This window comes from Agrobacterium bohemicum, assembly GCF_001562555.1.
Lineage (GTDB): Bacteria > Pseudomonadota > Alphaproteobacteria > Rhizobiales > Rhizobiaceae > Agrobacterium > Agrobacterium bohemicum.
The window spans coordinates 115,344-173,014 of record NZ_KQ961028.1 but is presented as its reverse complement, the minus strand read 5'-3'; the positions used below and the strand labels follow the sequence as shown (position 1 = coordinate 173,014).

The window sequence follows — 57,671 nt, the reverse complement described above, 5'->3', positions numbered from 1 at the left end:
GCCCTCAGCGCCTCGGCTATTCCGGGCTTGAGCACGGATGCGCTGACCTCTTTATCTGACGAGCAGCTTGCGGCCTTGAGAACAGGTGTCATTGCAAGATTGACGACGGACCAGATCGGCAGTTTGACTTCGGCACAGGTCGGCGCTTTGACGTCCACCCAGATCGCTGCCTTGAAGGCGGTGCAGATCGGTGCGCTCGGTGCAGACTATGTTGCCAATCTATCTCCTGCCGCGATTGCCGGGCTCAGCACGGCGGCAATTGCCAGCCTGTCGACAGCCCAGATTGCAGTCCTGTCGAACGACCAGTTGTCGGGTTTGACCACCAAGCAGGTCAGTGCCCTCAGGTCTTCACAGATTGAAGTCTTGCCGACCGAGAGTATTGCGGGTCTCACTGCCACACAGATTGCAGCCTTGAGTACGAGATCGATCGGTGGTCTTACGGCAGAACAGGTCGAGGCATTCTCCACAGCGCAGGCCGAGGCACTGACATCCGCTCAGGTCAAAGCGTTGACTTCGACGCAGATCGCAAAACTCAGTTCAGACAACATAGCAATGTTTTCGACGGCCGATATTGCTGCGATAACGAGTGCTGCTGCGGCAGGCCTAAGCGCTGACATCATCGGATCACTCACCCCCGCGCAGGTCTCCTCGATCAGCGCAAGCACATTCTCCAAGCTGACGGATGAACAGTTCACAGCGTTGATCAGCAGCCAACCTGCGGCGTTGACATCGACCCAGCTTGCGGCACTGACGTCCGCTCAGGCAGCGCTCATCTCAAAGACAGATATCGTAGCCTTTTCATCCTCGTCTTTCGCATCCCTGTCAGGCAAGGCAATCTCGGGTTTGCAACTGGACGTCATTGCGGAACTCACGCCTGACCAGATCACTGCGCTTGCGACTGGTGCAATCGCCAAACTGACGACGGAGCAGATCGCAGCGCTCTCCACCGACCAGGTCGAGGCAATGACCTCAAACCAGATCAAGGTGCTCAGCTCGCTGCAAATCGGTGCTCTGAGTGCGGACGATATCAAGACGTTCACTCCCGGTGAAGTTGCTGCAATCACCACCAAGGGCATTGCGGGCCTCAGCACGGCGGTCGTAGCCGTATTGACCCCGGACCAGATCAAAGCAATGAGCACCGCAACAGTCGCGGTTCTTTCCTCTGATCAGTTCGGCGCGCTGACAGGCGACCAATTGGCGGCCCTGACGCCCAAGCAGTTGAGTGCGATCAAGACTGCACAGATCAAATCCATGACGACGGAATATCTCGGCTCGCTCACGCCGGAACAGATCGCCTCTCTCAGCACCTCAGCCATCGCCGGGCTTTCGACGGCGCAGATTGGCGTGTTGTCGACTGCGCAGCTCGAAGCATTGACCTCGGCGCAGGTAAAGGCGCTTACCTCTTTGCAGTTGGCGGTGCTGGAAACGGAAGACATTGCCACATTTTCCACGGACGATATCGCCGCCATTGGCTCGAAAGCCGTTCAGGGTCTCAGCGCTAAAGCCGTTGCGTCCCTCACATCTGTGCAGATTGCGGCACTCAGCACCAGTGCAGTGTCGGGGTTGACGACAGATCAGGTCGATGCCCTGACATCATCCCAGCTCGGCACACTGTCTTCAGCGCAGGTATCGGTACTGACCTCTGCGCAGGTCGCTGCCCTGGAAGCTGTCGATATCGCCGCACTGAAGGCTTCGGCTGTCGGCGCTCTCAGCACCAGAGCCATTTCCGGGCTTTCGACCGCCGCCATTGCTTCGCTGGGCGTAGGGCAAGTCGCCGCGTTAAATCCCAACTCGGTCGCAAAGCTGACCGGCGATCAGATCGCTGCACTCACGGCATCACAGGTTGCAGCGCTGACAACCGCGCAGATCAAAGTTCTTGGCTCCACACAGATTGCCGCCTTGTCTTCGGACGTCATCGCGGCGTTGACGACGCTTCAGGTGCCAGCTTTTGCCACCAAGGCTCTATCAGGCCTGAACGCTGATCAGATATCGGATCTTTCCTCTACGCAGATCGCTTCCCTTACCCCTTCGCAGGTTGCCGCGCTAACGTCGTCCCAGCTCGCGGGGATGAAAGCCGAGGACGTCGCTGCGATGTCTGTGAGCCTGATACAGGCAATCAGCGCCAACGGTGTGTCTGGCCTGTCGACTGATTTTATCGCAGCTCTTCCAAGCGACAAGATCAAGGCCTTGAGCATCGGCGCTGTTGGCTCTTTAACATCCGATCAGATCGTGGCGCTTTCAACGATGCAGGTCGATGCCTTGACGATACGTCAGATCGCGGCTCTCAAGTCGACGCAGACCGCGGCACTGGGAACGGACGATCTCGCGACCTTCTCCGTCGAGGAAATTGCCGCGCTAAGCGGAAAAGGCGCCGCCGGCCTCCCTACAGCGATCGTTGCGACGCTGACGGCAGAGAAGATCAAAGCCCTTTCCACGGCTGCTGTCGCAAGCTTGACGACGGATCAGATCGACATTTTGAGTTCTGCACAACTTCAGGCGCTTTCAACCTCTCAGGTTGCAGCGCTGAGCTCATCCCAGATCGCGGTGCTCACTCCAACAAGCATCGCGTCGTTTTCGGCTGACCAGATCGCAGCAATGCGCGCCAGCGCCGTGACGAGCCTGACTGATCCACAGCTAACAGCACTGACGCCCTCGCAGCTTGCCGTTCTTTCCACAACACAGATCGCGGCATTCACGTCGACGCAGATTTCTGTAATGAGCACAGCGCAGATCGCCGCCCTCACTCCGGGCCAGATCACGGCGTTGAGCACATCCGGCATTACAGGTCTGTCCAGCAAGCAGATCGCAGCGTTGACGACCGATCAGACTGAAGCGCTGAGCAGCACGCAGATCGCAATGCTGACTGGCGAACAATTCGAAGGGTTTGGCGCAGACGATATCGCGAAATTCTCCACCAAAGAAATTTCAGCTATCAAATCGACTTCGATTTCCGGCATTTCGACGGCGGTGCTGTCACTGTTGTCGAGCGGGAACATTGCGGCCTTGAGCGCCGAGGGTGTGGCTGGCCTCAGCACCGCTCAGATAGGATCGCTGAATTCCGATCAGATTTCCGCGTTAACGACCAAACAGGTTTCAGCACTCACCGCCCAACAGATGGCAGTGCTGGGCACTGATAAAATCAGGGGATTGAGGACGGAGCAAGTCGCGGCACTTGGTACGGGTGGGATCTCCGGTTTGACGACGGCTCAGATAGCCGTATTGAGCGCCGATCAGGCCAAAGCCCTGACAAAGGTACAGGTCGAGGCTCTCAGCTATGCACAGTTCTCTGCGATCAAGGCGGAGGGAATTGCCACCTTTACAGCGGAAGAAATTGGTTCGCTGAGTACGGCAGTATTGAGTTCGCTTTCGACAAGCACCATTGCCAGCCTGACGACCGCGCAAATAGCCTACTGGAGCACGGATGCCGTCGCGAGCCTGACCACCAGCCAGATTGCCGCGTTGCAGACCGGGCAGATATTTGCCCTATCGACCAAACAGATAGGGGCATTGACCTCTCAGCAACTCTCTGCATTTGGAACGGATGATCTGAATACGCTGTCCACCGCAGCTATGGCGGCAATCACGTCGACAGCGATTTCCGGATTGTCTTCCGCTACGATTGCGGGGCTTTTGCCATCGCAGATAACGGCCATCAACACAAAGGCGATCGTTGGCTTATCCGCAAGCCAAGTTGCAGCACTGACCGCCGGTCAGGTTGCATCTCTTTCGACTGCTCAGGTTTCGTCTTTGACATCGAGACAAGTGGCAGCTCTGGGAACTGCAGGGATTGCGGCGTTTACAAGTCATCAAGTTGCATTCCTCGGCTCTGACGGCATTGCCGGCTTATCGACGAGCCAGGTCGCTACATTGACCACAGCGCAGGCCGAGGCATTGACCACGACACAGGTCGCGGCGCTCAGTTCTCTCCAGGTCAGCGCGTTGGGCACTGACGATCTAAAGGTATTTTCCAGCAGGGACATCATGGCGCTTTCCAGTGGCGCGGTTGCTGGCCTCTCGACAGACACGCTCGCTGCTCTGGACCCGCAAACGATCGCTGCCCTCTCTACGACGAGCGTTCCCGGACTTTCAACGACGCAAATCGCTGCTTTGACTGGGCCGCAAATCGGTGCGCTGACGACGGCTCAAATTTCGGCACTTGGTTCCAAACAGGTCGCGGCATTGGGAACGGTTGGCGTCGCCGCACTGTCCACCGCCCAGGTCGCAGCGTTGGGCACTGTCGGGGTGCCGGGTCTTTCTTCGGCGCAAGTTGCAGCATTGACGACCAGCCAGATCGAAGCGTTGAACAGCACGCAGGTCGCCGTTTTGACCTCCACCCAGGTCGCTGGACTGGATGCCGCCGATCTCGGCCTATTCTCCACCGCGGAACTTGCTGCGCTCAGTTCGAACGCTATTCTCGGTCTCTCCTCCTCGACCCTGGCCGGGCTTTCGGCAGATCGCATAGCTGTTCTCGGAACTGCCAGCGTCTCCGGTCTCTCCACCAGCCAGATTGCATCCTTGACGGCGGTTCAGGTGGGCGCGCTGACCACTGCGCAGATCGCCTCGCTTGGCTCCAAGCAGGTTGCCGCATTGGGAACCGTCGGGGCAGGGGCTCTGACGACCAGCCAGATTGCGGCCCTGAGTACAGCTGGCATCGCCGGACTTTCGACTGGGCAAATCGACGTATTGTCAGCCTCGCAGATCGAAGCTCTCAACACGGCACAAGTGGCGGTTCTTACCTCCACGCAGGTTGCGGCACTGGGTGCCGATGATCTCGGCGCGTTTTCGACTGCCGAATTGGCGGCCTTGTCTTCGACCGCCATTCAAGGGCTTTCGACCGTCACGATCGCCGCTCTTTCAACAGAACGCGTCGCCATTCTTGGAACGGACAGCATCTCCGGTCTCTCGACGGCCCAGATTGCGTCGCTGACGACGGCGCAACTGGAGGCTCTGACGACAGCGCAGGTTTCTGCTCTCGGCTCCAAACAGATCGCGGCTCTTGGAACCTCGGGTGCTGCGGTGCTTTCGACTGCGCAGATCATGGCGCTGAATACGGCGGCAATTGCGGGCCTATCCACGGGGCAGGTCGGCATTCTCTCGACAGACCAGGTGGAAGCTCTAACCCCGGCGCAGGTCGCGGCATTGACCTCGACGCAACTATCGGCGCTCGGCAATGACGATATCGACGTCTTGTCCACCGATGACCTTGCCGCGCTTCCGTCTCACGTCATTCAGGGCCTGTCCACCTCGGCAATTGCCGCCATGTCGACAAGCAGGATTGCCATTTTGAGCCCGTCAGGCATTTCCGGCCTGACGAGCGGCCAGATTGCGGCTTTGAGCACGGATCAAGTGGAAGCGTTCACCAGCGATCAGGTTGCAGCCCTTGGGTCCAAGCAACTGGCGGCGCTGGGTCTGGACGACCTGCTGACCTTTTCGACAGCAGACCTCGCCGCTATCACTGCAGGCGCCATCGTCGGAATTTCGACGGCAACCCTGGCCGCACTTCCCACCGAAACCGTTCATTCTCTGAGCTCTCTTGGTGTCTCTGGCCTCTCTACGGCGCAAGTCGTGTCGCTGACTGTCGATCAGATCAGCGTTCTGTCGCCCACACAGGTTGCCGCCTTCAGTTCACAACAAATTGCGGCGCTTGAAACCATTGATATTGCGTCTCTTTCAACGAGCCAGATTGCCGCAATCAGCGCAGGCGGTATCGCGGGTCTTAAAAGCAGTCAGGTGATGGCTCTCAGTCTTGAACAACTGCAAAAACTGTCGACTACGCAGGTTGCTGCATTGACCTCCGACGCCGTTTCCGGGCTGACTGCGGAAGAACTCGATACACTCAGTTCGGGCCAGATTGCTGCAATCAGCTCCTCGGCTGTCAGTGGCTTGCCGACAGACTTCATCGCGGCTCTTTCAGCCACCGAACTGGCGGCTATGGGGACGGGTGGAATCTCCGGTTTGACGAGCAAGCAGGTTGCCGCATTGACCAAAGACCAGCTCGACAGCTTTACGACGAGCCAGATTGCCGCGTTGAGCGCAGACGGTCTGGCGGGTCTGACGACCCTGGGTATGTCAACATTTTCGACCGCCGATATCGCAGCAATCGCGTCTGGTTCCATCAGAGGTCTGTCGACGGCTATCATCGCTGGACTGACGACGGGTGACATCAAGGTACTGACACCTGGGCAGGTGGGTTCGCTGGGCTACAACCAGATCGTCGCATTGAGCTCAGCTCAAGTGGACGCCCTGTCGACCACGCAGTTGAACGCGCTCAACGCCATTCAGGCTGCGGCACTGGGAACGGAAGACATCGCATTGTTCTCTGCGGAGGATATCGTGGCTCTCGGCACGAGTGCGGTCTCCGGCTTGTCCACAAGCGTCATCGCAGTTCTGACGACGGACCAGAGCGAGGCCTTGACGCCGGCACAGGTGGCTGCGTTGACCTCGAACCAGGTCGCGGCAATTTCGAAAGAGAATATTTCGAAATTCTCCACGGCGGATATCGCTGCCTTCAGCTCCTCAGGTGTCGCCGGTCTGTCCACGGATACTCTCGTCAGCCTGTCCAGCCAGCAGATCGACACGCTGTTGAACACCCACATGGGTTCGCTGACACCCGCCCAGGTATCATCCATCATTTCGGTTTACATCGCCGCTTGATGAACGGCGCGAGCGCCGTCCCTTTAAAAGCCATCAGGGAAACGCTCGCGCAAGCTTCGCCGTCTAGTGAGGTATTGGGACCAAAAGGTCTCACGACTCTTTGAACGACGGTGCGGGACAGAATGAATCTGTTAAATCAATTCCCTCAGGTTTTAAAAAATATCGCGGCTCTCGGGCAGACGCGGCTTTTGGTGCTGGGTGGTGTGGGCGTTCTGTCCATGGCGATCATTCTTGCAGCTGCGCTCTACGTGAATAAACCTGCTTACGAAACGCTCTATGTCGGCCTCGAAACGATGGATCTGAACAAGATCAGTATCGCTCTTGCAGAGTCGAATGTTGATTTTCAGGTCGGAGCCGACGGTACGAGCCTTCAAGTTCCGGTCGGTATGACCAGCAAGGCCCGCCTTCTGCTTGCAGAACGCGGCCTGCCTGATAGCGCCAATGCCGGTTACGAGCTCTTCGACAATGTCGGTTCACTTGGCCTTACATCCTTCATGCAGGAAGTGACACGTGTCCGCGCCCTCGAGGGCGAAATCGGCCGTTCCATCCAGCAGATCGATGGTGTCGCCGCAGCACGCGTACACATCGTCATGCCGGATGTCGGCAATTTTCGCCGTGGAGAGCAGAAGCCCACCGCTTCAGTCATGATCCGCGCCAATGCTGCTGCCGGCCGCAAGGCCGCATCCTCCATTCGCCACCTCGTCGCCTCGGCTGTTCCCGGCCTTGAGGTCGATGACGTGACGCTGCTCGATTCCACCGGTCAGTTGCTGGCTTCCGGCGACGATGTTGGAAACGGCGCGCTGAACCGCTCGCTCACACTGTCCCAGAACGTGCAGCAAGAACTCGAAACCAAGATCGACAAGGCGCTTGCGCCGTTTCTCGGCATGGACAACTTTCGCTCCACTGTTACGGCGGAGCTGAACACAGACAGCCAGCAGATTCAGGAGACCGTGTTCGATCCCGAATCACGTGTCGAACGGTCCGTGCGCACCACCAAGGAAGATCAGAAGTCTCAGGAAACAACGCCTGACTCGGCTGCAACGGTTGAGCAGAACGTTCCGCAGGCGGCCCCACAGGGTGGCGGCGGCGGTCCGAAGTCTTCGGACGAGACGGCAAAGAAGGAAGAGCAGACCAACTACGAAATCAACTCGAAAACGACGGCCACTGTTCGTAATGGCTACACGGTCGACAAGATTTCCATCGCTGTCGTCGTCAATAAAGGACGGCTTGCGAAAATGATCGGCGAAACGTCCGATCAGGCAAAAGTCGACGCATACCTCGCCGAAATGCAGAAGATCGTAGCATCTGCCGCAGGTATCTCAACAGATCGTGGTGACGTGGTCACGATCACTGCCATGGACTTCCTTGAAACGCAGCTTCTCGACCAGGCAGTGGCTGGTCCGGGCTTCATGGAAGTTATGAGCCGCAACTCCGCCGGCATCATCAACTCTCTTGCTTTCGTCGTCGTCGCCTTCCTCGTTGTCTGGCTCGGTGTCCGCCCAATCGTCCGCTCCATGGCTGGCGGCAGTGCTGCTTCGACAGCGGAGCTTGGTCAGGATGCGGCTGGTCTCGAACTGCCGGACTTCTCTCCGGGCATGGGTGGAGCAAGTGCCGGTGGTGGCCTTATGGATGGCTTCGGCGCAGACTTCGGCTTCGACAGCACCGACGATCTTCTCTCTGGCGATGGCGACAGTGGCGATTTCAATCGCAGGGTTCGCGAAGGACCGGAACGCCGTCTGTCGCGGATGGTGGAAATCAGCGAAGAGCGCGCCGCCAAAATTCTTCGCAAATGGGCAATCGAAAAAGCAGCTTAGAAACGAGAAGGCCGGTCCCGAACCGGCCTTCTTCCGTTTTATCCCTTGCATCCCATTGGCGCACATGGTCTGATTTGAGACGAAATTAACAATTTGTTCATCAAGACGACAATTTACGTTGGAATAGTAGAAATCAAATCTGTGCGACGCCGATAACATGAATATGCTTTCGGTGGTATGATCAGGAGATAAATACGGGGATGCCTTCGACTGCTTCTGGTTTTCCCTGTAGCTTTTCCTAAAATGCAAATGATTCGGTCGCCAGACATGCAAACCACGGACTGTGATTGTGTTTCTGTATGGAAATGATTTCCATCCCGGTTAAATAATCTCCGATAAGGAGAGCAAGAGGGCGTAGGCTATTGAAGGTGGATGTTGATGTTCGCAGGCTGTCAGCCGTGCCGTTTGATAGGTCGGTAAAGTCATTGCCGCGCGATCAACTCATTCGAAATATTTCAGTCGCGGCAATGGACGGCAACGTTACAGCCGCCGTGGAAATGCTTGCGTCTTTTGCCGGCGCTGCTCATTACCTCCTTGCACGCGAAGATCTGCTCCAGGAAGCAGGTCTCAATTTTATAATCACATCCGATTGGCCGTTCGATCTCGTGCGACGGTTGGGCGCGGAATTGACGAACAACCAGAACCGCGTCAGCGAGATGGAGAAGTGCCTGGCGCTGCTAAGCCCGCGCATGCTGTTTCTGCCGGATGACGCTGTTATCCCACACGGCGTTGATCGCAAATATTGTGCGTTGACCTTCTGTGTCGGCCGCGTCCGCTTTTCGCTGCTATTGTTGTTTGCGGAAGACGGCGTGCCGGTAGACGACCGCTTGCGCGAAGCTGCCATGCTGGCAGGTTATTTCGCAAGTTCGGGCATTATTGCTGAATCCCGTGTCGAGCGCGACATCGATCTGACCGAGCGCGAACTCGAGTGCCTTTTCTGGATTGCTGAAGGCAAGACCAGCGACGAAATGGCAACGATCCTGGGAATTTCCCGCAACACCATCAACAACTATATCACCAGCGTCATGCGTAAGACGGCAACCAAAACCCGCTCAGAGGCTATTGCCTATGCGGTTCGAAATAATCTTGTATGAGGGCGCGCGGGATGGGATATTACAAGGAGTCCGAGACGTCCAGCGCCGAGCATACCGGTTCCGCGCGAGGCAATTCGGCCAGTCGGTCGGACCTTTTTCCCAAGCTGGTGGCAATACAGCGCATACTGGGCGCCAAGAACTTCGTTGTCATGCGCGCCATCGCATCAGGACTGCCCAACAAGCGGAAGCTGTCCTGCGAGATAGAAAACTGGGGCATCAATGCCAGCGATCAAAGCTTGCGTCTTGTCCAGTCCATGGGAGAGCGGTTGCTTGATCACATGGAGCGCTCGCTGCTACCATTGATATGGAAGAGTGAAAACGGAACCGGGTTTGCCGAAATACCCGACGTGCCAGCCCTGATGGTCAGAGTTGCCAACGAAGACCTTTCCTATTCCGGACTGGCGCTGCCGGTTCGCCTGGGGATGATCGGCAATGGATATGTGGTGTTTTGCGGTGGAAATCTGCTGCTGGACAACGAGATGGTCCTTGAGCAGCATATCAAGTGCACCGAGATCATGGTCGATCTGCTAGCCTTGGACGAGCGACGGGTGACGCCTGCGGAGTCGTTGAGCGAACGCGAGGTCGCTTGTCTCCAGCTCGCTGGTGACGGTCGTATCAGTGAGGAAATTGCCGTAAAGCTCGGCCTTTCGGTTCACACCGTGAATGCCTATCTGGGCTCGGCAACCATCAAGCTCGATTCTGTCAATCGCATCCAGGCGATCGCGAAGGCCATTCGTATGGGCTATATCCATTAGACTGAACAACGACAGCTTGGCGATCCAATAATATCGGCCTGAAAACCAGATAGGACTTTTCAGGCCGATGGATCGGCTTAGTTGCCGTGGAAAGGCTCTGTGCGGGCGGGTAGAGCAGCTACATCGAAGTGATCGGGCGCGATGCCTGCTCTGGCCTGTTTGCTCATCGTTTCATAAGCAGCTTCGAGGTGACGGCAGTAGCGTTCCGCATCGAAAAGCGGCTTCGTAAACCTATTGGCATCGATACGTGCGCGAATATCGCGGATCGTTGATGGATCGAGAGCATAGCCGACGGCTTGATCGACATAAGCTGCTTCATTTTCGGCAATCAACTCTGGTGCTCCGATGGCGTGGAGAAGGCTTTCACTGACGCGTGATGCGAAGTTATTGCCCTTCACCGTCAAAACTGGCAGCCCGGACCAGAGCTGTTCCGACGTTGTCGTGTGGCCGTTGACCGGAAAAGTATCGAGACCAAGATCGGCGACGGTGATGCGGTTAAGGTGGAGCTCGAATTCCAGCTTGCCCATAAAAAACACACGCTTTGCGGAGATTCCCATGGCCATGAACTTGGCAAGGATATTTGCTTTGCTCTCTTGGCTGTTGTGCAGAATCCAGATCACGCTGTTCGGCGCACGCTTGAGCATCTCGGACCACAGCTCCACCGTGCGCGGTGTAATCTTACGGTTCGCATTGAATGATGCAAAAACGAAAGCGTCCTCCGGCAAGCCAACGTCTGCACGGGTGATTTGTTTTGCCAATGGACGATTGAGGGGATCGTTGGGCTGATAGGTTTCCGGCAGGCGAACGAACTTCTCGTAGTAATGCGGCTTCGAACTGTCCGGAAGCACATAATGGTCGCCAATGACGTAATCCAGATCGACATTGACTGTAGAACCCGGAAAGCCGATCCAAGCGACTTGAACGGGTGCCGCGCCCATGTTGAAGATCGCCGTGCGGTTTCCTGCCGTGTGTCCTTTCAGGTCGACAAGAATGTCGATATTCCGCGCCCTGATTTCTGCAAGCGCTTCTTCGTTGGTCATGTCGCGAATTGTCACGACATCGCCCCACAGGGTGCGATCTGCGACGTTGGTGTTCAGCAGGTCCGGGTCTGAATGGCAAAACAGCGTGACCTCGAAGCGGTCACGGTCATGCAGTTCGAGAACGCGGCGGATCAGTTTCATGGTCGCATGTTTGTCGAAGAGGTCGGAAGAAATATAGCCGATCCGTATCTTCTGACCCCATTGATGCGCCATCTGGTGGCGTCTGGCGGTCATCTCTGGTGTAAAGGCCGGGGTGTTGCTGCGTGCCAACTGATTGATGTGTTCGTCGTCGGTCCAGTGAATGTTGAAGAAGGTACCGTCGAACGAAACGAAAGACGTATCTCCTGATGCAATGGCGGCATCGATCATGGGCTGATGCTTTTCAATCGCATCGAACTTGCTGTGTTCCCGGCAGAAGACCAGATACATCAGGCGCACAGCCTGCTGACGTGGCAATTTTGCCAGAAGCAGGCGCGCAGTTTCGATGTCTTTCGGGTCGAACAGATCCCAGGTGGTGATGGCGATGCGCGCGCCGAGCTTCATATGCTCGACAGTGTCGCTCTTCATCAGGATGCTTTTCAGCGCCCGGGCAATCTTCGGCTCTCCGCGCTCCAGCAGGATCGTCCCAACGATGTAGGTGATCTCGGGGTACTTGTGGAACTTGTGGATCAGCTTGTTGGACAGTGCGAGCGCTTTGTCCTTTTGCCCGCAGTCGAAGTAGAGCTTGATGCTTTCGACGAGATAGCTTTCGGCATCAATACCGTCCTGCTGGTATGCAAGCTCGTAGGATGTCGCGGCCTGCTCGGGCATTCCAATCCGGATGCATGTTTTTGCCAGCAAAGCATAGGTGCGCGCATCGCGTTTGGTGTCGATCAGCCTGTTCAGCGTCGAAAGGGCTTCGGTATATTGGCCCGTTTTGAAGTGTTTCGATGCGGCGGAATAGCTGATTTCGTTTAACATTTTCTCGTTCATCCTTTTGCCGTCTTGCTTGCCGGACGACAGCCGGTGACGGACGCAGGTCTTGGCGATTTTGAATTTCGACAGAGGTTACCGCGCGAACCTTGCTTGAAACAGGTCTCGCCACATCGCACCTGTTTCATTGTGGTTAACCGCGCTTCTCAGCCATTTGCGCAACGTTAACCAACAAAATCGACAGGTCTGGCGATGGCGCTGAAATTAAGAACTTGGAAATGCTTGCCGCGCATTTTGAACCCTGCGTGACGGGTTTGGTGTCCAAAGAAAACGGAACCGAGTGGCATGATGCCGAACCGTTCGCGCCGGTACTTGTAATCCGGCATGTCCCTCTCTTGTACCGCGTTTTAAGGGGCAACTTATGTCTAGCATTAACTTCAATTCCAGCGCCAACTCCGCTCTCCAGACTTTGCGCAGCATCAACAACAACCTCGGCAAGACCCAGGATCGGGTTTCCACCGGCCTGAAAATCGGCGACGCTTCTGACGGTGCTGCATACTGGTCCATCGCGACCACGATGAAGTCCGACAACAAGGCTCTCGGCGCCGCGACTGATGCCCTTGGCATCGGTGCAGCCAAGGTCGATACAGCCTATGCCGCCATGGACAGCGCGATTGACGTCGTCAATGAAATCAAGGCCAAGCTGACAACCGCCAGCGAAACATCTGTCGACAAGGATCAGGTCCAGCTTGAAATCACCAAGTTGCAGGAACAGCTGACCGCTATCGGTCAGGCCGCTTCGTTCAACGGTGAAAACTGGGCTGTTCAGTCTTCTGATACTTCCAAGACGACTGTCGTCGATGGTTTCATTCGTGACACAGGTGGTGCGGTCAAGGTTACGACAGCCACCTTCAACTCTGGTTCTTATGCCATGTTCTCGACCATTGCTGATGGCGTTGGTAGCGGCGGCGTACTAGCGGCTGTTATGACGATCGCTTTGACCAGCGTATCGACTCAAGGTGAGATCGACACATTCTTGACGACTGTTGAAAGCGCGCTGAGCGAACTCACAAAGGGCGCAGCCGCTCTCGGTGCTCTCTCGACCCGCATCGACCTTCAGGACGAGTATTCCAACAAGCTCAGCGACGCCATGGACGCTGGTATCAGCCGCTTGGTCGATGCCGACATGGAAGAAGAATCTGCACGTCTAGCGTCTCTTCAGACCCAGCAGCAGCTGGCTGTCCAGTCTCTGTCGATTGCCAACTCTTCTTCGCAGAGCATTCTCTCTCTGTTCCGTTAAGATCGACCCCAAAAACGAGAAATCAGGCCGGACCGAAAGGTCCGGCCTTTTTTGTTTAGGTTTGTTAACAAAGTATTACTTATTTTTTTTGTAAATTAACTAAATTTTTATATAATATTTGGAAGTCCTTAACCTTAATGATGTTAGATCGGTCTATCGAAACGACGGCCGAAAGTTAACTATAGTATTCGGCAGGCATGATGCTGATCGTTGTTTACCGGTGAACCCGGAATGTCCCTTCAAATGTACTTGCCAAAGGGGCAATTAATACTATGACCAGTATCTTGACCAACACATCTGCCATGTCTGCACTGCAGACTCTCCGCACGATCAACTCCGACCTATCCACGACTCAGGATCGCGTTTCGTCCGGTCAAAAGGTCGGCAAAGCCGCCGATAACGTCGCTTACTGGTCGATCTCCACCACCATGAACTCCGACAACAAAGCGCTTAATGCTGCGACGGATGCTCTGGGCGTTGGTGCAGCCAAGGTGGACACGGCTTATGCAGCCATGGACAGCGCGATTGACGTCGTTAACGAAATCAAGGCCAAGCTGACAACTGCCAGCGAAACATCTGTCAACAAAGAGCAGGTTCAGCTCGAAATCACCAAGTTGCAGGAACAGCTGACAGCTATCGGTCAGGCCGCGTCCTTCAACGGTGAAAACTGGGCCATTCAGGGTGACCTGGGCTCGCAGACGACGGTTGTTGATGGCTTCATCCGTGACTCTGCCGGCTCGGTTAAGGTTACGACAGCGACGTTCAACTCCGGTTCCTACGCACTGTTTTCGACAATTGCCGACGGCGTCGGCAGCGGCGGTATCCTGTCTGCCGTGATGACTGTTGCTCTGACCAGCGTATCGACACAGGGCGAAATCGACACATTCCTGACGACTGTGCAGACCGCTCTTGATGGCCTGACAAACGGTGCAGCAGCTCTCGGTGCGCTGTCTTCGCGTATCGACATGCAGGACGACTATTCCAGCAAGTTGAGCGATGCGATTGAAGCCGGCGTAAGCCGTCTGGTCGACGCTGACATGGAAGAAGAATCTGCACGTCTTTCGGCTCTACAGACCCAGCAGCAGTTGGCTGTCCAGTCGCTGTCGATTGCGAACTCTTCTTCGCAGAACATCATGTCTCTCTTCAGAGGCTAATAATTTTCAAATCGGACGGAAAAGCCGCGCATTTGCGCGGCTTTTTTTTGGGAAAAATTAACGGGATAAAAAAGAAAAATCTGCAATATTAACAATAAGTTATTCTTCATTAACGGGTGCTCTGGGCCTTAATGTTCCATTCACACAGATGAAAAAATCCCTACGATTAAAGCTTTATTAACCATAAACCTGTCTTCTGAGGTCATCGAAACAGCGCACCGAACAATTTAAGATCGGTAAGCATGAAGCTGCCTGCTGCGTTTCCCGGCTTTGACCGGAATGTCTCTTCTTAAAGAATTGCCAAAGGGGCGCCCTGAAGATGACCAGTATTTTGACAAACACCTCTGCAATGTCTGCTCTTCAGACGCTGCGCTCAATCAATACAGACCTTTCCAACACACAGGATCGCGTATCGTCCGGTTTCCGGGTTGGCCAGGCGAAAGATAACGTAGCCTACTGGTCCATTTCCACCACCATGAATTCCGACAACAAAGCGTTGAATGCCGCTTCCGACGCTCTGGGCGTTGGTGCAGCCAAGGTTGATACTGCCTATGCCGCGATGGAAAGCGCCATTAGCGCCGTCGATGAGATCAAGGCAAAGCTGGTTACCGCCAGCGAACAGTCTACCGACAAGGGCCAGATTCAGCTTGAAATCGGCAAACTTCAGGAACAGCTGTCCGCAATCGCACAGGGTGCCTCGTTCTCCGGTGAGAACTGGATGGTCTACGGCGACGCCACTCAGGCAAGTGTTGTCGATGGCTTCATCCGTAACGCAAGCGGCGGCGTCAGCGTTACGACCGCAAAATTTAACATCGCATCTTATGCCATGTTCGAGTCGATTACATCAGGTGTTGGATCTGGCGGTATTCTCGGCAGCGTCATGAGCGTGGCCCTGACAAGCGTTTCCACACAAGGCGACATCGACGCATTCATGACCATCGTCGAAACCGCTATGAGCGGATTGACGGACTCTGCTGCGGCCATCGGCGCACTTCAGACCCGTATCGACCTTCAGGATGCATACTCCGCCAAGTTGTCGGATGCGATGGAAGCAGGCGTCAGCCGTCTGGTCGATGCTGACATGGAAGAGGAATCAGCCAAGCTTTCGGCGCTCCAGACACAGCAGCAGCTGGCCATCCAGTCACTCTCGATTGCAAACTCCAGCGCTCAGAACATCATGTCGCTCTTCCGCCAGTAAGTCGCATCATTTCAATGACAAGACCGCGCCTCTTCAAAGGGAGGCGCGGTTTTTTCGTTTTCAACAAGGGTCGATACGAAATCGTAGAAACCTTTACCTCTGGACCTCGTCACGCAAGTTTCGCCATAGCTTGGCAGGGTATAAGACTTGTAACGAGGTTCACATTTCGTTAACCCTAAGCCATGCGGCGGTCATAACGCTTCGCATCCTTGCCTCTTCATGATGAGAGTGCGGCTTTCGCCAGATAACTGGCATGTCCTATTACTCTCCGCCCGATGCAGGTACCATGACCAAGATTATTTCCTCCGGCTCCGTGCAGAGTGCACTTCAGACACTTTTGTTCAGCAACGACACGTTGTCGAAGACACAGGAACGCGTAACGTCTGGCTACAAGATTGCGTCTGCGGCGGATAATTCAGGTTATTGGTCAACGGCCACCAACCTGAAATCGGACGCAAGCGTGTTGACGAGCGTGGGCGATGCCCTCAATCTTGGCGCATCCAAGGCGGACACTGCTTACGAAGCCGTGACGTCGTTGATCGGCGTTGTCGATCAGATCATGACGCAATTGACGACAGCATATGAGCCCGGCGCAGACAGAAGTCAGATCAATGGTGCGATCAGTGCCTTGAAAAACAATCTGCAATCGGTGTCGCAGGCTGCCAGCTTCTCCGGCGACAATTGGCTGTACAATACGGCCGAGCAGCTTCCGGCAACAAAATCGGTACCGTTTGCCTTTCATAAAGACGCATCCGGCGGTATTTCCCTACAGCATCTGACTGTCGACACGGCGCAAACGACGATGGTGGACACCAGTGACGCAAGCCGCGGATTGCTGACCGGAGCGGTAGACGCGAGCGCACGTGATGGCGATACCGCTGCACCGGCTCGGGATTATTATCTTCTGAACGCGGGATCAGCGACTGGGGTCACGGGCACTGAAATCGCCGTCTCCGATACCACGACGAAAGATGAGCTCGATGATATGGTCTATGTCGTCAGCCAATTGTCGAAAAAGCTGAACGAGCTTGGTGGTTCAATTGGTACGATGTCGAACCGGATGGACCAGCAGACCACCTTCGTCAGTTCGCTCAAGGACTCGATGGATAAAAGCGTCAGCCGCTTGGTTGATGCCGACATGGAAGAAGAGTCCACCAAATTGACGGCCTACAAGACGCAGCGCGATCTGGCAGTCGAAGTCGTGTCACTTGCCAACAACCACCGAAAGAGCCTTGCCACTCTCTTTTCGTGATGTCGGGTAGGGGTTCATCCTCGCACAAGTTTGAACCTCTACTTTAGGACACTGAATTGCTGCCGGGTTTTCGCTTTCTCATCAAGACTGCGAAATCGCTCTGCTGGCCCTCTCTGAATGCCTTGCGGATTATTTCATGATTCTCTTCTCCATAGAAAAGACAAGCACGATAGCGGACGGGGTGCGTCTATGAGCGGAGCTTTGGCAAAATATCTCAAGGACTTCAGCCAGTTCACGCCGCCTGATGCAGCTGACATTATTGAGTTGGATACGTCGGTTTCTGCCTTCGACAGCAGTTGGTCGCCTGAACCCGAAATCGCCATCGATGTCGATGAAGAGAAGCGCAAGGCTTTTGTCGAGGGGGAAGAGGCTGGCAAGCGGGAACAGCTCGTCAATCAGGAGACTGCACTGGAAGCATTGCGTGCGCTTCACGTTGAGGAACTGGAGGCGATGCGTGTCCGGTATGAGGAAGAGATCGCAACGCATCTCGCCACCTCGGTCATTTCAATGAAGCAGATGATTGCCGACAATGTCGAAAGCGCATGCTTTCGTTTGTTCTCTGTTGTCATGGAGCGGGAGCTTGCGAAAGATACAGCAGCCGATATCTCTGCCCAAATCATCCGCGAGATCGAAGGCGGGTTTGCCGGTACGATCAAGATAACCGGCCCGGAGCATCTTTTGTCCAAAATCCGCGAAGGTCTGGGTGCGGTCGACAATCAGGTCGATTACGACGTTTCGACCGATATTGATGTGAAAGTACAAATGGATAGCTCAGTCTTAATGACGAGACTGGCAGAGTTTTTCCAGAACGCACGGGGTTTGGCGGATGAGTGAAGGCGAAAATCACCATCACGGCAAAAACGAAATCATCATCATTAAACGCCATAAAGGTGGTCACGAAGGCTCGCATGGTGGTGCCTGGAAAATCGCTTTCGCGGACTTCATGACCGCTATGATGGCCTTCTTCCTCGTGATGTGGCTGGTAAATGCTGCAAACGAGGAAACGAAGGCTTCCGTCGCCAGCTATTTCAATCCCATCAAGTTGACGGACGAAAAGCCTGCCGACAAGGGAATGAAGCAGCCCGCAAAAACTGCCGACGGCGAGCAGACCCAGCAAAAGTCCGATACGAAAGCCGAAAAGACGCATGACGCTGCCGCTGCTGCAAGCGGTGACGACATGACCTCGTCCTCCGGCGACAAGACGGCCTATTCCGAAGCGGCGTTCTTCGAGAACCCCTACGCGGTTCTGGCCGAAATCGCACAGGAAGTCGGACAACAGGCAAATGTCAGCGCCAAAGGCGAGGGTGGTGCAAGCGATTCCGGTCCATCAACCGGCGCGTCCGGCGGAGAGGCCTATCGCGACCCGTTCGATCCGGATTTCTGGAGCAAGCAGGTCGATGTCCGCCCCGATCAAAGTGGGGTAGCGATCCAGGATACCGCTCTGCCTGAAAAGGCACAGAAAAAGACAGATCCGAAAGCGGTTGCTGTTCCACAGGACATGGCCAGTGTCATCAATGATAGCGAGTCACCAGCAACTTTGCAGGCGACAGAGATCAAGGCGCAGAAAGTCGATCCGGGCGCCGTCGATGAAATAGGTGAAACGTCCTCTAAGCCAAGCAAGACGAAGACGGCCAAGGCGCATACCGCCGCCAAATCCAAGGCAGATGCTGCACAGGAAGAGACGACGGCCGAACTACGCGACGAGATTGCCCAGCAGGTTGCCGGTGTTGCTGGCAAGCTCGCGGAAGGCATTGTCGTTACGCCCGCCGAGGGTGGCACGTTGATCACGATTTCTGAAAAGGCCAACACTGCCATGTTCGGCATCGGTTCTGCCGTGCCGCAGAAGGACCTCGTTCTTGCGATGGAAAAGATTGGTCAGGTTCTCAGCAAGCAGAAAGGCGCCGTTGTCATTCGTGGTCACACGGATGCGCGTCCCTACAGCAGTGACGGAAAAGACAACTGGACGCTGTCGATGGACCGCGCACACGCCGCTTACTTCATGTTGTCGCGCGGCGGTCTGGATGAGACGCGGATCAAGCAATTGTCGGGTTTTGCCGACAGGCGTCTGCAAACCTCCGACGATCCGCTGAATGGTGCAAACCGTCGCATCGAAATATTGCTAGAGGATAGTTGAGGCAGCGGATGATGAAAGCGACCCGCATTGCTGTCTTGTTTCTGGGCATTTCGTGGCTGGCCAGCGCCAGTTACGGATACGCGCAGAGCGATCTGCCACCTGCCAAAATCCTGCGCTCCCTCCAGTTCGTTCAGGACTCGGTCGTCATGGGAGATCATTCCGCGCGGGACATGCAGAAGTATCTTCTGGAAACCATCGATACGACGCTGAGAACGGCCGATGCTTCGATTTTTGAAGATTCCCGAAATGCTGATGCGGCGCTCGCCTACATCATGAGTGGCGGCAATCCGCAGACGCTCGATTATCTCGTTGCGCGTGATGTGCAGGGACATTTCGATTCCCGCGTCATCAACATCTTGCAGAAATATTTCAACGGGCGTGGCGTGCAGGTCGAAAAGATCATCACCGATATTCTCCCTGAATACCGCAATGGGGTTCTGGGTCCTTATCTGATGTTGATTGCGGGCAATATTGCCGTGACGAGAGACCCCGCGGCGTCACTGGTTTTCTTCGATGATGCACGCCTGACGGCGCCAGGCACGATCATCGAAGAGGCAGCGTTGCGACGTTCGATCATCGCGATGATCCAGATGAAGCAGCCCGACAAAACCCTTCAATATGTCCGAAAATATGCGGTCAGATTTCTGCACTCGCCCTATGCCTCCCAATTTGCCGACCTCTTCGTTGGTTTCGTCGTCGAAAGCTTTGGTGCTGTCTCCAAGGAGAACATCGTGGAGATCGCGGATCTGATGGACCCTAAGCGCGCGGAAGAAATCTATCTGCGCATTGCGCGTCAGGCTTCGTTGCGCGGTCAGGTCGAATTGGCACGTTTTGCTACAGACGAAGCCGAAGGGCTGACATCGAAGACAGGCGATACGTCGCGCATGCCCCTCTCGAAGCTGTATTCCGGCTTGGCAGGCGTTCCAAGCGACGCCGTCCATAGCGCCACAGACACACTGGCAAGCATACCCAACGACGAACTGTCGCCGCGTGATATCGCACTGCGCGACGCGGCAAAAACGATCGCCGAGCAAATTGTGAGAGTGCCAGCCGCCTCAGGTTCTCCGCCAAGTCAAGGCGACGATCCGGCTGGCGACGGCAAGACTGTCCTTTCGGCTAGCAATGATGATGTCGATGCACAAAAGCAGTCCGGGCAGGTCGTCGCGGGAGCACCATTGAGAGAGTTCTTTGACAAGAGCCGAGCTCGTTTAAACGAGATAGATTCTTTGTTGGAGCAGGAGGAGAGATAGAATGAACGTCTTAAAGACTATTGTTCCCGGCAATGCCGAAACCGTCAATCAGACAAGCCGTCAAGACCGTGATAGCTCCTCGAAGCGGGGAGGATCGGGCTTTTCCGATACTCTGGGCTCCCTCGACAAGGCTGCTCCTCCCAAACCCTCAGCATCCAGCAAGCCTGCAAATGCGAATGCAACCGCTGACCAGCCCGCTGACGTCCCCGAGCCCGAGGTGTCAGCAGCCCCAGTCAGTGCCGCGCCCGCTGCGGCAACCAATAAAACCATCGCTCCGACGGCAATCTTTATCGACGCGGCTGCGGTTTCGCCGAGCCAGCCCACGACACAAACGACTTTGACTGCTCAACTCAACGGGCTTCAGAACACCAAAACAGCGGAGCCTGTTCCGCCCGGTGCCACGCAGTTCCCCGACGCCACCGCTGAGACAGTGCCACTGCCCGTGATAAGCGATCTGGCGAAGCTCGTGACCGCCCTGAGCAAATTGTCTTCCACGACGGCGACCTCCGAGACGGATGATGCCGTCGACAACGGAGAAGATAAAGGCGATGCAGACGTTGCATTAACAGACACCTCCAACGGCGACAATGACTTGCTATCGCTGCTCGCTTCAACCGTGATGCCTGTCGATCAATCCGTTCAGCAGAAGGCTGCTCCGTCACCCGATGATGGAAATTCTGTGTTGGGTACCGCATCTGGAGCAGTGACTGGTGGCGATCCGCTTGCCGAAGGTGCTGTCACCGGCTCGACTGTCGTGAGACTGCAAAAGCAGGATGCGCCGGCGCTCGATCTTCATTTCGATACCAATGAAGACGGGTCAACGAAGGTTGACGTCTCCAAGGCCGCAGGCGATGTCTCCGACGTTGTGCAAGTCGTTGAAAGCAGACGTTTTGTGGGCCTTGCGCAAACATCCAACGCCGCAGCTATAACGACGGCGATGGCGACTGACCCGCAATGGGCAGGCGCCATGGCAGACCAGACAAGCAAGTCTCCTATGATTTCAAGCACCGGACAGGTGGTCCACGTCTTGAAGATACAGATGACACCAGTTGATCTTGGGCACGTGACCGCAGCCATGAAGCTGGTAGGAGACGAGTTGAGCGTGCAGCTGACTGCGCATACGCTCAAGGGCTACAGTGAGCTGCAGAAAGATAGTTCCAGCATTCTGGAGGCACTGAAGTCTCAGGGTTTCAGCGTGGAGAATGTGACGGTGACATTGGCCAGCGGCACGGACCGCCAGGATAGCGGCACGAACAACCGCCAGCCAGCAGATACGGGTCAGCAAAGCGCGCAGCAAGGGCAGCGTGGTCAGGAAGAAAAGCCACAGGAACAGTTTTATCGTCGCCCGGGAAGCAACGCCAGAGAAGAGACAAATAGCCATGACAATATTTCACAGCCTGAAATATCTGCTCGCGCTGCCAGCGTTCGTCCTGACCACGTTTACCTGTGAGGCTTCGCAGCCCGTCACCAGAGTTGATTGTGAGCGGCAGATACATGCAGCGGCAGATCGATACGGCATACCCGAAGGCATCCTTTATTCTGTTGGATTGACCGAGACGGGACGCAAGGGCTCGCTGAGCCCTTATGCCATCAACATTGAAGGCAAGGCGTATTTCCCTGAAAATTTGCCGGAGGCTTACAAGCTGGTTGGCGACGCCCAGCGTGGCGGGGCGAAGCTGATCGATATAGGCTGCATGCAGATCAACGTCCATTTTCACGGTGCAGAATTCAGCTCCGTCGCTGAAATGTTCGACCCCGCAAAGAACGTTGCCTATGCCGCCCAATTCCTGAAACGTCTCCATGATCGTCACGATACATGGACTATGGCGGTCGCTCGATACCATGCTGGACCCAACAACGACCCAGCCCAGCAACGGTATGTCTGCAGGGTGATCAGCAATCTCATCGCCACTGGCTACGGTCAATGGACCGCCAATGCGAGAAATTTCTGCCTGGGATGAACAACCAAGGGTTGGTCTTCAAGTCTCCTGGATAGCCCCCAAACAAATGCGGCGAGATTCTGACAAAAAAAGGCAGGCAAGCCCTAAGTGACTTGACTCGCACTTTTCCCCCGAAAAAATATCCTATTTTTTGAAGATGCCTACTATATATAGATCAAATCGGAACAATATGGTTAATCAATTATTAATTTTTGCCTGTGTTTTTTTGTAGTTGTGAGAGATTCCCTCGATTCGTACACCCTAGCATGTAGATTGGCTACACTGATTCGGAGGCGGACGAATGATCGTGGTAGTTGATGAGCGGAAGCTTGTTAAGGACGGGTACACAGCCCTTTTTGGGCGCGAGGGAATTCCCTCAACTGGATTTGATCCAGCTGAATTTGGCGAATGGGTAAATACGGCGGCGGACTCAGATATTGCGGCAATCGAAGCGTTCCTGATTGGTCAGGCGGAATCAACTCACGAGTTGCCGCGGGCTATCCGGGATCGTTCTCAGGCGCCTGTGATTGCGGTCAGCGATCATCATTCTTTGGATGCGACACTGGCGCTTTTTGACTCCGGTGTGGACGATGTCGTTCGCAAGCCGGTTCACCCAAGAGAAATCCTCGCTCGCGCGGCAGCTATTCGCCGTCGCCTGTCGGTTCTCACGCATTTTACGGATGCTGGACCTATCCGGGTATTCTCGGATGGGCGTGATCCAGAGGTTAGCGGAGAAGTGTTTCCATTGCCGCGCCGCGAGCGCCGCATTCTAGAATACTTAATTGCAAATCGTGGACGCCGCGTTTCGAAAGCGCAGATTTTCAACGCGATCTACGGCATCTTCGATGAAGAAGTCGAAGAAAATGTTGTCGAAAGCCACATCAGCAAATTGCGTAAGAAGCTCCGCAAGAAGCTGAGTTTCGACCCGATCGACTCTAAAAGGTTTCTTGGCTACTGCATCGATTGGGCATGACTTTCTGCCTCTAAATCTTCGAGTCTCTTCCGAAATCAGCTCCACAAGTACCGCGCCGCATCTCACCAAGAGTGCGGCGTTATTTGTTTCTGCCTGGGCGGAAGCAGCAACGGAAGCTTTAAATTTTCAAGACTAACGGCGAGTGCTGAAAATGGTTCCGAACAAAAATTAATTTTTTGGTCAGGTCATTCCACAGAGAGAAAAACAGACAGCCTCACGCAAGGCCCACATCCTAACTTTGGTGCAGATAAGAACAGAGGATTCGAGATGAGCCTTTTCGGAACGATGAAAACTGCCGTGTCCGGCATGAATGCGCAATCAAACAAGCTGGGCACCGTCGGCGACAACATCGCGAATTCCAGCACGACAGGTTACAAAAGCGCCTCGACTGCTTTTTCCTCGCTCGTTTTGTCCTCCAGCGGCGGCAACTACAATTCCGGCGGCGTCGACACCCAGGTCAGGTATTCGATTTCCCAGCAGGGTGCAGCCGTCGCCACGCAGTCTTCAACCGACCTTGCTATCAACGGTGATGGTTTCTTTGTCGTCCAGGATACCGCGGGTAACGTCTTTCTGACGCGTTCCGGCTCGTTCACTGCTGATGACAACGGTAACCTTGTCAACAGTGCTGGTTTCACGCTTCTTGGCTATGAATATACCGGCTCGACGCCAACGACCGTTATCAACAGCTATGATGGCCTCGTTCCCGTCAATGTTTCGGCCAACGGTATGACGGCTACGCCTTCGACCTCCGGTTCGCTGACGGGCAACCTCAGCGATTCCGCTCCGGTCGTGGATGCCGCGAACCTCCCAAGTGATAAAGATGCTACCGTGGTTGTCGATCAGATCAGCACCTTGAAGACGTCAGTCACCGGTTATGACGCTCTCGGCAACGAAATCAAATATGATTTCTATTTTTCCAAGACAGCTGACAACGAGTGGGAAGTCAACGTCTACGATGCGGCATACGCATCCAGCACCGGCTCCTTCCCTTATTCTGAGGGTCCCCTCGTAAGTGAACCGATGTCTTTTGACACCGACACAAAGACGTTCGATCTGTCAAATGTGGTCATCGACGACCCTAACAATGAGACGAGCATTACGATCGATTTGTCCAGCATGACACAATTTGCTGCGACCAATTCTACAATGGAGCAGGGCAAGGTTAACGGTAACCCGGCTGAGCAGGTACAGTCTATCTCCATCACAGCCGATGGCACTGTCTACGCGACCTATGCAAAGTCTTCTGCTCGCGCACTTTTCCAAATCCCGCTAGCCGATGTCGCAAGCCCGGACAACTTATCAGTCCTTTCAGGAAACGTATTCCAGACCAGTGCAGAATCCGGCGTAGTGACGCTTGGTTTTGCTGGTCAGACCGGGTTTGGCTCGATCGCTTCCAAGCAGCTTGAGTCTTCGAACGTGGATATCGCCACCGAGTTGACTGAAATGATCCAGGCGCAACGCAGCTACACGGCCAACTCCAAAGTCTTCCAGACCGGTTCCGATCTGATGGACGTTCTCATCAATCTGGTACGGTAAAGCTTTAAAGGACAGGTGAATGTCGCTTGCTTCGGCGCTTAATACGACAAAGGCAACTCTGAGCAACACTGCTGTTCAGACTGGTGTCGTTTCGAACAACATTTCGAATGCCAGCTCCACGGAATATAATCGCCGCACCGCGATCACGACCACCAATGCAACGACCGGTGCGATTGTGGTCAAGATCGAGCGTACCGAAGATACCGCGCTTTTGAAGCAGGCGCTGGCTGCGACATCCGATGACGCAGGACGGCAGACATTTCTTGATGGCATGAACTCGCTCAGCGTCGTTCTTGGCGGTCAAGAGTACACGGCAGCGCCTTCCACTTACCTGGCCACTTTGCAAAACGCCTTGCAGACCTATGCGGCTTCGCCGAGTGACGTGACATTGGCATCTGCAGCGGTGAGTGCTGCTGGTGACGTTGCCAACTCCCTGAACACTTCGACCCAGTCGGTCCAGAAGCTGAGATCCGATGCCGACGGCGAGATATCGAAGACTGTCGAAAAGCTCAACCTGCTGCTCTCCCAATTCGAGCAGGCGAACAATGCCGTGAGCGCTGCGACGGCCACGGGCGGCGATCCGAACAATGCGCTCGACCAGCGTGACGGTTTACTCAAGCAGATTTCCGGCATCGTCGGCGTTTCGACATCCACGCGCGCCAATAACGACATGGTCATCTACACCAGCGATGGCACGACCCTTTTCGAAACGAAGGCGAGAAAGGTCTCGTTCGATTCGATGGCTGCGTATGACGCCAACGCCACCGGTAGCAATATTTACATCGATGGCGTTGCCGTGAAGATGGGTGCGGGCAGCAACACGACGGCTAAGGGCAGCCTACCAGCACTTTTGCAACTGCGTGATCAGGTCTACCCGAGCTATCAGGCGCAACTGGATGAGATTGCGCGCGGTGTTATGGGTGCCTTTGCGGAAACAGATGGAAACGGCGACGCAATCGCTGGACTTTTCACAACGAACGACGGCTCGGACGTTGATTTTTCAAACCCCGAGATCATTCCAGGTCTGGCAGGTCTCATCAGCGTGTCGGCTGACGCGGCCGCTACACCCATCAAGCTTCGTGACGGCGATATTGCGGGTGATAGCCCGAACGTCGATAGATCGACTGGTTACTCCGATCTTCTTTACAAGTACGCCGCTAATCTCAACGCGCAGGTCGAATTCGATCCGACGGCTGGGATATCCACCAATGCCAGCTTGCTGAGCTTCGCAACGGATTCTGCCGGCTGGGTCGAGGAATATCGCAGCAATGCTACGACGGCTGCGGAAAGCTCGTCGGCGATGCTGAACAAGTCGACCGAGGCCTACTCCAACTCCACAGGCGTCAACCTCGACGAAGAGCTCATTCAGATGCTGGATATCGAGCAATCCTACAAGGCTGCGGCAAAACTGATGTCGACAATCGATGATCTCTTGAAGACACTGATGGAGGCTGCGAACTGATATGAAGACCACACCCATTTCTTCTCAATCCATTAGCACTGCAATGCAGTTGACCGTCTCCAACGCGCAGACGGAAATCACCAAGTTGCAGACTGAAGCAGTCACCGGCACCTACGCGGATGTGGGGCTGGAGCTTGGAACCCGCACGTCCACGAGCCTGGACTATACGCGTGAAAGTAGCCGCCTTCAGTCGATCATGGATGCCAACTCCATTGCCGAGCAGCGCATGGATGCGTCCCAGCTCGCCATGGAGAATATGTCGGCCTCGGCGCAAAGCCTGTTGAATTCGGTCATTGCGCTGAGTGGCAACACGGATGCAAGCAGCCTCAGCGTTGCCAAGACGACGGCAATGTCGACACTGGAAAATTTCGTCAGCTATTCGAACACCGCCGTGAACGGCGAGTATCTCTTTTCCGGCATCAACACGGATGCGCAGACACTGCCAGATACGTTCATTACGGATATAGCCGCGGACTTTAACGCCCAGTTCACCACCCAGTTTCCTGATCCTTCCGCTGTGACGGCGGACGATATGAAGACGTTCCTGGCGGACTACCAGGACAGCTTCGACTGGCCGTCCTGGACAGGTGCGTCCGATACAACCATGAGCAGCCGTATTAGTACTTCGGAAACCGTATCTACATCGGTGTCCGCTAATGCGGACGGTTTCAAAAGCCTTGTGCTTGCGGGTGTGATATCGTCGCAGCTGGTAAACTCAGGATTGAGCGCAAGTGCGCTAGCCGTCGTCAATGACGCTACTACGAGCCTCGCTGGTTCCGCAATATCCGGCATAGACACCCAGCGTTCGAAAATTGGCCTGTCCCAGGAAAGAGTGGAAAAGGCGAATACCTACATGAGCTCTCAGAAGACGATCATCGACACCCAACTGACCAACCTTGTTGGCGTCGATACCTATGAGGCCTCCACGCGTCTGACAACGCTGCTCAATCAGGTCGAGACATCTTACTCGATAACGTCGAAAATACAGGGCCTAAGCCTGGTTAACTATCTCTAAAGAAAACAGAAAACGCCTATGACGGGTGGCCGTTAAGACCATGAAGGAAAGATGAATGTTCCAGTTTTCATATGCGGAGATAATGGAGGATGACCCCAATATCGCCCGCGATAGAGAAAGACAGGTTCTAGACAGATCGATTGAGCTTCTTGCTGTCGCGAAAGAGCGCGATCACTACGGCAAAGACGGGATAGAAGCAATTTTTTATACGAGACGCGTTTGGACCAGTCTCATCGATGATCTTAAACAGCCTGAGAATGCGCTTCCCGTTGAACTAAAAGCCAACCTGATTTCCATCGCTATCTGGATTCTTAGAGAGTGCGAGAACATACGCAAACGTAAATCTACGAATTACCAGGGCATAATCGACGTTACAACCATCATCAAGGATGGATTAAAATGAAAAGTACGCTGCGCATCTCTCTAAAGTCCGGAGAAAAAATCTTCATCAACGGCGCTGTTCTGCGCGTTGACAGGAAGGTGTCTCTGGAGTTCCTCAATGACGTGACGTTCCTTTTGGAAAACCACGTTCTTCAACTCGAAGATACGACGACACCTTTGCGGCAGCTTTATTTCATCGTCCAGATGATGCTGATCAATCCGGAGGGCAAGGAACAGTCACTTTCACTGTTCCGCAAATCGATTACCATGTTGCTGACCACGTTCAAGAACGAGGAAATTCGTTCCGAATTGAAGCGGATCGATGCAACGGTTTCGTCTGGTCGCCCGTTTGACGCGCTGAAGACCATTCGCGGCCTTTATGCGAAGGAAGAAATCATTCTCAACAGTCACGAAATCACCCCTGCGGTGGTCAACGAACTGAGACGGGAAATTGCGCCATGGTAGACGGCATTTCTGGCACCTCGTCCAGCGCGGCGACCTCACAAACAACGTCGGCTGCGAAAACCGATGCAAAGAAAGCATCGCTGGATTACGATAATTTCCTGCAGCTTTTGATCGCACAGATGAAAAATCAGGACCCGACGGACCCGATGGATGCCACTCAGCAGGTCGCGCAGCTTGCGACCTTCTCTCAGGTGGAGCAGTCGGTTAAGATGAACAGCAATCTTGAAAGCCTGCTGTCTGTCAATTCTCTGTCGAACGCGTCGTCCTATATCGGCAAGACATTGACGAGTGCCGATGAAAAGACAACCGGTGTCGTTGCCTCGATAAAGGTCACGTCGGAAGGCCTGACAGCCACGACGACGACCGGTGGCACAATTGCGATCACTGAGGGCATCAAAATCGCCAACACTCCGGCTTAACCATATCGCTCGAATCATATACCGCTCTGTGTAGACGGAAACGGCGTCACTGAAATTTTTATTTCTCAATTCGGCTTCGTGACGCCGATTGGATCGAGCGTACTGAGATGAACGAGGCCGACGCTCTCGACATTATGCAAAATGCAATCTGGACAGTCCTGATTGCATCTGGTCCTGCCGTGTCCGCTGCCATGGCGGTCGGCATCATCATTGCGCTGATACAGGCACTGACGCAAATTCAGGAAACGACGCTGACATTCGTCCCCAAGATCATTGCTGTAATGGTGGCAATCGGTCTTTCGGCGCCATTCGTTGGTTCCCAGATCGGCATGTTCACCAACATGGTTTTTTCCCGTGTTCAGTCGGGCTTTTAAACCGATCTAGCCGAAATCTCTAGAGGCGCTTGACGCTCACTTTTTTTCATAATCTGCTCAGAGAGCTCCGGCCAGAACGTTGCAAATCCCTTCGCGCACGACGGCTTTGTCCGTGACCTGGCCTGCCTGAATATTGAAAACAATATCCACCCTGACACCAGCGCCCTTCTGGCGGGCAACAACTCTCAGCGTCTGGATTCTGCCTGACCCTGTCGTTTCTGAAATGCATCGATGGATGACAGGGCCTTGTCGACCTTCACACCGGAAAACCCTTCCGCGGAAACGGCCTGTGCGAGTTTCTGCAAAACAGTGGACGCCTTTGCCTTTGGAAACTCTTCCCAGGATTTATAGCTCATGGCTGACATCAAAGGGACGCCCGATACTTTGAAGTTCTTTTCACAGGTTGCTGCCTGTGCAGCGCTGGCGATAAGAAGCAAACCAAAAGTCGCTACCGCAAATTTCATCGTCGCCCTCCAATACTCAAATGCGCGCTGAAATTGTCATAATGCCGATGATAGTCAAGAGCACATCCGCCACGCACCACGACCATGAGATCGAGCTGAAGTCTCTAATTTAACGGCTAGAATTTTTTGGAAAAATGGTGCTGCGAAAGAGGATTGAACTCTCGACCTCTCCCTTACCAAGGGAGTGCTCTACCACTGAGCTACCGCAGCATCCGATGTCGAAGCATCTGCTTCACATCAAGTTGGGGCCTATTGCCATAGGTTTATGACGAGCGCAAGCAGCAATCTGCGACTTCGGCGTTCCACCGTGCAAAAACCAGCGGGGGCTGTTGAAAAGGCCGGACTTCGGCTAATGATGCGCTTATGAACGATGACGACGATCTTTTGGCGGATGATGGCGCCGCTTCCTCTGGGCAAAATGGCCCGGGCGACAGGGCCAAGAGGGCAGAGGCTGAGCGTAAGGCACGTGCGGCGAAGAAGCTGCGCGAGAACCTTGCCCGGCGGAAACAGCAGGCGCGCGCGCGACGTGCTGGCGAAGCGGACGAAACAATTGGTCTGCCCGCCGCAAAAACGGACGAATCGTGCTGACAAGAAACATTCATCAGAAAATTGAAATAGCGCGGAGTTTCCTCTATTGCGTAGCCTAACGGATTACGCGGCAGGACCTCTCCATTCTAATTTAAGACCGGACATCATCGACTGGAATGGCAGGAGAGGCCAATCCTTCGCAAGCACTCAGGAAAGGCGGGCGCACAGCCCGTAGGGACGTATGGATCGCATCAGAATAACCGGCGGCAATCAACTCAACGGCATCATCCCGATTTCAGGCGCAAAAAACGCAGCTTTGCCTTTGATGATCGCGTCGTTGTTGACCAGCGATACGCTGACGCTTGAAAACGTGCCGCATCTGGCAGACGTCGAACAACTCATCCGCATTCTTGGCAATCACGGCGTCGATATTGCTGTGAACGGTCGCCGGGAAAGCCAGGGTGAAGGTTATTCCCGCACGGTGCATTTTACCTGCCGCACCATTGTGGACACGACGGCACCGTATGAGCTCGTCTCCAAGATGCGCGCAAGCTTCTGGGTCATTGGTCCGCTGCTGGCACGTGATGGCAAGGCCCGTGTCTCCTTGCCTGGTGGCTGCGCCATCGGCACGCGCCCGGTGGATCTCTTCATCGAAGGTCTGGAGGCACTTGGTGCCACCATGGAAATCGATAGCGGTTACATCAACGCAACAGCGCCCTCTGGTGGCTTGATCGGTGCGACCTATACGTTCCCGAAGGTTTCGGTTGGTGCAACGCATGTCATGTTGATGGCCGCATCTCTGGCTCGAGGGACAACGGTCATTCATAACGCTGCACGCGAGCCTGAAGTCGTGGACCTCGCACAGTGCCTGACAGCAATGGGTGCTAAAATCGAAGGTGCGGGTACATCCACGATTACCATCGAAGGCGTGACCTCATTGTCCGGCGCACGTCACCGCGTGCTTCCCGACCGTATCGAAACCGGCACCTATGCCATGGCGGTCGCCATGACGGGCGGCGACGTTCTGCTTGAGGGCACGCGTGCTTCGCTGCTCGAAAATGCGCTCGACACGCTGAAGCTTGCTGGCGCAACGATTACCGAAACCGAAACCGGTCTACGCGTCGTGCGTAATGGTAATGGCATTCATCCGGTAGACGTCGTGACGGAACCGTTCCCAGGCTTTCCAACCGACCTTCAGGCGCAGTTCATGGCACTGATGACGCGCGCACAGGGTGTTTCGCACATCACTGAAACGATTTTCGAAAATCGCTTCATGCACGTGCAGGAACTGGCGCGTCTGGGTGCAAAAATCTCGCTTTCCGGCCAGATGGCTCGCATTGAAGGTGTTTCCCGCCTGAAGGGTGCACCTGTCATGGCGACCGATCTTCGTGCATCCGTTTCGCTGGTCATCGCCGGTCTTGTGGCGGAAGGTGAAACGGTGGTCTCGCGCGTCTACCACCTTGATCGTGGTTTCGAGCGTTTGGAAGAAAAGCTCAACCGTTGCGGTGCGCAGGTTGAGCGCGTCAGCGACTAATACTGCCCTCTCATCGAAGCCCGACGGTTGTAGAGCGGGCTTCGACTGCCTATCTCCAAGTCACAATTGGATATAAGCGGCGTTGTCCGCGCAAAGAGGACATAGACACGATGAGTGGCCTTAAATTGATGGCGCTGGACAGCGAAGATCTCTCCGTCATCTCGACCCATATGCAGGACAGCGTTTTCAAATTGAAGGACGCGTCGTTTGATCGTAAATCCGGCCAGTTTCTGCTGTCGTCCAACCGTTTTGTTTGGGAAAACGGCAGCAAAAAGGGCCAGCCGCAGGAGCGGTGCCGAAGCGTTCTGGCGCTGAAGCGAGTGGGCAATGTCCGCTCTTACGGCTTTGACCGTGATAACAAGGAACAGGTTCTCGCATTGCTAGCGGTGCAGTTCAACCAAAACGGGGAAGGCCCGGATGGAACGGTTGAGCTGACCCTTTCCGGCGGTGGTGCTATCGCGCTCGATGTCGAGTGCATCGAAGCTCAGCTGTCGGATGTCAGCGGTGGCTGGGAAACGACATCGAAACCGCACCACCCGCAAGACTGATCTTATAAAGCAGGCGGACAGGGAATTGCCTTGCCCGCCTGTTTTAATTTATGCCACATACCCAAGAGCGCATGCGAAAGCGTGCAGGCAAAGCATTTAGCCCTGTTTTCATAATGGGGCCGCAAGAGGGTAAGTGACGTGGCAATCTGGCTGGAACAGGCGTCTCAAGATTTTGAACAGGCTTTCGCAGCATTCCTGACGACAAAGAGAGAAGTGTCCGAAGACGTCAACATTGTCGTGCGCGATATCATCGATGATGTCCGCAGCCGAGGCGATGAGGCGCTGGCGCATTATTCCCTCAAATTCGACGGCCTGGATTTCAACAAGACCTCCATGCACGTCACGGCAGAGGAAATCGATGCAGCGATTGCGCAGGTCGATCCCGCCGTTCTCGATGCCCTGAAGTTTGCCTCAGCGCGAATCGAAAAGCACCACGCGCGTCAGATGCCGAAAGACGATATCTATGAAGATGACATCGGTGTCGGCCTCGGTTCTCGTTGGACTGCAATCGATGCGGTCGGGCTTTATGTTCCCGGCGGTACGGCAAGCTATCCAAGTTCGGTTCTGATGAATGCCGTGCCGGCCAGGGTTGCTGGGGTAGAGCGTATCGTCATGGTCGTTCCCGCCAATGGAGGCATCATCAACCCTGCAGTGCTGGCTGCGGCGCGAATTGCTGGCGTCGAGGAAATCTATCGTATCGGCGGCGCTCAGGCCGTCGCGGCGCTAGCCTACGGTACGCAGACGATTGCTCCGGTTGCCAAGATAGTCGGCCCCGGTAATGCTTACGTGGCTGCAGCCAAGCGCCATGTTTTCGGCACCGTTGGCATCGATATGATTGCCGGACCATCGGAAGTGCTTGTCATTGCCGACAAGAATAATGATCCCGAATGGCTGGCCGCCGATCTTCTGGCACAGGCCGAGCATGACGAGGGCGCGCAGTCCATTCTGATTACCGATGATGCCGATCTTGGCAAAGCGGTAGAGCAAGCCGTCGAGCGACAGTTGAAGCTATTGTCACGCTCTAAAACTGCAACGGCCAGCTGGCGCGATTTCGGTGCTATCATACTGGTCGAAAACCTTGCTGCATCTGTGCCGCTGGCCAATCGGATCGCCGCCGAGCATCTGGAACTGGCAGTGGATGACCCTGATGCACTGATGGCAGGCGTTCGCAACGCGGGCGCTATCTTCGTTGGCCGCCACACACCCGAGGTGATTGGTGATTACGTCGGCGGTTCCAACCACGTTTTGCCGACGGCGCGTTCTGCTCGCTTCTCGTCTGGTCTCTCGGTGTTGGATTTCGTCAAGCGTACGTCCATCCTGCGGCTGGGGCCGGAGCAATTGCGCCAGCTTGCGCCCTCCGCCATTACGCTTGCCCGTTCCGAAGGGCTGGATGCGCATGCGCGCTCCGTCGCCATCCGCCTCAATCTGGAAGGGTGAGGGATGGGTTCGAGCACTTTCAGGCTCTGTGATGTGGTTCTGGACGAGAGCATCGGCCGGTCCACGCCTGACGTCGAGCATGAACGGGCCGTTGCCATCTTTGACCTTATTGAGGAAAACAGTTTCGAGCCGATCGGTCACGCAGGCGGGCCTTACAAGCTCAATATTTCTCTCGTTGACACCAAGTTGGTGTTCTCGATCAAGACCGAAGACGAGCAGGCAGTCGCAACCCACATCCTGTCGCTGACGCCCTTCAGGCGCATCATCAAAGACTACTTCATGATCTGCGAGAGCTATTATGAAGCGATCCGCTCATCCACACCAAGCCAGATCGAGGCCATCGATATGGGACGGCGCGGCATCCACAATGATGGCTCGCAAACTCTGATGGACCGGTTGTCCGGGAAACTGAAAGTGGACTTCGATACGGCGCGGCGTCTCTTCACACTTGTCTGTGTGTTGTATTGGCGGGGCTAGGTATGCAGGACCCGACAACCATCGACTTGAAAGAAAAGGTACCGCGCGCCATATTGTTCATGTGCGGCATGAACGCCATCCGCTCCCCCATGGCAGAAGTCATCGCTAAACAGCTCGTTGCTCCCGGCATCTATATCCAATCGGCAGGCGTGCGCGCAGGTGAGCGAGACCCTTTCGTGGATGCAGTGCTGGATGAGGCCGGGCTGGCGCTGGGGAAACACAAACCGCGCACGATGGATGAGATAGAGGATGACTTTTTCGACCTCATCATCACTTTGACACCCGAGGCGCACCACAAAGCACTTGAATTGACCAGATCCAACTCTCTAGATGTCGTCTATTGGCCAACAATGGATCCGACGGTCGCAACCGGTACCCGGGAGCAGATTCTGGAAGCCTACCGCGAGGTGCGCGAGCACCTGACAAAGCTGATTTTGGAGCGTCTGCCGCAACGCGCCAGACCGTTTTCCGAGACACTTTAAAACGAACGACAATTTAGGTTCACAAATGTGCGGCGATTGTGTAGTTTCCGCGCAATTTTCCCGGCCTGTTCTGGCTGGCATTATCAACAGGAAGAAAAACACTATATGACAAAAGAAGAAGTCCTTGAGTTTCCGGGCGTCGTTATCGAACTTTTGCCGAATGCGACGTTTCGTGTGAAGCTGGAAAACGAACATGAAATCATCGCTCACACCGCAGGCCGCATGCGCAAGAACCGCATCCGCGTTCTGGCCGGTGACAAGGTGTTGGTCGAAATGACGCCTTATGACCTGACCAAGGGTCGCATCACCTATCGTTTCAAGTAATCGCCCGGCAGACCGGACGACTGGCAGAGCATGACAGACGCAAAACAAAAGCTGATTCTGGCTTCCGGGTCGCCACGCCGTCTTGAGCTGTTGCATCAGGTGGGCATCGAGCCCGCACGTCTGATGCCGATGGATATCGACGAGACGCCCGCCCGGCTGGAGCATCCGCGTACCCTTTGTCGCCGTCTGTCCTTGCAGAAGGCCGAGGCTGCCTACAAGGCGGTGAAGGGCGAGCTTGCCTGGAAAGGCGCCTATGTTCTGGGCTCCGACACCGTCGTGGCCGTCGGTCGTCGCATCGTCGGCAAGGCAGAATATATCGAAGATGCATCGGCGGCATTGCACCTGCTGTCGGGTCGCAGCCACTGGGTCTATACGGGCGTCTGCCTCGTCACCCCGAGCGGGAAGGTGCGCCAGAAGGTCGTAGAGACCAAGGTGCGCTTCAAACGCCTCTCCCAGCACGAGATCGACAGCTATATCGCCTCGGGTCAGTGGCGCGGCAAAGCGGGTGCCTATGGTATTCAGGGCATAGCTGGATGTTTCGTTCAGAAGCTGACGGGGTCCTATACAAATGTGGTGGGTCTTCCGCTTTATGAAACGGTGTCACTTCTGACCGGAGAGGGTTTCGAAGTGGCATCCGCCTGGCCGGAAGGTTGACGTAATGACAGATGAACCTAACAAATCCACCGTCACACACCTGCGCAAAACCCAGCCGTGCCCTGAGTGTAAACGACCATCCACGCGCGAAGATTATCCCTTCTGTTCGGACCGCTGTCGTTCGCTCGACCTCTCGCGTTGGCTGAAAGGCTCCTATGCCATTCCCGTCGCGGATGATGAGAGCAAGGCGGATGAGGACGGTGTCGTAAGACGCCCCGATGACGACGAGTATTGAGCATATTTGTCGCCGGAATCGTTATCCGAGAATAGAAAAGGCCCGAAAATCGTTTCGATTTTCGGGCCTTTGTCTTTTGATCAGTGATCGATCCGAGTGCTTACTGCCCTGACTTCAACTGGGCGACTGCCAGCAACGTATCGGCGCTGATGGAGGCGCCACCAGTCAGAATGGACAGGGTAGGGGACTGCGAAGCGTTGTTCTGAACATCGTAGAGCGCGGTGAACCGCTTCAGCAGTTTGGAGACATATTCCGGGTCCTGAAGCTTGGATATGTCGATGTTGGAGTTGACCAGATCGGCTTGCTTGGTGACGTCCATGTTCGCGATGGATTTGGGCAGGTTGAAAGTGGTCTTGAAAAATTGGAACAGCGCGTCATCGCTCAGGAAGCCATAGGGACTTGAAATCGTTGGGGCCATGCGTTCAAAATAAAGAGCCAGGCGCACGCCAGCATTTTTGTCGCCCTGCTGCTCTTCCAATGTTTGGCGGGCGTACTGGTTGGTCGTTCCCAGAACTTCACCGCGTTGCTGGCCGCCACGGACCGCATCAGCCGTCAGTTTTCCTTCTGCGTCAAAATTGAAAGAGGCGACGATCTGGGCAAACTTGTCATTTTCAAGCGTGTTGACGTAGCTCTTCGGGTCAGACAGGTCGGACTCGAACATCTTCTTGAGGTCGGCCGGCACGACACTTTTCGGGTCGATGCCGTTGGCTTCAAGAATGAAATTGGTCACGCGCGTGTCAGACAGCAGATCCTTCACATCTGTGACGGACTCCATCTTTGATTTGTAATATTGGACTTCCGCATCCGATTTTTTCACAGCGGCGTCTTTCGCCGATCCGGTCAGCGATCTGACCTTGTAGCTTTCGTAATCCGCCGCATATTTGTCTGAGACGCTTTCCGCCTGTGCGAGAACCGGCGCTTTGATCTGGCCATCCGAAGTGAAGTTGAACGCCTTGTTCAACGCAACGAACCGATCGTCCTTGAGCGAGTTGACGTAACTTTTTCTGTCGCTCAGATCGCTTGTCAAGATGCGTTTGAGCTCCGACTGGCTGACCTCGTCGGGATCGATCCCGAATGCTCTCAATGCCACGTCCCAGACTTCGGTGACGTCGTCGTTTTTCTTGTCGTCGTCCTTTTTGTTGGAAACAAGAAAATCATCGAGACTGGTGAAGCCGACGACGCGCGTTTCGTAGTTGGTCACCGCCTCATCGATGGCTGTCGACTGGTCTTTGGAAAAAGCTGTCCTGTAAAGCTTGTTGATATCAGCCGTCTGTGTGGCGGTCTGTGCCGTATTGCCGCTGGCCAGTGAGCCATCCGTTTCGAAATTGAAATAATCCAACAATTTCGTATTGCCGTAGGTCGTCGCAAAAGTCTCGCTCGACATCAGGCTTGCAACGCTGCTGGCCATAATCGTCGGGTTCAGATCGAAAGCCGTCTTGATGTACTCCACCATCCGGCTGTCCGATACGAGATCTTTTGCGTCGGTGGCCGTCGCGACATTCTTGTCCCAATACCGCTTATTGGCATCTGCCAGGAGGTCTGAAGGAAATGTCGATTTATTGTACACGTAGTCCAGATTGAGGTCTTCGGTCTGGTCGGCAGTTTGAATGCTGCCGTTGATAGTGCCGTCGGTGTTGAAATTGAAGGCTGCGGTCAGCGCCTTCCAGGCAGGATTTTTGGCCTGATTGGCAAAGCTGTCGGGATCATCAAGATCACTCGTCAGAACCTGCTTGAGATAGCTCTTGGATGTGTATGTGGAATCAAGTCCTACGGCGTCCAGCATGTAGGTGCGAAGCCGGGTGTTATTGAGGAGGCTATCAATATCGGTGACTTTCCCGATCTGGGCAGCGAAATAGGTGCCTTCGGTCTTGATAGCTGTTTGCTCATTGGTAAACGATGCCTTGTAAGCGTCCGTCACGTCGCTCGCTTGCGCGGTATTCTGCGCAGTTTTCTTGTCGCCCTGAAAGTTGAAGGTTTCGGCGAATTGCAAATACCGTTTGTCGGTCAGCGAGTTTGCAAAACTCGTCTTGTCGGTGAGGTCACTTTCCAGAACCTTGCGCATAAAGGCTTTGCCATAGGTCATTTGTTCAAGACCATAGGCCTTCATGGCGTAGGAGTAGAGGCGATAGTCCCCAAGGAACTCATCGACCGTCTTCACGTCGCCGATTTTCTCCTTGTAATAGGCAGTATCTTTCGCAACCGATGACTGGCTGGCGACCGTTGACAACGACGACTTTATGTCGCGGTTGACGGTAAGATAGCTTGTATAAGTGGAAATCGACGCCATAACGTAGCCTTGCATAGTTTGGCCTTTGGGAAGACATGGCCAGCATACACGCCATCATCGCGCGAAGAACTTCCTCAATATATTACAATTTCGATCTGAACCAAAGCTTAATATTTGACTCGTTCATCGGTACAGCCGCCGGGGATAATAACGCCTGTTTTATCCACTCTCGCGCAAGCTTGATCCAATAATGCTGCGACGTCGATCTGTGTCCAGTCGGTCGGCATGGCTTTTCCATGACGGAAAGCCGGGACGCTACTGCAGTTTCTCATGAAGAGATGGAGTTAGAATGGCGACGCCTCCGAGCATATTGCCCCTTCCAAAGGCCGCACCAGGCGGTCGCGACGTCGGGTTTGCAGTGGGCATCGTGTCCATCCTCTGTATCCTCTTCCTGCCTATTCCGGTCTTCCTGATCGATATGGGCCTGGCATTTTCGATTGCCTTTTCTGTCCTTATCCTGATGGTGTCCTTGTGGATTCAGCGACCGCTGGATTTCTCTTCTTTCCCGACCATTCTTCTGATTTCGACCATGATCCGTTTGGCGCTAAACATTGCGACGACGCGTGTCATTCTTTCGCACGGTAACCAGGGCCATGAAGCTGCCGGTGGCGTCATCGCGGGCTTCTCGACACTTGTGATGTCGGGCGACTTCGTCATCGGTCTGATCGTCTTCCTCATCCTCATCGTGGTGAACTTCATCGTCATCACCAAGGGTGCGACGCGTATCGCGGAAGTCGGCGCGCGCTTCACCCTCGATGCCATTCCCGGCAAGCAGATGTCGATCGACGCTGACTTGTCCGCTGGTATCATCAACGAAAAAGAAGCCCAGCTTCGACGCCGTGAGCTGGAGGAAGAAAGCGCTTTCTACGGTGCCATGGACGGTGCTTCCAAGTTCGTTCGTGGGGACGCGGTCGCAGGTCTGATGATCACGGCTATCAACATTTGCGGTGGCATCATTATCGGTGTTTTCCGTCATGGCATGCCGATTGGCGAAGCTGCGGACGTGTTCGTGAAGCTCTCCGTTGGTGACGGTATCGTTTCGCAGGTACCAGCGCTGATCGTCTCGTTGGCAGCCGGTCTTATCATTACCCGCGGCGGTGCAAAGGGCTCCACCGACACAGCCGTGATCAATCAGTTGAGCGGATATCCCAAGGCTCTGGGTGTGGCTGCTGGCCTAATGTTCGTTCTCTCGCTCGTTCCGGGTCTGCCGTTAGTGCCGTTCATGTTCCTCGGTTTGACGCTCGCATTCGGCGCATGGTTCATTCCAAGGCAGCTAGCACAGGTGAAGGACGCGGAGCGCGCTGCCGAGCAGCAGCAGACGGACAAAGCGCAGGAAGCGGAAAAAGACACCGTCAAAAACTCCCTGCGCACGACTGAAATCGAACTTGCCCTTGGCAAGCAGGTTTCTCCACGGTTGCTTGGCGCGCACCAGGAACTTGGTTTCCGGGTGGGCAAGATGCGCAAGAAGTTCGCTACTCAGTACGGTTTCGTCGTTCCGGAAATCAAGGTTACGGACGATATCGCCATTCCCGACAAGTCCTATCAGATCAGAATTCACGGCACGACGGTTGCGGCCAGCACGCTGCGGGTTGGCGAAGTTCTCGTCATTACCGGCAAGGGTCGCAGACCGTCCGTTCCCGGCGACGATGTGCGGGAACCCGCGTTTGGCATGCCAGCCGTTTCGGTTTTGGAAAACTTCGTGGAAGATCTCAAGCGCGAGGGCTTCCATCCCATCGACAATATTTCGGCCTTGCTGACGCACGTCAGCGAAGTCATCCGCAACAATCTACCCATGTTGCTGTCCTACAAGGACGTCAAGGTTCTCATCGACAGGCTCGACCCGGAATACAAGAAACTGGCCGACGAAATCTGCTCGTCGCACATGTCCTATTCCGGCTTGCAGGCCATTTTGAAGCTGCTGCTGGCGGAGCGCGTTTCCATCCGCAATCTCCACCTCATTCTGGAAGCTGTGGCCGAGCTTGCACCTCATCTTCGCAGAACCGAACAGATCGTCGAACATGTCCGTATCCGTATGGCGCAGCAAATCTGCGGCGATCTTTCGGACAACGGTGTCCTGCGCGTCTTGAGACTGGGAACGAAGTGGGATGTGGTGTTCCAGCAGGCCCTCAAACGCGATCCCAAGGGCGAAGTGATCGAATTCGATATCGATCCGCGCCAGGTGGAAGAATTCTCCAACGAGGCGAGCAAAGTAATCCGTGAATTCATGGATGTCGGTCTACCATTCGTACTTGTTACTTTGCCCGAAACCCGGTCTTATGTCCGTATGATTACGGAACGCCTCTTCAGCACGCTGCCGGTGCTGTCACATGTCGAATTGGCCAAAGGCACGGAAATAAAGATACTCGGCTCGATCTCATGATCTCAGACCCGCAGGGAACGGTTATGGCGCTCTTTCTGGCATTTTGCCGAATAGGTGCCTGCTTGATGGTGATGCCGGGTTTTTCCTCGGCGCGCCTTCCCATGCAAATCCGGTTGCTCCTTGCAATGGCCCTTTCGATGGCCATTTTGCCGTTGTTGTGGGACACGATCTACCCGATGGCGAGAACCGACACGATCACCTATCTCAAGTTCATTTTCTTTGAATCGCTCGTCGGTGCGACCTTCGGCATGATCGCCCATCTTTATGTGCTGGGAATGCAGTTCGCGGCCACCGCCATGGGCACGGCAATTTCCTTCACCGGTCCGCCCGTGCAGGACGCTCTCGAAGACACATCGGAAAATCAGCTCTCCAGCATGTTATCCTACGGCGTACTGCTGTTGCTGTTCATTCTCGATTTCCATCACGTGGTTTTCCGTGCCATCGTGGATTCCTACGCGACCATCCCGCTGGGCGGCGCGATGAGCGTGCAACGTATGCTGATCTCGCTGACGGACACGCTGGTTGCCTCCATGAATGTTGCGCTTCGCGTGGCCAGCCCGTTTATTCTCTACGGGTTTCTCTTCAATGTGGCGATCGGGCTGATCAACAAGCTCGCCCCGCAGATACCCGTGTACTTCATATCGACCCCGTACGCGCTGGGCGGTGGGCTGCTGTTGCTCTACTTCGGCATCGCGGCGGTGGTGAACCAGTTCGTGAACGGTTTTTTTCGCGTTTTTGCAAATATGTGAGGGGCGAGGATGGACGATTCCAAATCTAAAAAGCTCAACAGGCTGGCCAAGGTTCAAGGGCATCTCAAGAAGATGGCTGAAAACGAGCTGGCGATCACCACCCGGGAACGCAACGATCTTGCTGAAAAGATCGATTCGCTGAGCGGGTATCTGACGTCGCTCGACCCAATGCACCAGCATATGCTCAAGCATTATGCCACCCGCCATGGCAAACTCATGTCCCGCGATGTTCGCCTCGAGTCGATCGAGAAAGCGCAGGAGCAGCAGGTCATGAAAGAGACGAAGAAGGGTGAACGTCTCGAAGACAAGCGCGATGCAGCACGTGCAGATGAGCTCCGTGTCCGCGAGGATAACAGCGTCTACGAACTGATCGATCTTCATATGAGCTTGAAAGACTCCAGCCTCCAGCAAGGTTAGGCAGGTACCGTCATCCGATAAAAACGGAAAAGGATGACGACGTGGCCATTTCTCCTCCAAGCGATCTTGTGCTTGATGTTGTGAATGCAGCGGACCCGACACAGGTTACGGCAGCAAGAGAAAAACTGCGCTCGGTGAGCGCGGCCAAAGAGGCATCGGTGTTGACAGCCAGCAACGCTGGCTTCGAATCTGCCATCAACAGTATCGATACTGCAGCTGGCAAGGCCGGTGTAGGTAACATTCATCACGTGAAAACCGACGAAAAGATTCCCGAGACCTATCGGAAATTCGAAGCCAGTGTTCTGTCGACAATGCTCCAGAATATGATGCCAAAGGAAAGCGAAGAGGTTTACGGCAAGGGTTCAGCTGGCGATTTCTGGAAAAGCATGATGGCCGAGCAGATGGCGGATGCCGTTTCCAAGCGCGGTGGCATCGGCATTGCAGAACAGGCCTACAATCAGGCCATGCAACGGGTCCGCAATGCTGAACCGCCCACTGCGACGAACGAGGACAGTAAAAGCCTTGCAGTCAGCATGGTGACGGACTTCCAACGGCGCATCTTTTCTGTAGCCGAAACCAACAAGACTGAAACTTAAGTGGCGGAGCGCTGAAAATGATGGAAATTGTAAATAACGACTACAGAACCCAGGCCATTCTCGGCCGCCTCGAAACGGTCATCGACAACGAAAATCAGCGAATCGGAAAAGATCCGGAATTCGATTTCAAATTGTCGAACGCGCATAAGAGCCGTTGCCTGTATGAACTCAGCATGTTGCTTCGCGATGTAGACGGGGCCAAGATCGCCGCTGCTCACAAACGTCAGATTCTTGATATCAAGGCCAAGCTGGCCATCAATACCCGCCGGGTCGAAGCCAACCTTCACGCCGTCAGGGCAGTGGTCGACCTTCTGAAGACGGCTGCCAGACGCGCCGAGGATGACGGCACCTACTCGCTGGAACAGTTCGCAAGCGGGGCGCAATGATCAAGCTTGTAGCGACAGGGATATGGATTCTCGTCGTAACACTCGGCGGCGTCTATGCCGCCGTGACTTTGGGTAATAAGGGTGCAAACCCTGCTACCGAAGTCGTTCACCCACCGCATTTCGTTCAAAGCGAAACCGTGACGTTGCCCGTCGTGGTGGATGGCACGGTGTCCGGCTACTTCATCCTTCGCGCCAGCCTTCAAGTGGATGAAGATGCGCTGAAGGAGGTCAATGTTCCCGTCCCCGTTTTCCTCACTGACGAGCTTTACACGTTGCTGGTCGGCGATAAACTGGTTGACGTGAAGACTGCCGACAAATTCGATGTGAACGGTTTCAAGGCCAAGATCAAGGATGGGCTGAACGCCCGACTTGAAAAGCCAATGGTCAAGCAGGTCCTTATCGAACAAATGGATTTCATCTCAAAAGAAGAGATCGAGGCCAGAGACCCCAACAAGAAACCTCAGCAGATTGTCGTCAATACCGATCCGCCGCCGCCGAAATCAACCGCTGCGGCAAGCTCCGGCCACTGAAGATTTGATGCCATCCAGACCGCTCGAACTTTGCCAAGTTCGGGCGGTTTTCGTTTGCGTAACGTGGGCAGCTCAGACCGTCAGCGGTATCACAATATGAATTTAAGCCGGCAGGTGGGGTGATCTGTTTCGGTCAGAATGAAACGTTCAGTAGAACGATCTGACCAGAGAGCCGACCAGCAGGTTCCAGCCGTCGATCAGCACGAAAAACAGGATCTTGAACGGCAGGGATATCGAGGTCGGCGGCAGCATCATCATACCCATCGCCATCGTGATGGTGGCCACGACCATGTCGATGACGAGAAATGGCAGAATGATTAGGAAGCCGATTTCAAAGCCGCGACGTATCTCCGACAGCATGAAAGCCGGGATGAGAACCCGATATTGCGGCACCGTGCCATTCATCGTTTCCTGACCCCGTTCATTGGCGAGATCGACGAAGAGGGCGAGGTCCTTGGGGCGGGTATTGTTTACCATGAAACCGCGAAACGGTTCAGCGGCGCGCTCGAGAGCCACCGCCTCGGTGATCTGGCTCTGCAGCAGCGGCTGGATACCATCCTGCCATGACCGTTCGAAGGTAGGCGCCATGACGTAAAAGGTCATGAACATAGCCATACTGGTTAGGATCATGGTGGATGGAGTGGTTCCCAGGCCCATGCCGGAACGCAAGATAGAAAAAGCGATGATGAACCGCGGAAAGCTGGTCACCATAATGAGGATGCCGGGAGCAATCGACAGAATGGTCAGCAGACCGAAGGTGCGAATGATCCAAGCAGCCGCAGAACCATCCAGCGGCAGATTGAGCAAATCAGCCGGCGATTGTTGTGCGAAGGCCAGTCCTGGGATGAGGACTAGAACAAGCAGAAGGATAATTTTTCGAATCATTCGATCACAAAGGTTCTGAAGAGAACCTTGGATACGCGCCCTTTTGATCTGAGGTCAACGATTTCTCTCAGGTCATCCCTAAGATATTGAAAGCCGCGTGGTCCCTGAAGCTGCTGCAAGGAAACAGTTCTGAGATAGGTCAGCATTTCCTGGTGCAAATCCTGAGCGAGCGAAGTATCGCCCGGGCCTGTAAACTGCAATGCAAGTTCAAGCCGTATCCACTTATCTGTAGGGTAACCTAGGTTGGTGACAATCGGATCGAGCGCGATCAGGCTGGGCGCTGCGGCACCGGCCGCGCCATGCTCACCGCCAGCCGCCGGTGCGCCGTGGGCACCCTCGACTGCTGCCGCTGCAAGTTCCGCAGGGGCCGGCACTGGCGTCGCGGCAGCGGGTGATGCTGGCACAAGCAATGTGTTGCCTACGAACCAGCCGCCGCCCAGGCCCAGCAGCGAGAGCACAGCAATGGCACCCGCGGTCACGACGATCGACGGCTTCTTCGGGGCAGCTGGTTCGGTTGTCGTGAGGCTCATGATCGTTTCTTACGTCTGTCTCGGAGTACAGCCCGTGCGGGATGCGGCGGGCCGTATGCTTGGTTCATGTCAAATCGGCGAGAACAGATCCACCACCTGCTGGCCAACCGGCGGCTGCTGGATTTCGGTGATACGGCCACGGCCACCATAGGAAATGCGGGCTTCCGCGATCTTTTCGTAGGAAATCGTGTTCTGGGAATTGACGTCCTGCGGCCGCACGATGCCCGCGACGTTGAGGATACGGACTTCGTGGTTGACGCGCACTTCCTGAGATCCGCTGATCAGCAGATTGCCGTTTTCCAGAATGCCGGTCACGACGGCAGCAACGAGCAGCGTCAGCTTTTCGGCACGACTAATGGAGCCCTTGCCGTTGGACTCGCTGGTATTGTCGAAGCTCAGCGACGAATCGGCCTGCGGTTTCCATCCGAGAATTTCGGCGTCAGCCTTCCAGCCAGTCTCACGATTGTTCTTTTTGGTGCGATCAGTCTCGTTGTCGAATGTCGCCTTGTCGTTGATCTGGATGTTGACCGTCAGAATGTCACCGATGTTCAACGCGCGGGCATCCTTGAACAGGGCCGCCTTGCTGTCACTCCACAGTGAGTAGCCGCTGGCGGTATGCAATGGCTGCTTCGGGTAGGACGCCAGTTGCGGCGCCTGGCTGAATTGCAGGCCACTGCCGATCGGGCTCATGGCCGGCGCATTGCCTATTTCCTTCAGAGTCTGGTTCTGCGTGATGCTGGAGCAGCCGGTTAGAACGCTTGCGGCGGAAAGGACAAGAATGAGCGCTTTGTTCATGACGGATCTCTTGATGTTGTTTTGTCGGTCGCGCTGGACATGATCGATGCGACGATGGCTGCCTTTTTGGCGTCCATCTCGGCGAGGATCAGGCCAGACTGGCGAGGCGGCAGCTTCATGATGATCGCGGCGGCAAGGGCAGGGTTGACCTCTGCCAGCTGGGGAGCAGCTGCATCCGCCTTCATCGTCTTGTAGACGTTGACGAGGTTTGCCTCGGCCTGCCGCATGAAGTCGTTGCGGCGCTTCAACCAGTCTTCATACTCGGCCTTGCGCGCTTCCATGACGGCGATGCGGTTGTCGACGTCCTGTTGCAGCTTTTCGAGATCCTGCTTTTGCAGGATGTAACGCTGGTCACGCGCCTGATCGATCACATTGGTGCAATATTGCTGGATTTCCTGGCCGCTCGTATCCCCTGATGTCACCCGCACCTGCTCTTGAGCTTTTGCGGATGGCAGCGCTGCGGCCATGACGAAAATGGCAAGCAGCGTACGGCGAGGTGTGAAGATTTCAGAGATTTTGACCATCATTGCAACACCAGTTCTGCTTGCAGCGCGCCAGCTGATTTTATGCCCTGAAGGATAGCGATGATGCCGTCCGGCTTGACGCCGATATTGTTCAGTCCAGCCACCAGCGAACGCAGGTTTGGTCCGTTGAGAATGGCAACGGGGCCACCGGTCTGCTGTGCCGCAATGTCGGTTTGTTCCTGAATGGCGGTTTCACCCCGGCTGAACGGTTGAGGCTGGATGACCTGCGGCGTCTCGGTAACCTGAACGGTCAGCGTGCCATAGCTGACGGCGACCTGTGAAATCCTGACATCGGCGCCGATCACGATGGTGCCCGTCCGCTCGTTGATGACGACCTTGGCTGGTGTATCCGTCTCTACGGCAAGATTTTCGATGTTCGCCATCAGACGGGTCAGGTCAGCCGACCGTGGTTTCTGGATGAAGACGACCTGACTGTCGCGCGCCTCGGCAATCGGTTCGCCAAAGGCGGTCTTGGCATAGCCGTTGATGGCGTCGGCAATGCGCGTGGATGTCGAAAAATCCGGATTGCGCAGTTGCAGGACCAGATTGACCGAATCCTTGAACTGCGAGGGCAACTCACGCTCGATGATCGCGCCGCTCGGCACGCGACCGGCTGTGGTGACACCCTGTGTCAACTGCGCGGCCTGACCTTCGGCATTGAAGCCTGATACGATGACCGAACCCTGAGCCACCGCATAAATCTGGCCATCGGCACCCGACATGGATGTCATGATGAGCGTGCCGCCACGCAAAGACGACGCATCGCCCAGCGAGCTGACATTGACGTCGAGCCGGCTTCCGGGGCTTGCGAATGGCGGAAGATTGGCGGTGACCATAACTGCGGCCACGTTTTTGGAGCCAGTCTGGTTGCCTTGCATGGAAATGCCGAGGTTCTGCAACATCGCCCGCATCGACTGTTCGGTAAAGGGCGAAGAACGCATGCTGTCGCCGGACCCTTGAAGGCCGACGACAAGACCGTAACCGATCAGCTGGTTTTCACGGCCAGCCTGCAGCGAAGCGATATCTTTGACACGAGCGTTGGCTTGGGAATAGGCAATCGGCGTCGTTGCGAAAAGCGTCGCGACGATTACGGTGACAGCGATCAAGCCGCGACGAAAACTCATTTCTGGAAAACCTCCACGGTTCCGTCGTGATTGGCCGTTCCGCTAACGGTAACGCCGGTATCGCGATTGCGCACACGCACGACTTCACCAGCCATGCCATCTTCAATGGCCGTGCCGGATGCTGAAAGGTTCATGCCGCCCACGCTGTAGACGATCCTGATCGAGGCCCCACGCTGGACCGCAAAAGGGTCACGAAGGTCGCCGACGGGAATGGTCCGTCCGGCAATCAGAGTGCGCTTGGAAACCTTGCCGACGACCGTTTGTACGGCGTCTGCATAGCCAGGCGAGAGGTTAGGGTTGGTGACGAGAACTTCCGTCACTCGCTCACGCGTGATGACGTCGCCCGGGAAAATAGTGGCTGTTGGAACAACGGCGTGTTTCTGCTGCGATAGGGCAGCCTGTGGCGCAAGCGCCACCAGGCTGACCGTGAGCGCCAGCGCCATTGTGCAGAAACTGCCAGGCACGATTTTCGGGCGGAACTTCATGTTACGCTACCTCTTCAGGTTCTGACTGACGATCGTCGCCATTTCGTCTGCTGTGGTGATGACCTTGGAGTTCATTTCATATGCGCGCTGCGCAGAAATGAGGTCGGTGATTTCCTTGACGGAATCGACGTTCGAGCTTTCGAGGTAGCCCTGCTTGATGTAGCCGAATCCCTCAGTCTGCGGCGCGGCTGTTACAGCGTTGCCTGATGCTTCCGTCTGTGAAAACAGGTTGTCGCCGAGTGGCTTCAATCCGGCTTCGTTGGCGAAGTTGCTGAGGTTCAGCTGGCCGAGTTCGGTTAGATTGTTTGCGGTTCCGATGCGCGCCGATATGATGCCATCCTTACTGATGGTAACTTCTGTCGCGTCGGTCGGAATGACGATGTTGGGCTGAACACCGTAACCGTCGATCGTGACCAGACGTCCGGTTGAATCCTTGTTGAGGGCACCGGCGCGCGTGTAGAGCGTGTTGCCATCGGGGCCATCGACCTGAAGCCAGCCCTTGCCGACGATTGCAACGTCGAGGTCATTGCTGGTCTGGGATATCTCGCCCTGAATGTGAAGCTTTCTTACCGCAGATGTCTGAACACCGAGGCCGATATTGGCGCCTTCAGGCACAACGGACTGGTTGGCGCGGTTCATAACGCCCTGTGCACGCTCGGTCTGGTAAAGCAGGTCAGTAAATTCGGCGCGGCCGCGCTTGAACGCAGTCGTGTTGATGTTCGCGATGTTGTTCGCGATGACCTCAAGGTTTGTCTGCTGGGCATCCATGCCCGTCGCTGCAATGGCTAGTGCTCTCATTTTTTATATCCTTAAGCGTCAAATCTGCATTTTCACGATGTCGAGATAGGCCGAGACGATCTTGTCGCGCAGTGCTACGGCGGTCTTGAGCGTCTGATCCGCCTGCATGACGGCATCCACCACTTCACGCGTGTTGGCCTTGCCCTGAAGGCCCGCAAAAGACATCGCTTCACTCTTCTTGAGGGAATCGATGGCATCCGTTGCCACACCACCCAGCACGCTGGCAAAGGTGGGGCCGGTGGCGGCACTCGCCGCCGTTGAAACGGCGCTTCCAGCAAGCGTGCTGAGGCTGGACGTGACTTCTTTCAGTCCGTCTGTTGCATCGTTCGTCAGTGATTTCAGGCTGTTAATGGCGTCGATCATCACTGACCCTTCAATAAGTCGATGGTTGAGGCAACCATGTCGCGTGTTTGCTTGATAACTTGCAGATTGGCGTCGTAGCCGCGGTTGGCCTCACGAAGGTCGGCCATCTCAATCAGCATGTTGACGTTCGGAAGCTTGACCATGCCTTTTTCGTCTGCGGCAGGGCTGTCGGGATCGTATTCCTGGGTGAAGTCGGAGCGATCGACGCCCAGCTTCTTGACCTCGACGAGATTTGTCTGGGAAACACGATCCATCTCATTCGCAAAAGTAATGGTCTTGCGACGATAAGGGTCTGCACCCGGCGTATCGCCTGTGGTGCGAGAGTTGGCGATGTTTTCCGAAACGATGCGCAGGCGCGTGGCCTGAGCTTCCATTCCGTTTCCCGCAATTTTCATCGAAGACTTTAAAGGGTCCATCTTACTTGCCCACCGCTGTCAGCATCATGCTGTGAAAAGAGCGAACGAGTTGCGCGTTCAGTTCGAACTGCCCCTTGATTTCGCCTGTCTTGGCCATTTCCTTGGAAAGGGACACCGTGTTGCCGGACTCCTGAACGCCGATTTCGTTGGTAAGGTCAGCATCCTCGAGCGCAACCTTGCCGCCGCCTGCAACTGCCAATTCCATGTGTGCCGAATTGGTGCGCGCCATCTGCATGCCGACCGACTGCAATTCCGCATCGAAAGGAACGACGTCCTTTGCGCGGAATTTTGGGGTGCTGGCATTTGCAATGTTACCGGCGACGACTTCCTGACGGACAGAAAGCCATTCGGCCTGCCGGGATGCCAACGCAAACAGCTGAATCGGCTGCATGACAATTCTCCGTGTTTAACTTGATCCTGTTTTAGGGTGACAATCTTGCGCGGGACTTGCGGAAGACGCTTTCTGCCGAACGGCCGAGGAGGTGGGGCGGGAGATGCCAATGTGTTCGTATTAACCTTTTGTTTGCCTTGTCGCTTTAGACTTCGTTTATATTTACACCAGCGGGCTTTCCGGTCTGCGCGGTATGTAACCCTATGGGTTTGAGATGGTTTTTGAGAGCAAGAGACTGGTGATGCCGAATCGGGACGCTCTTCGTGAGACACTCGTTGCTGCACCGTGGCGACGATATCTGCTGTCAGCCGCAACAGTGCTTTCCCTAACGGCATCCGGCTTTTTTCTGCCGACGATGCTTCTGGAGCCCGGCCTGAAAGGTTACGTTTCCCAGGCCGGCGTCAAAGTCTCCAATCCAAACGCCAACGCCGCTGGCGTGCAGCGCATCACATCGCAGCTTCGTGAAAATCTGCTGTCGCCGATGACGCTTGGCCTGATGGTTTCAGACTTGAAACTCCAACCTCAGGATCTCACCGGTATTCAGACGCAAGGCCATCTCTCCGTTTTTCTGGACCTGCTTGCGGGTGGAGGAAACAATGGTGATGCGCTGGTGGGCGCAACGGAAACGACGCTGAAAAATGCGGTGTCTATCTCGTCTGCGCTTCCCAGCAATGAGATCACAATCGATGTCACTGCCGCCACGCCCGAGGCATCGCAGAAGATCGCGGATTATGTCGCCGCTCGCATTGTAAAAGACATTGGTGCCGAGCAACGCGACCCGGAACTCCAGGCCGTCGAGAAGGCGCGTGTCGCGCTTGATAGCGCCGAGGCGGCGTTAACGGGCTTCCAGATGCGGCATGGTAACGACGCCGTCTCCCGTATTCAGGGCTTGCAGCAAAAAATTCGTGAAGACGAAGCCGCCACCACAACTCTCATTGCCAAGAGCAGCGAACTCGCGGACGGCATTTCAGCCGCGGCCTCCATGAAAGTGGATGACGTTCTCAACAGAACTCTGCCAGCGATGGTCGCGTTTGCGCCGCTGGAAACGATCCGCCAGAATTATACTGCCGCCAAGCTCGCGCTAGCCGAAGTCAGCGTCGATCACGGACCGAGACATCCGCGCACGATTGCCGCACAGACGACAGTAGATGCGGCGCGGGCGACAGCCATGCCCACCCTTCGCGGTGTGCTGGAAGCCTTGAAGCAAGAGCAAACGACCACAACGGAAGCACTGGAAATGCGGGCGAACACCCGCGCCGAACTCGACAGCCAGTTAAATGCCCTTGGGGATGCTCCCGCGGATCTCGCAAGGCTGGAAGCGGCCCTTGAGAAGGCACGCACGGATTACATCATCTCAAGCGACGCCGCAGGCACATTCTCCAGCGCACCGCGCATCAGCGCCGCCCTTGCGGTGACGGCTGAGCCGGGCGTTGCCAATTACGACAGCTTTACCGCAAATGCGATGTCAGCCGCAGGTGGAGCTACCGGGCTGCTGATCGCCCTTTTCGTCTTGAGTTACCGCCGCAAGGAGGAAGCAGGCGACGTTGCCGAGTTGCCGACCGTCATCAAGCTTGAAACGGCCTTAGACACGTCCGTCCATGAGATGTCGTCTGCCGAGACGATTCAAATCGAGCCCGGTATTTTCGATGACATGTCCGTGGAAAATCCAACGACGCCAGAACCGGTGACATTGGAGACTGTGTCTTCGTCAAAGGTCGAAGATGAAGCTGAGATCGAAACCGAGGCTGCCTATGATGAGGCTGCCAACGACTTGCCGTTTGACGAGCGGGTACGCCAGGTTTTGATGCAAAACGCCATTTCCTCTCAACCGCGGGAAAAAGAGGCGCCAGGGTTCAAGCTTCCGCCATTGCTGGCGGCGGCTCTGGCCGGTCACGCAGACCATGCGCAAGCCGAGACCGAGGAGTTGCGGATATTGCGCCAGGAGCTTGCTGTGCTCAGAACACGTTTGCTCGAACATGCGCGCGAAGAGCGGAACCGCAATCGCGCGTGACGCGTCGATTTTCAATCAAAATGCACTTTGCTATGCCGCATTCCGACGCTAGATAGCTATCTAGTTTCCAGGAGGCAGGCATATGGCAGTTGTGATCGACGGAAAAGCAAAAGCGGCATCTGTAATCGAGACCGTTCGCAAGGCGGCGGAAGGTCTTGCACAACAGGCGGGTGTGAAGCCCGGACTTGCCGTGGTCATCGTGGGTAACGACCCGGCTAGCCACGCTTATGTAAACTCCAAGAGCAAAACGGCCAAGGAATGCGGCTTCAAGTCTGTTCAGCATACTCTGCCGGAAGAAACGACACAGGCCGAACTGGAAGCCCTGGTCGCGACATTGAATGCCGATGCTTCCCTTCATGGCATTCTCGTACAGTTGCCACTGCCGGGACATCTCAATTCAGATACTGTCATTCAGTCCATTCTGCCGGAAAAAGATGTAGACGGCTTGAGTGTTCTCAACGCTGGAAAGCTCGCGACAGGTGACCTCGAGACAGGGTTGATCTCCTGCACACCAGCGGGTTCCATGCTTTTGGTGCGCAGCATTCATGGCGATGATCTCTCGGGCCTCAACGCGGTGGTCATCGGTCGTTCGAACCTGTTCGGCAAACCCATGGGGCAACTGCTTTTAAACGCCAACGCGACTGTCACCATGGCGCATTCGCGTACCAAAGATCTGGCTGCGGTCTGCAAGTCCGCTGATATCCTCGTTGCTGCGGTCGGTCGTCCGCAGATGGTCAAGGGTGATTGGGTGAAGCCCGGTGCAACCGTCATCGATGTCGGTATCAATCGCATTCCGGCACCGGAAAAAGGCGAGGGTAAGTCTCGTCTGGTGGGCGACGTGGCCTATGACGAGGCGAGCGCCGTTGCCGCTGCCATCACACCAGTTCCCGGTGGTGTGGGTCCTATGACGATTGCAATGCTGATGGCAAATACGGTCATCGCCGCGCATCGCGCCGTTGGAAAACCCGCACCTAAGTTCTAACGGATCTACACTCGGGCGGGGCCTGTCGATCCGCGCACGACAAGTTCCGCTTTCCATAATTCCTGTTGGTTGTCAGGCTGTCCGGATTTGATCTGTTTGATCAGCCGCTCGGCAATTCTCAGCCCGGCGGCCCTTAGCGAAGACCGCGTCGTCGTCAATGGCACCGAGAAATTGACCGGCTTCAGCAGTGGCAAGACATCGTCATGGGCAATCAGCGAAATATCTCTTCCCGGCTTCAGGCCTCGGTGATTGAGCGACCGGACGGCACCTAGCGCCAATGCTGTCGACGCACAGATGATCGCCGTCGGGCGATCGGCGCGCGACAGCAGTTGTTCCATTTTTAGAAATCCCGCTTCATCATTCATGATGCTGTGGCTGACATTGTCCTGACGTAGCGTATATCCACTCTCTCCCAGCGCAGCCTCGACACCACGGTGGCGACGAAAGGTGAAGTCGTAACCTTCCGGGCCGTTCAGAAGTGCAATGTTGTGATGGCCCAACTGCAACAGAAGCGATGTCGCATCGTGAAACGCAGTCTCATTGTCCACATCCAGGAAGGGATAATCCGCCTCCACGCCCCAGGAGCGGCCATGCACCATGAAGGGTATCGAAAGGCCTTTCATCATTTCGATGCGGGGGTCGTTCTTTTTCATATAGGCGAGATAGATGCCATCGACGCTGCCGCTGACGGCAAGTTCCTTCAGCGCATTTTCCTCATTGGCCGGATCGGTCGGCATGATGACGAGGTGAAAGCCGTTGCGGGCCGAAGCCTCTCCCAAGCCGCTGAGGAATTCACCGAAATGCACGTCGGATTGATAGTCTGGGCCGGTGGGCATCACCAGACCTATGGAGCCCATCTTGCCGGTTGCCAGACGTTGGGCTGCGACATTGGGCCGATAGCCGGTCTTCTGCGCAGCATCGATGATCTTGCGACGGGTCTCGGCGTTGACTTCCGGGTAGCCGTTAAGCGCACGGCTGATCGTGGTCTGGGAAATGCCGAGGTGCTGCGACAGTTGTTTCAAGTTCATGTTTCGCAGCCCTCCATGATTCAGGTGTCGGTTTGACGCGTTGCTCCTCCAAACGTCCAAACCGCTTTGGATGATAGCAAGAGTTCGATCGAGCCACAATTGGAAAGGTGAGGTTTCTTCATGCATAGCTTGCATGCTGCACTGCAGTGCATTTATTAAAGCGCTAAAGTTGAGTCTGGCACTTGACTCCGGTTCCATCCCAGTGAGAAGAATAGGTAGCCAAAGCGCTTTGAAGATTTTTTGCGGGTAATAGCCTGACAATGTGATGGGAGGAAAATCACATGAAAAAGACTTTCTTGACGACAGTGGCCGTGGCCACGCTTTTTGCAGGTGCAGCCCTTGCGGCAGACCTGAAGTTCAAGCCCGGTGAAGACGCGAAATTCAACTGGAAGAGCTACGAAGACTTCAAAACCGCCAATGCCAGCCTAAAAGGCGAAACGCTGACGATCTTCGGACCTTGGCGCGGTGAGGACGAAGCACTGTTTCAGTCCGTTCTGGCCTATTTTTCCGATGCGACCGGCGTGAACGTTCGGTATTCGTCTTCGGAAAATTACGAGCAGCAGATCGTTATCGACACGCAGGCGGGCTCGCCTCCCAATGTCGCCATTCTTCCCCAGCCAGGCCTTTTGGCCGACCTTGCTGCAAAAGGTCTTCTGACGCCGCTGGGGGATGAGACGGCGAACTGGGTCAAGGACAATTACGGCGCGGGCCAGTCCTGGGTCGATCTCGGCATGTATTCCGGCAAGGACGGCCAGAAGGCTTATTTCGCCTTCCCGTTCAAGGCAGACGTGAAGTCGCTGGTCTGGTACGTGCCTGAAAACTTCGAGGAAGCAGGCTACGAAGTTCCCAAAAGCTTGGAAGACCTCGTCAAGCTCAGCGACCAGATTGTAAAAGACGGCGGCACGCCATGGTGCATCGGTCTCGGTTCTGGCGGTGCGACGGGTTGGCCCGGCACTGACTGGGTTGAAGACTTCATGCTGCGCACCCAACCACTGGATGTCTACCAGAAGTGGACGACGAACGAAGTGAAGTTCAACGATCCACGCGTTGTTGCGGCCATCGAGGAATTTGGTAAGTTCGCCAAGAATGACAAATATGTCTCGGGTGGCGCAGCAGCTGTTGCGTCAACCGACTTCCGCGATAGCCCCAAGGGCCTCTTCGATATTCCGCCGAAGTGCTATCTGCATCGTCAGGCATCGTTCATTCCATCTTTCTTCCCTGAAGGTACCAAGGTCGGAACGGACGTCGATTTCTTCTATATGCCGACATTCGCGTCCAAGCCTGACCTCGGCAAGCCGGTTCTGGGTGCTGGCACGCTCTTCACCATCACCAAGGATTCGAAGTCCGCTCGCGCACTGGTCGAGTTCCTGAAGACGCCTATTGCGCATGAGGTCTGGATGGCACAGTCCGGTTTCCTCACGCCCTATAAGAAGGTCAACCTCGACGCTTACGCCAGCGAGCAGACCAAGCGTCAGGGTGAAATTCTCACCACAGCCACCAGCTTCGGTTTTGATGGCTCCGACCTTATGCCCGGCAAGATCGGTGCCGGCGCGTTCTGGACCGGTATGGTTGATTTCGTCGGCGGCAAATCTGCGCAGCAGGTTGGTGACGATATCCAGAAGGCCTGGGACGGCCTCAAGTAAAACAACCAATTGGCCCGGCGGTCGGATACCCGCTGCCGGGCTGGATATAAGAACGGAATACGGGGAGGGAATGTGATGACCCAGATCGTGTCAGCGCTCGGCGTAATGATCGTCGGCGTTTTCGCCTGTGCCGCTTATTATTGGCTGTCGGACAAGGCGCTGCAATTCATCTTCCCACTGAAGGACGGCGATGTCATCCATGCGTCGCGTAATCTGAACAGACGGGCTGCGGTTCGTCCCTGGCTCTTCGTCGGCCCAGCACTGTTGTTGCTGATCGTCTATCTCGTCTACCCCGTCGTCGCTACCTTTATCCTCTCTTTCTATGACCGCACCGGCGCCAACTTCGTCGGCCTCAACAATTATCGGTGGGCATTTTTCGATGCCGGTTTCCGCCAGTCCATTTTCAACAACATCCTTTGGCTCGCCGTCGTACCTGCTGCCTGTACCTTCTTCGGTCTCGTTATCGCCGTTATGACCGACCGCATCTGGTGGGGTAACATCGCCAAGTCCATCGTATTCATGCCGATGGCCATTTCCTTCGTCGGTGCGTCCGTCATCTGGAAATTCGTCTACGAATATCGCGGCGAAGGCCAGATTCAGATCGGCTTGTTGAATGCCATCGTCGAATTCTTCGGCGGCACTCCGGAGGTGTGGATTTCCATGCCCTTCTGGAACAACTTCTTCCTGATGATCATCCTCATCTGGATTCAGACCGGCTTCGCCATGGTCATCCTATCGGCCGCCCTGCGCGGCATTCCTGAAGAAACCGTCGAAGCCGCCGTCATCGATGGCGCCAATGGCTGGCAGATTTTCTGGAAAATCCTCGTGCCGCAGATTTGGGGCACCATCGCAGTCGTCTGGACGACCATCACCATTCTCGTTCTCAAGGTCTTCGATATCGTCCTGACCATGACCAACGGTCAGTGGAACACCATGGTTCTCGCTAACCTCATGTTCGACTGGATGTTCCGTGGCGGTGGGGATAGCGGCCGAAGCGCCGTCATCGCACTCGTCATCATGGCGGCGGTAACACCGATCATGATCTGGAACATTCGCCAGGCAAACCGTGAGATGGAGGGCCGCTGATATGAGCATTGCAACCCGCATTCGCCGCGTCGGCCTGCCAAGGCTTATCGTTCACATCAGCGTGCTGTTCGTGGTTCTGCTCTGGCTTTTGCCAACGCTCGGCATTCTCGTCAGCTCGCTACGAGACAAGGACCAGCTCGTCGTTTCCGGCTGGTGGACGGCCTTTTCCAGCTCCAGCCAGACGCAGGCGCTTCGCCTTGCTGATCCTGCGACACAAAAACAGGAAGGTGACCGCTTCATCATCGCTGGCAACGTCTTTGAAAATGGTGCCGGCGGCAAGGTTTCCGCCTTCGGTGTCCGCGTGCAGGACCCTGAAGCCTTCCCGGCGGGAGAGGCCGCTGATCTGGGTGATGGTGAGAGCCTCGTCATCAACGAAGACGGCACCTATCAATACAGCAAGAACGCCAGTTTCGAAGGGTCCCGTGCCAAACGTGTCTATCTCGCCGTCGCCACCCCGCCAATCTTCACGCTCGATAACTACCGCACCGTTCTGGCGTCTGAAGGCATTGGCCAGTCCTTCGTCAACTCGCTGACGGTTGCCATTCCTGCCACTGTTATCCCGATCCTGATCGCTGCCTTCGCTGCTTACGCCCTGTCATGGATGAAGTTTACAGGCCGCTCCCTCATCATCGCCATGGTCGTCGGCCTTATCGTCGTGCCGTTGCAGATGTCGCTTATCCCCTTGCTGCAGCTTTATAACTGGATCGGCAATGTCTTCGGCGTGCCATCCAAGACCTATGCGGGCATCTGGTTGGCGCATACGGCTTTCGGCCTGCCGCTCGCCATCTACCTGCTGCGCAACTACATCGCCGGTCTGCCGAAAGAAATCATCGAAAGCGCACGTGTCGATGGCGCCAGCGATTTCGAAATCTTCGTCAAGATCGTCCTGCCCTTGTCTTTCCCTGCACTCGCTTCTTTTTCGATCTTCCAGTTCCTCTGGACATGGAACGATCTTCTGGTCGCGATGGTGTTTCTCGGTACGCAGAAGGACGAGTTGGTGCTGACCGGAGCGCTGAATGCGCTGCTTGGTTCGCGCGGCGGCAACTGGGAAATCCTCACCGCGTCGGCCTTCGTCACCATCGTCGTGCCGCTCTGCGTATTCTTCGCTCTCCAACGTTACCTTGTGCGCGGCCTGCTGACAGGCTCGGTCAAGGGAGGCTGATCCACAATGAATGCCCATACCACACAGGATACTGCAATGACGTCTTCTGCCCTCGTGCGCGATAAGGATTGGTGGCGTGGCGCCGTGATCTACCAGATCTACCCACGCTCCTATCAGGATTCGAACGGTGATGGCATCGGCGATCTCAAGGGCATCACCTCCCGCCTGGAGCACATTGCCAAACTTGGCGCAGACGCGATCTGGATTTCGCCCTTCTTCACGTCACCGATGAAGGATTTCGGCTACGACGTTTCCAACTATGTTGATGTCGATCCGATGTTCGGCACACTTGCCGATT

The 57,671-nt window shown here is 55.4% G+C and carries 56 protein-coding genes, 1 tRNA gene and 1 pseudogene (2 of these 58 cut by a window edge); 42 read left to right on the top strand and 16 right to left on the bottom strand.

Going from position 1 to position 57,671, the window contains the following annotated elements:
* The 4 genes from ATO67_RS11585 to visR form a co-directional block, all read left to right on the top strand.
* Positions 1–6,654: the 3' portion of a beta strand repeat-containing protein gene (locus ATO67_RS11585; protein WP_082760240.1), read on the top strand. Its footprint begins 522 nt before the window's first position; the window shows 6,654 of its 7,176 coding nt (coding positions 523–7,176); the start codon falls outside the window, past its left edge; the stop codon is at positions 6,652–6,654.
* A 122-nt stretch (positions 6,655–6,776) separates the two neighbouring features.
* On the top strand, positions 6,777–8,468 hold the full coding sequence (gene fliF, locus ATO67_RS11580) for a flagellar basal-body MS-ring/collar protein FliF (protein WP_067648735.1): 1,692 nt from the start codon (positions 6,777–6,779) through the stop codon (positions 8,466–8,468).
* Between the two features lie 362 nt (positions 8,469–8,830).
* Entirely contained in the window at positions 8,831–9,562 is a 732-nt protein-coding gene (gene visN / locus ATO67_RS11575) for a transcriptional regulator VisN (RefSeq protein ID WP_067648732.1), read from the top strand.
* Positions 9,563–9,573: 11 nt separating this feature from the next.
* A complete protein-coding gene (gene visR / locus ATO67_RS11570; protein ID WP_067648729.1) occupies positions 9,574–10,317 on the top strand; it encodes a transcriptional regulator VisR in 744 nt (247 codons plus the stop codon).
* Between the two features lie 77 nt (positions 10,318–10,394).
* Here the strand turns inward: visR and ATO67_RS11565 are convergent, their stop codons facing one another.
* Together ATO67_RS11565 and ATO67_RS23105 are read right to left on the bottom strand one after the other, a co-directional pair.
* Complete coding sequence (locus ATO67_RS11565; protein WP_067649073.1) at positions 10,395–12,317, bottom strand: O-linked N-acetylglucosamine transferase, SPINDLY family protein; 1,923 nt, start codon at positions 12,315–12,317, stop codon at positions 10,395–10,397.
* A 176-nt stretch (positions 12,318–12,493) separates the two neighbouring features.
* Complete coding sequence (locus ATO67_RS23105) at positions 12,494–12,655, bottom strand: hypothetical protein (RefSeq protein WP_157940935.1); 162 nt, start codon at positions 12,653–12,655, stop codon at positions 12,494–12,496.
* 35 nt (positions 12,656–12,690) lie between these two features.
* Here ATO67_RS23105 and ATO67_RS11560 point away from each other — a divergent pair, with 35 nt between their 5' ends.
* From ATO67_RS11560 to fliQ, 17 genes are all read left to right on the top strand, one after another.
* Positions 12,691–13,569 (top strand): flagellin N-terminal helical domain-containing protein, encoded by an 879-nt coding sequence (locus tag ATO67_RS11560; protein ID WP_067648726.1) that lies wholly within the window; start codon positions 12,691–12,693, stop codon positions 13,567–13,569.
* 272 nt (positions 13,570–13,841) lie between these two features.
* Positions 13,842–14,723: a flagellin N-terminal helical domain-containing protein gene (locus tag ATO67_RS11555; RefSeq protein WP_067648723.1), complete on the top strand. Its 882-nt coding sequence runs from the start codon at positions 13,842–13,844 to the stop codon at positions 14,721–14,723.
* A gap of 319 nt (positions 14,724–15,042) precedes the next feature.
* Entirely contained in the window at positions 15,043–15,921 is an 879-nt protein-coding gene (locus ATO67_RS11550) for a flagellin N-terminal helical domain-containing protein (protein ID WP_067648720.1), read from the top strand.
* Positions 15,922–16,207: 286 nt separating this feature from the next.
* Complete coding sequence (locus ATO67_RS11545) at positions 16,208–17,173, top strand: flagellin N-terminal helical domain-containing protein (RefSeq protein WP_158667350.1); 966 nt, start codon at positions 16,208–16,210, stop codon at positions 17,171–17,173.
* 189 nt (positions 17,174–17,362) lie between these two features.
* A complete protein-coding gene (locus ATO67_RS11540; protein WP_067648715.1) occupies positions 17,363–18,007 on the top strand; it encodes a hypothetical protein in 645 nt (214 codons plus the stop codon).
* The gene (locus ATO67_RS11535) at positions 18,000–19,307 is read left to right on the top strand and encodes a MotB family protein (RefSeq protein ID WP_067648712.1); all 1,308 of its coding nucleotides are present in this window, start codon (positions 18,000–18,002) and stop codon (positions 19,305–19,307) included. The genes ATO67_RS11540 and ATO67_RS11535 overlap by 8 nt, the downstream gene beginning before the upstream one ends.
* 8 nt (positions 19,308–19,315) lie before the next feature.
* Positions 19,316–20,557 (top strand): chemotaxis protein, encoded by a 1,242-nt coding sequence (locus ATO67_RS11530; RefSeq protein ID WP_067648709.1) that lies wholly within the window; start codon positions 19,316–19,318, stop codon positions 20,555–20,557.
* Position 20,558: 1 nt separating this feature from the next.
* Positions 20,559–22,007, top strand: coding sequence for a flagellar hook-length control protein FliK (locus tag ATO67_RS11525; RefSeq protein WP_067648706.1), 1,449 nt, complete (start codon positions 20,559–20,561; stop codon positions 22,005–22,007).
* A complete protein-coding gene (locus tag ATO67_RS11520) occupies positions 21,937–22,518 on the top strand; it encodes a transglycosylase SLT domain-containing protein (protein ID WP_067648703.1) in 582 nt (193 codons plus the stop codon). Before ATO67_RS11525 ends, ATO67_RS11520 begins: the two co-directional genes overlap by 71 nt.
* A 280-nt stretch (positions 22,519–22,798) precedes the next feature.
* Complete coding sequence (locus ATO67_RS11515; protein ID WP_067648700.1) at positions 22,799–23,470, top strand: response regulator transcription factor; 672 nt, start codon at positions 22,799–22,801, stop codon at positions 23,468–23,470.
* A 267-nt stretch (positions 23,471–23,737) separates the two neighbouring features.
* Positions 23,738–25,006, top strand: coding sequence for a flagellar hook protein FlgE (locus ATO67_RS11510; protein ID WP_067648697.1), 1,269 nt, complete (start codon positions 23,738–23,740; stop codon positions 25,004–25,006).
* A 19-nt stretch (positions 25,007–25,025) separates the two neighbouring features.
* A complete protein-coding gene (flgK, locus tag ATO67_RS11505; protein WP_067648694.1) occupies positions 25,026–26,468 on the top strand; it encodes a flagellar hook-associated protein FlgK in 1,443 nt (480 codons plus the stop codon).
* A gap of 1 nt (position 26,469) precedes the next feature.
* Positions 26,470–27,483 carry a flagellar hook-associated family protein gene (locus ATO67_RS11500; protein WP_067648691.1) on the top strand — a complete coding sequence of 338 codons (1,014 nt, stop codon included), beginning with the start codon at positions 26,470–26,472 and terminating at the stop codon, positions 27,481–27,483.
* 55 nt (positions 27,484–27,538) lie between these two features.
* On the top strand, positions 27,539–27,886 hold the full coding sequence (flaF, locus tag ATO67_RS11495; RefSeq protein ID WP_067648688.1) for a flagellar biosynthesis regulator FlaF: 348 nt from the start codon (positions 27,539–27,541) through the stop codon (positions 27,884–27,886).
* Positions 27,883–28,329 carry a flagellar biosynthesis repressor FlbT gene (gene flbT / locus ATO67_RS11490; protein ID WP_067648685.1) on the top strand — a complete coding sequence of 149 codons (447 nt, stop codon included), beginning with the start codon at positions 27,883–27,885 and terminating at the stop codon, positions 28,327–28,329. Before flaF ends, flbT begins: the two co-directional genes overlap by 4 nt.
* Positions 28,323–28,748: a flagellar hook assembly protein FlgD gene (gene flgD, locus ATO67_RS11485; protein ID WP_067648682.1), complete on the top strand. Its 426-nt coding sequence runs from the start codon at positions 28,323–28,325 to the stop codon at positions 28,746–28,748. The genes flbT and flgD overlap by 7 nt, the downstream gene beginning before the upstream one ends.
* 107 nt (positions 28,749–28,855) lie before the next feature.
* Complete coding sequence (gene fliQ / locus ATO67_RS11480) at positions 28,856–29,122, top strand: flagellar biosynthesis protein FliQ (protein ID WP_067648679.1); 267 nt, start codon at positions 28,856–28,858, stop codon at positions 29,120–29,122.
* 57 nt (positions 29,123–29,179) lie between these two features.
* Here fliQ and ATO67_RS11475 read toward each other — a convergent pair.
* A pseudogene (locus ATO67_RS11475) lies at positions 29,180–29,586 on the bottom strand (hypothetical protein).
* Positions 29,587–29,721: 135 nt separating this feature from the next.
* A tRNA-Thr gene (locus ATO67_RS11470) sits at positions 29,722–29,796 on the bottom strand.
* A gap of 153 nt (positions 29,797–29,949) precedes the next feature.
* On the opposite strand from ATO67_RS11470, the gene ATO67_RS11465 reads away from it, so the two are divergent.
* The 9 genes from ATO67_RS11465 (at position 29,950) to yacG (ending at position 35,805) form a co-directional block, all read left to right on the top strand.
* Complete coding sequence (locus ATO67_RS11465; RefSeq protein WP_067648676.1) at positions 29,950–30,174, top strand: hypothetical protein; 225 nt, start codon at positions 29,950–29,952, stop codon at positions 30,172–30,174.
* Between the two features lie 181 nt (positions 30,175–30,355).
* Complete coding sequence (gene murA / locus ATO67_RS11460; protein WP_067648673.1) at positions 30,356–31,648, top strand: UDP-N-acetylglucosamine 1-carboxyvinyltransferase; 1,293 nt, start codon at positions 30,356–30,358, stop codon at positions 31,646–31,648.
* Between the two features lie 110 nt (positions 31,649–31,758).
* Entirely contained in the window at positions 31,759–32,196 is a 438-nt protein-coding gene (locus tag ATO67_RS11455) for a DUF2948 family protein (protein ID WP_067648670.1), read from the top strand.
* Positions 32,197–32,334: 138 nt separating this feature from the next.
* Positions 32,335–33,633 (top strand): histidinol dehydrogenase, encoded by a 1,299-nt coding sequence (gene hisD / locus ATO67_RS11450; RefSeq protein WP_067648666.1) that lies wholly within the window; start codon positions 32,335–32,337, stop codon positions 33,631–33,633.
* Positions 33,634–33,636: 3 nt separating this feature from the next.
* Positions 33,637–34,110: a UPF0262 family protein gene (locus ATO67_RS11445; protein ID WP_067648663.1), complete on the top strand. Its 474-nt coding sequence runs from the start codon at positions 33,637–33,639 to the stop codon at positions 34,108–34,110.
* A 2-nt stretch (positions 34,111–34,112) separates the two neighbouring features.
* Positions 34,113–34,592: an arsenate-mycothiol transferase ArsC gene (locus ATO67_RS11440; protein WP_067648660.1), complete on the top strand. Its 480-nt coding sequence runs from the start codon at positions 34,113–34,115 to the stop codon at positions 34,590–34,592.
* Between the two features lie 105 nt (positions 34,593–34,697).
* A complete protein-coding gene (infA, locus tag ATO67_RS11435; RefSeq protein WP_067648657.1) occupies positions 34,698–34,916 on the top strand; it encodes a translation initiation factor IF-1 in 219 nt (72 codons plus the stop codon).
* A 30-nt stretch (positions 34,917–34,946) separates the two neighbouring features.
* Complete coding sequence (locus tag ATO67_RS11430) at positions 34,947–35,570, top strand: Maf-like protein (RefSeq protein ID WP_067648654.1); 624 nt, start codon at positions 34,947–34,949, stop codon at positions 35,568–35,570.
* 4 nt (positions 35,571–35,574) lie between these two features.
* Positions 35,575–35,805 carry a DNA gyrase inhibitor YacG gene (yacG, locus tag ATO67_RS11425; protein ID WP_067648651.1) on the top strand — a complete coding sequence of 77 codons (231 nt, stop codon included), beginning with the start codon at positions 35,575–35,577 and terminating at the stop codon, positions 35,803–35,805.
* Between the two features lie 100 nt (positions 35,806–35,905).
* Here yacG and ATO67_RS11420 read toward each other — a convergent pair whose 3' ends face one another.
* A complete protein-coding gene (locus ATO67_RS11420) occupies positions 35,906–38,107 on the bottom strand; it encodes a DUF1217 domain-containing protein (protein ID WP_245303962.1) in 2,202 nt (733 codons plus the stop codon).
* A 274-nt stretch (positions 38,108–38,381) separates the two neighbouring features.
* Between ATO67_RS11420 and flhA the strand changes: the two genes are divergently transcribed.
* From flhA to ATO67_RS11390, 6 genes are read left to right on the top strand one after another with little or no spacing between them, the layout of a single operon-like run.
* Entirely contained in the window at positions 38,382–40,472 is a 2,091-nt protein-coding gene (gene flhA, locus ATO67_RS11415; protein WP_067648646.1) for a flagellar biosynthesis protein FlhA, read from the top strand.
* Positions 40,469–41,221, top strand: a complete 753-nt coding sequence (gene fliR / locus ATO67_RS11410) for a flagellar biosynthetic protein FliR (RefSeq protein ID WP_067648643.1) — start codon at positions 40,469–40,471, stop codon at positions 41,219–41,221. Before flhA ends, fliR begins: the two co-directional genes overlap by 4 nt.
* A 9-nt stretch (positions 41,222–41,230) precedes the next feature.
* Complete coding sequence (locus ATO67_RS11405; protein WP_082760238.1) at positions 41,231–41,638, top strand: hypothetical protein; 408 nt, start codon at positions 41,231–41,233, stop codon at positions 41,636–41,638.
* A gap of 41 nt (positions 41,639–41,679) precedes the next feature.
* Positions 41,680–42,234, top strand: a complete 555-nt coding sequence (locus ATO67_RS11400) for a rod-binding protein (protein WP_067648639.1) — start codon at positions 41,680–41,682, stop codon at positions 42,232–42,234.
* A 20-nt stretch (positions 42,235–42,254) separates the two neighbouring features.
* Positions 42,255–42,620 (top strand): hypothetical protein, encoded by a 366-nt coding sequence (locus ATO67_RS11395; protein ID WP_067648636.1) that lies wholly within the window; start codon positions 42,255–42,257, stop codon positions 42,618–42,620.
* Positions 42,617–43,150 (top strand): hypothetical protein, encoded by a 534-nt coding sequence (locus ATO67_RS11390; protein ID WP_067648633.1) that lies wholly within the window; start codon positions 42,617–42,619, stop codon positions 43,148–43,150. Before ATO67_RS11395 ends, ATO67_RS11390 begins: the two co-directional genes overlap by 4 nt.
* Positions 43,151–43,297: 147 nt before the next feature.
* Here the strand turns inward: ATO67_RS11390 and fliP are convergent, their stop codons facing one another.
* The 10 genes from fliP to flgB form a co-directional block, all read right to left on the bottom strand.
* Entirely contained in the window at positions 43,298–44,035 is a 738-nt protein-coding gene (gene fliP / locus ATO67_RS11385) for a flagellar type III secretion system pore protein FliP (protein ID WP_067648630.1), read from the bottom strand.
* Complete coding sequence (locus ATO67_RS11380; RefSeq protein ID WP_067648627.1) at positions 44,032–44,565, bottom strand: flagellar basal body-associated FliL family protein; 534 nt, start codon at positions 44,563–44,565, stop codon at positions 44,032–44,034. Before ATO67_RS11380 ends, fliP begins: the two co-directional genes overlap by 4 nt.
* 69 nt (positions 44,566–44,634) lie before the next feature.
* Positions 44,635–45,360 carry a flagellar basal body L-ring protein FlgH gene (gene flgH / locus ATO67_RS11375; RefSeq protein ID WP_067648624.1) on the bottom strand — a complete coding sequence of 242 codons (726 nt, stop codon included), beginning with the start codon at positions 45,358–45,360 and terminating at the stop codon, positions 44,635–44,637.
* Positions 45,357–45,887, bottom strand: a complete 531-nt coding sequence (locus ATO67_RS11370) for a MotE family protein (RefSeq protein ID WP_106404939.1) — start codon at positions 45,885–45,887, stop codon at positions 45,357–45,359. The genes flgH and ATO67_RS11370 overlap by 4 nt, the downstream gene beginning before the upstream one ends.
* Positions 45,884–47,008 carry a flagellar basal body P-ring protein FlgI gene (locus ATO67_RS11365; protein WP_082760237.1) on the bottom strand — a complete coding sequence of 375 codons (1,125 nt, stop codon included), beginning with the start codon at positions 47,006–47,008 and terminating at the stop codon, positions 45,884–45,886. Before ATO67_RS11365 ends, ATO67_RS11370 begins: the two co-directional genes overlap by 4 nt.
* Positions 47,005–47,493, bottom strand: a complete 489-nt coding sequence (gene flgA, locus ATO67_RS11360) for a flagellar basal body P-ring formation chaperone FlgA (protein WP_245303961.1) — start codon at positions 47,491–47,493, stop codon at positions 47,005–47,007. The genes ATO67_RS11365 and flgA overlap by 4 nt, the downstream gene beginning before the upstream one ends.
* 6 nt (positions 47,494–47,499) lie before the next feature.
* A complete protein-coding gene (gene flgG / locus ATO67_RS11355; protein WP_067648621.1) occupies positions 47,500–48,291 on the bottom strand; it encodes a flagellar basal-body rod protein FlgG in 792 nt (263 codons plus the stop codon).
* Between the two features lie 18 nt (positions 48,292–48,309).
* Positions 48,310–48,654, bottom strand: coding sequence for a flagellar hook-basal body complex protein FliE (fliE, locus tag ATO67_RS11350; protein ID WP_067648617.1), 345 nt, complete (start codon positions 48,652–48,654; stop codon positions 48,310–48,312).
* Positions 48,654–49,070 (bottom strand): flagellar basal body rod protein FlgC, encoded by a 417-nt coding sequence (gene flgC, locus ATO67_RS11345; RefSeq protein WP_067648614.1) that lies wholly within the window; start codon positions 49,068–49,070, stop codon positions 48,654–48,656. The genes fliE and flgC overlap by 1 nt, the downstream gene beginning before the upstream one ends.
* A 1-nt stretch (position 49,071) precedes the next feature.
* Positions 49,072–49,461, bottom strand: coding sequence for a flagellar basal body rod protein FlgB (flgB, locus tag ATO67_RS11340; protein WP_067648611.1), 390 nt, complete (start codon positions 49,459–49,461; stop codon positions 49,072–49,074).
* A gap of 241 nt (positions 49,462–49,702) precedes the next feature.
* Between flgB and ATO67_RS11335 the strand changes: the two genes are divergently transcribed.
* Together ATO67_RS11335 and folD are read left to right on the top strand one after the other, a co-directional pair.
* Positions 49,703–51,472, top strand: coding sequence for a GumC domain-containing protein (locus ATO67_RS11335; protein ID WP_067648608.1), 1,770 nt, complete (start codon positions 49,703–49,705; stop codon positions 51,470–51,472).
* An 82-nt stretch (positions 51,473–51,554) separates the two neighbouring features.
* On the top strand, positions 51,555–52,454 hold the full coding sequence (folD, locus tag ATO67_RS11330; protein WP_067648605.1) for a bifunctional methylenetetrahydrofolate dehydrogenase/methenyltetrahydrofolate cyclohydrolase FolD: 900 nt from the start codon (positions 51,555–51,557) through the stop codon (positions 52,452–52,454).
* A gap of 5 nt (positions 52,455–52,459) precedes the next feature.
* Here folD and ATO67_RS11325 read toward each other — a convergent pair whose 3' ends face one another.
* Positions 52,460–53,482, bottom strand: a complete 1,023-nt coding sequence (locus tag ATO67_RS11325) for a LacI family DNA-binding transcriptional regulator (RefSeq protein WP_067648602.1) — start codon at positions 53,480–53,482, stop codon at positions 52,460–52,462.
* Positions 53,483–53,763: 281 nt separating this feature from the next.
* Between ATO67_RS11325 and ATO67_RS11320 the strand changes: the two genes are divergently transcribed.
* From ATO67_RS11320 to bglA, 4 genes are all read left to right on the top strand, one after another.
* Positions 53,764–55,125 carry an ABC transporter substrate-binding protein gene (locus tag ATO67_RS11320; RefSeq protein WP_067648599.1) on the top strand — a complete coding sequence of 454 codons (1,362 nt, stop codon included), beginning with the start codon at positions 53,764–53,766 and terminating at the stop codon, positions 55,123–55,125.
* Positions 55,126–55,197: 72 nt separating this feature from the next.
* Entirely contained in the window at positions 55,198–56,211 is a 1,014-nt protein-coding gene (locus ATO67_RS11315; RefSeq protein WP_067648595.1) for a carbohydrate ABC transporter permease, read from the top strand.
* Position 56,212: 1 nt separating this feature from the next.
* Positions 56,213–57,373, top strand: coding sequence for a carbohydrate ABC transporter permease (locus tag ATO67_RS11310; protein ID WP_067648592.1), 1,161 nt, complete (start codon positions 56,213–56,215; stop codon positions 57,371–57,373).
* A gap of 6 nt (positions 57,374–57,379) precedes the next feature.
* Positions 57,380–57,671, top strand: the beginning of a protein-coding gene (bglA, locus tag ATO67_RS11305) for a beta-galactosidase BglA (protein ID WP_067648589.1). Its footprint extends 1,385 nt past the window's final position; the window shows 292 of its 1,677 coding nt (coding positions 1–292); the start codon lies at positions 57,380–57,382; its stop codon lies off the right edge, out of view.

Bases quoted from the DNA above. Each gene is read 5' to 3' on its own strand.
- fliF (WP_067648735.1), top strand. From the start codon at position 6,777: ATGAATCTGTTAAATCAATTCCCTCAGGTTTTAAAAAATATCGCGGCT.
- visR (WP_067648729.1), top strand. From the start codon at position 9,574: ATGGGATATTACAAGGAGTCCGAGACGTCCAGCGCCGAGCATACCGGT.
- ATO67_RS11565 (WP_067649073.1), bottom strand. From the start codon at position 12,317: ATGTTAAACGAAATCAGCTATTCCGCCGCATCGAAACACTTCAAAACG.
- ATO67_RS23105 (WP_157940935.1), bottom strand. From the start codon at position 12,655: ATGCCGGATTACAAGTACCGGCGCGAACGGTTCGGCATCATGCCACTC.
- ATO67_RS11560 (WP_067648726.1), top strand. From the start codon at position 12,691: ATGTCTAGCATTAACTTCAATTCCAGCGCCAACTCCGCTCTCCAGACT.
- ATO67_RS11555 (WP_067648723.1), top strand. From the start codon at position 13,842: ATGACCAGTATCTTGACCAACACATCTGCCATGTCTGCACTGCAGACT.
- ATO67_RS11550 (WP_067648720.1), top strand. From the start codon at position 15,043: ATGACCAGTATTTTGACAAACACCTCTGCAATGTCTGCTCTTCAGACG.
- ATO67_RS11545 (WP_158667350.1), top strand. From the start codon at position 16,208: ATGACCAAGATTATTTCCTCCGGCTCCGTGCAGAGTGCACTTCAGACA.
- ATO67_RS11540 (WP_067648715.1), top strand. From the start codon at position 17,363: ATGAGCGGAGCTTTGGCAAAATATCTCAAGGACTTCAGCCAGTTCACG.
- ATO67_RS11535 (WP_067648712.1), top strand. From the start codon at position 18,000: ATGAGTGAAGGCGAAAATCACCATCACGGCAAAAACGAAATCATCATC.
- ATO67_RS11530 (WP_067648709.1), top strand. From the start codon at position 19,316: ATGATGAAAGCGACCCGCATTGCTGTCTTGTTTCTGGGCATTTCGTGG.
- ATO67_RS11525 (WP_067648706.1), top strand. From the start codon at position 20,559: ATGAACGTCTTAAAGACTATTGTTCCCGGCAATGCCGAAACCGTCAAT.
- ATO67_RS11520 (WP_067648703.1), top strand. From the start codon at position 21,937: ATGACAATATTTCACAGCCTGAAATATCTGCTCGCGCTGCCAGCGTTC.
- ATO67_RS11515 (WP_067648700.1), top strand. From the start codon at position 22,799: ATGATCGTGGTAGTTGATGAGCGGAAGCTTGTTAAGGACGGGTACACA.
- ATO67_RS11510 (WP_067648697.1), top strand. From the start codon at position 23,738: ATGAGCCTTTTCGGAACGATGAAAACTGCCGTGTCCGGCATGAATGCG.
- flgK (WP_067648694.1), top strand. From the start codon at position 25,026: ATGTCGCTTGCTTCGGCGCTTAATACGACAAAGGCAACTCTGAGCAAC.
- ATO67_RS11500 (WP_067648691.1), top strand. From the start codon at position 26,470: ATGAAGACCACACCCATTTCTTCTCAATCCATTAGCACTGCAATGCAG.
- flaF (WP_067648688.1), top strand. From the start codon at position 27,539: ATGTTCCAGTTTTCATATGCGGAGATAATGGAGGATGACCCCAATATC.
- flbT (WP_067648685.1), top strand. From the start codon at position 27,883: ATGAAAAGTACGCTGCGCATCTCTCTAAAGTCCGGAGAAAAAATCTTC.
- flgD (WP_067648682.1), top strand. From the start codon at position 28,323: ATGGTAGACGGCATTTCTGGCACCTCGTCCAGCGCGGCGACCTCACAA.
- fliQ (WP_067648679.1), top strand. From the start codon at position 28,856: ATGAACGAGGCCGACGCTCTCGACATTATGCAAAATGCAATCTGGACA.
- ATO67_RS11465 (WP_067648676.1), top strand. From the start codon at position 29,950: ATGAACGATGACGACGATCTTTTGGCGGATGATGGCGCCGCTTCCTCT.
- murA (WP_067648673.1), top strand. From the start codon at position 30,356: ATGGATCGCATCAGAATAACCGGCGGCAATCAACTCAACGGCATCATC.
- ATO67_RS11455 (WP_067648670.1), top strand. From the start codon at position 31,759: ATGAGTGGCCTTAAATTGATGGCGCTGGACAGCGAAGATCTCTCCGTC.
- ATO67_RS11445 (WP_067648663.1), top strand. From the start codon at position 33,637: ATGGGTTCGAGCACTTTCAGGCTCTGTGATGTGGTTCTGGACGAGAGC.
- ATO67_RS11440 (WP_067648660.1), top strand. From the start codon at position 34,113: ATGCAGGACCCGACAACCATCGACTTGAAAGAAAAGGTACCGCGCGCC.
- infA (WP_067648657.1), top strand. From the start codon at position 34,698: ATGACAAAAGAAGAAGTCCTTGAGTTTCCGGGCGTCGTTATCGAACTT.
- ATO67_RS11430 (WP_067648654.1), top strand. From the start codon at position 34,947: ATGACAGACGCAAAACAAAAGCTGATTCTGGCTTCCGGGTCGCCACGC.
- yacG (WP_067648651.1), top strand. From the start codon at position 35,575: ATGACAGATGAACCTAACAAATCCACCGTCACACACCTGCGCAAAACC.
- ATO67_RS11420 (WP_245303962.1), bottom strand. From the start codon at position 38,107: ATGCAAGGCTACGTTATGGCGTCGATTTCCACTTATACAAGCTATCTT.
- flhA (WP_067648646.1), top strand. From the start codon at position 38,382: ATGGCGACGCCTCCGAGCATATTGCCCCTTCCAAAGGCCGCACCAGGC.
- fliR (WP_067648643.1), top strand. From the start codon at position 40,469: ATGATCTCAGACCCGCAGGGAACGGTTATGGCGCTCTTTCTGGCATTT.
- ATO67_RS11405 (WP_082760238.1), top strand. From the start codon at position 41,231: ATGGACGATTCCAAATCTAAAAAGCTCAACAGGCTGGCCAAGGTTCAA.
- ATO67_RS11395 (WP_067648636.1), top strand. From the start codon at position 42,255: ATGGAAATTGTAAATAACGACTACAGAACCCAGGCCATTCTCGGCCGC.
- ATO67_RS11390 (WP_067648633.1), top strand. From the start codon at position 42,617: ATGATCAAGCTTGTAGCGACAGGGATATGGATTCTCGTCGTAACACTC.
- fliP (WP_067648630.1), bottom strand. From the start codon at position 44,035: ATGATTCGAAAAATTATCCTTCTGCTTGTTCTAGTCCTCATCCCAGGA.
- ATO67_RS11380 (WP_067648627.1), bottom strand. From the start codon at position 44,565: ATGAGCCTCACGACAACCGAACCAGCTGCCCCGAAGAAGCCGTCGATC.
- flgH (WP_067648624.1), bottom strand. From the start codon at position 45,360: ATGAACAAAGCGCTCATTCTTGTCCTTTCCGCCGCAAGCGTTCTAACC.
- ATO67_RS11370 (WP_106404939.1), bottom strand. From the start codon at position 45,887: ATGATGGTCAAAATCTCTGAAATCTTCACACCTCGCCGTACGCTGCTT.
- ATO67_RS11365 (WP_082760237.1), bottom strand. From the start codon at position 47,008: ATGAGTTTTCGTCGCGGCTTGATCGCTGTCACCGTAATCGTCGCGACG.
- flgA (WP_245303961.1), bottom strand. From the start codon at position 47,493: ATGAAGTTCCGCCCGAAAATCGTGCCTGGCAGTTTCTGCACAATGGCG.
- flgG (WP_067648621.1), bottom strand. From the start codon at position 48,291: ATGAGAGCACTAGCCATTGCAGCGACGGGCATGGATGCCCAGCAGACA.
- fliE (WP_067648617.1), bottom strand. From the start codon at position 48,654: ATGATCGACGCCATTAACAGCCTGAAATCACTGACGAACGATGCAACA.
- flgC (WP_067648614.1), bottom strand. From the start codon at position 49,070: ATGGACCCTTTAAAGTCTTCGATGAAAATTGCGGGAAACGGAATGGAA.
- flgB (WP_067648611.1), bottom strand. From the start codon at position 49,461: ATGCAGCCGATTCAGCTGTTTGCGTTGGCATCCCGGCAGGCCGAATGG.
- ATO67_RS11335 (WP_067648608.1), top strand. From the start codon at position 49,703: ATGCCGAATCGGGACGCTCTTCGTGAGACACTCGTTGCTGCACCGTGG.
- folD (WP_067648605.1), top strand. From the start codon at position 51,555: ATGGCAGTTGTGATCGACGGAAAAGCAAAAGCGGCATCTGTAATCGAG.
- ATO67_RS11325 (WP_067648602.1), bottom strand. From the start codon at position 53,482: ATGAACTTGAAACAACTGTCGCAGCACCTCGGCATTTCCCAGACCACG.
- ATO67_RS11320 (WP_067648599.1), top strand. From the start codon at position 53,764: ATGAAAAAGACTTTCTTGACGACAGTGGCCGTGGCCACGCTTTTTGCA.
- ATO67_RS11310 (WP_067648592.1), top strand. From the start codon at position 56,213: ATGAGCATTGCAACCCGCATTCGCCGCGTCGGCCTGCCAAGGCTTATC.